Annotated in this window: 57 protein-coding genes and 1 tRNA gene (1 of these 58 running past the window's edge); 51 read left to right on the forward strand and 7 right to left on the reverse strand. The window is 38.2% G+C overall.

Translation table 11 applies throughout. The features are described 5' to 3' along the window. The first annotated feature begins 546 nt into the window (after window positions 1–546). From C9I86_RS00005 to wecA, 13 genes are all read left to right on the forward strand, one after another. Window positions 547–2655 (forward strand): polysaccharide biosynthesis tyrosine autokinase, encoded by a 2109-nt coding sequence (locus C9I86_RS00005; protein WP_107275291.1) that lies wholly within the window; start codon window positions 547–549, stop codon window positions 2653–2655. Between the two features lie 79 nt (window positions 2656–2734). After that, window positions 2735–3634 (forward strand): ATP-grasp fold amidoligase family protein, encoded by a 900-nt coding sequence (locus C9I86_RS00010; protein WP_080157048.1) that lies wholly within the window; start codon window positions 2735–2737, stop codon window positions 3632–3634. A 145-nt stretch (window positions 3635–3779) separates the two neighbouring features. Next, window positions 3780–4991 carry a hypothetical protein gene (locus tag C9I86_RS00015; protein ID WP_080157046.1) on the forward strand — a complete coding sequence of 404 codons (1212 nt, stop codon included), beginning with the start codon at window positions 3780–3782 and terminating at the stop codon, window positions 4989–4991. A gap of 18 nt (window positions 4992–5009) precedes the next feature. Further along, window positions 5010–6398, forward strand: a complete 1389-nt coding sequence (locus C9I86_RS00020; protein ID WP_080157045.1) for a lipopolysaccharide biosynthesis protein — start codon at window positions 5010–5012, stop codon at window positions 6396–6398. Between the two features lie 46 nt (window positions 6399–6444). Continuing rightward, the gene (locus tag C9I86_RS00025; RefSeq protein WP_080157043.1) at window positions 6445–7515 is read left to right on the forward strand and encodes a glycosyltransferase; all 1071 of its coding nucleotides are present in this window, start codon (window positions 6445–6447) and stop codon (window positions 7513–7515) included. Between the two features lie 6 nt (window positions 7516–7521). Then, on the forward strand, window positions 7522–8679 hold the full coding sequence (locus tag C9I86_RS00030) for a glycosyltransferase family 4 protein (protein ID WP_107275292.1): 1158 nt from the start codon (window positions 7522–7524) through the stop codon (window positions 8677–8679). A gap of 72 nt (window positions 8680–8751) precedes the next feature. After that, window positions 8752–9810 (forward strand): sugar-transfer associated ATP-grasp domain-containing protein, encoded by a 1059-nt coding sequence (locus C9I86_RS00035; protein WP_080157040.1) that lies wholly within the window; start codon window positions 8752–8754, stop codon window positions 9808–9810. A gap of 256 nt (window positions 9811–10066) precedes the next feature. Further along, the gene (locus C9I86_RS00040) at window positions 10067–11074 is read left to right on the forward strand and encodes a sugar-transfer associated ATP-grasp domain-containing protein (RefSeq protein ID WP_158258900.1); all 1008 of its coding nucleotides are present in this window, start codon (window positions 10067–10069) and stop codon (window positions 11072–11074) included. A 689-nt stretch (window positions 11075–11763) separates the two neighbouring features. Further along, a complete protein-coding gene (locus C9I86_RS00045) occupies window positions 11764–12636 on the forward strand; it encodes an ATP-grasp fold amidoligase family protein (protein WP_080157036.1) in 873 nt (290 codons plus the stop codon). Beyond that, window positions 12636–13643, forward strand: coding sequence for an NAD-dependent epimerase (locus tag C9I86_RS00050; protein ID WP_080157034.1), 1008 nt, complete (start codon window positions 12636–12638; stop codon window positions 13641–13643). Before C9I86_RS00045 ends, C9I86_RS00050 begins: the two co-directional genes overlap by 1 nt. A gap of 4 nt (window positions 13644–13647) precedes the next feature. Beyond that, window positions 13648–14760, forward strand: a complete 1113-nt coding sequence (locus tag C9I86_RS00055; protein WP_107275294.1) for a glycosyltransferase family 4 protein — start codon at window positions 13648–13650, stop codon at window positions 14758–14760. A 10-nt stretch (window positions 14761–14770) separates the two neighbouring features. After that, entirely contained in the window at window positions 14771–15937 is a 1167-nt protein-coding gene (locus tag C9I86_RS00060) for a nucleotide sugar dehydrogenase (RefSeq protein WP_107275295.1), read from the forward strand. A 153-nt stretch (window positions 15938–16090) separates the two neighbouring features. Next, entirely contained in the window at window positions 16091–17170 is a 1080-nt protein-coding gene (gene wecA / locus C9I86_RS00065; protein ID WP_080157029.1) for a UDP-N-acetylglucosamine--undecaprenyl-phosphate N-acetylglucosaminephosphotransferase, read from the forward strand. Between the two features lie 85 nt (window positions 17171–17255). Here wecA and C9I86_RS00070 read toward each other — a convergent pair whose 3' ends face one another. From C9I86_RS00070 to C9I86_RS00080, 3 genes are all read right to left on the reverse strand, one after another. Continuing rightward, window positions 17256–17936 (reverse strand): haloacid dehalogenase type II, encoded by a 681-nt coding sequence (locus C9I86_RS00070; RefSeq protein WP_107275296.1) that lies wholly within the window; start codon window positions 17934–17936, stop codon window positions 17256–17258. Between the two features lie 360 nt (window positions 17937–18296). Beyond that, window positions 18297–18372 (reverse strand) — tRNA-Arg (locus C9I86_RS00075). Window positions 18373–18506: 134 nt separating this feature from the next. Next, window positions 18507–19643, reverse strand: coding sequence for a flagella assembly protein FlgT (locus C9I86_RS00080; RefSeq protein ID WP_080157026.1), 1137 nt, complete (start codon window positions 19641–19643; stop codon window positions 18507–18509). 147 nt (window positions 19644–19790) lie between these two features. Here C9I86_RS00080 and C9I86_RS00085 point away from each other — a divergent pair, with 147 nt between their 5' ends. Next, the gene (locus C9I86_RS00085; RefSeq protein ID WP_080157024.1) at window positions 19791–20426 is read left to right on the forward strand and encodes a FlgO family outer membrane protein; all 636 of its coding nucleotides are present in this window, start codon (window positions 19791–19793) and stop codon (window positions 20424–20426) included. Window positions 20427–20437: 11 nt separating this feature from the next. Beyond that, entirely contained in the window at window positions 20438–20884 is a 447-nt protein-coding gene (locus C9I86_RS00090; RefSeq protein WP_080157022.1) for an LPP20 family lipoprotein, read from the forward strand. Between the two features lie 3 nt (window positions 20885–20887). Here C9I86_RS00090 and C9I86_RS00095 read toward each other — a convergent pair whose 3' ends face one another. From C9I86_RS00095 to flgA, 3 genes are all read right to left on the reverse strand, one after another. Continuing rightward, window positions 20888–21316 carry a flagella synthesis protein FlgN gene (locus tag C9I86_RS00095; protein ID WP_080157021.1) on the reverse strand — a complete coding sequence of 143 codons (429 nt, stop codon included), beginning with the start codon at window positions 21314–21316 and terminating at the stop codon, window positions 20888–20890. A 72-nt stretch (window positions 21317–21388) separates the two neighbouring features. Continuing rightward, window positions 21389–21697 (reverse strand): flagellar biosynthesis anti-sigma factor FlgM, encoded by a 309-nt coding sequence (flgM, locus tag C9I86_RS00100; protein ID WP_107275297.1) that lies wholly within the window; start codon window positions 21695–21697, stop codon window positions 21389–21391. A 140-nt stretch (window positions 21698–21837) separates the two neighbouring features. Then, window positions 21838–22545 (reverse strand): flagellar basal body P-ring formation chaperone FlgA, encoded by a 708-nt coding sequence (gene flgA, locus C9I86_RS00105; RefSeq protein WP_080157017.1) that lies wholly within the window; start codon window positions 22543–22545, stop codon window positions 21838–21840. A 119-nt stretch (window positions 22546–22664) separates the two neighbouring features. Between flgA and C9I86_RS00110 the strand changes: the two genes are divergently transcribed. The 11 genes from C9I86_RS00110 to flgJ all read left to right on the forward strand — a co-directional run bounded on the left by C9I86_RS00110 (window position 22665) and on the right by flgJ (window position 32362). After that, window positions 22665–23609 carry a chemotaxis protein gene (locus C9I86_RS00110; RefSeq protein WP_107275298.1) on the forward strand — a complete coding sequence of 315 codons (945 nt, stop codon included), beginning with the start codon at window positions 22665–22667 and terminating at the stop codon, window positions 23607–23609. 49 nt (window positions 23610–23658) lie between these two features. Beyond that, window positions 23659–24486 (forward strand): protein-glutamate O-methyltransferase CheR, encoded by an 828-nt coding sequence (locus tag C9I86_RS00115; protein ID WP_080157014.1) that lies wholly within the window; start codon window positions 23659–23661, stop codon window positions 24484–24486. A gap of 181 nt (window positions 24487–24667) precedes the next feature. Next, window positions 24668–25063, forward strand: coding sequence for a flagellar basal body rod protein FlgB (gene flgB / locus C9I86_RS00120; RefSeq protein ID WP_080157011.1), 396 nt, complete (start codon window positions 24668–24670; stop codon window positions 25061–25063). Between the two features lie 3 nt (window positions 25064–25066). After that, a complete protein-coding gene (gene flgC, locus C9I86_RS00125; RefSeq protein WP_045036601.1) occupies window positions 25067–25480 on the forward strand; it encodes a flagellar basal body rod protein FlgC in 414 nt (137 codons plus the stop codon). Window positions 25481–25497: 17 nt separating this feature from the next. Continuing rightward, a complete protein-coding gene (flgD, locus tag C9I86_RS00130; protein ID WP_080157009.1) occupies window positions 25498–26244 on the forward strand; it encodes a flagellar hook assembly protein FlgD in 747 nt (248 codons plus the stop codon). A gap of 6 nt (window positions 26245–26250) precedes the next feature. After that, the gene (gene flgE, locus C9I86_RS00135; RefSeq protein WP_107275299.1) at window positions 26251–27636 is read left to right on the forward strand and encodes a flagellar hook protein FlgE; all 1386 of its coding nucleotides are present in this window, start codon (window positions 26251–26253) and stop codon (window positions 27634–27636) included. A gap of 158 nt (window positions 27637–27794) precedes the next feature. Beyond that, complete coding sequence (gene flgF / locus C9I86_RS00140; protein ID WP_107275300.1) at window positions 27795–28544, forward strand: flagellar basal-body rod protein FlgF; 750 nt, start codon at window positions 27795–27797, stop codon at window positions 28542–28544. 19 nt (window positions 28545–28563) lie between these two features. Continuing rightward, entirely contained in the window at window positions 28564–29352 is a 789-nt protein-coding gene (gene flgG / locus C9I86_RS00145; protein WP_080157004.1) for a flagellar basal-body rod protein FlgG, read from the forward strand. A 91-nt stretch (window positions 29353–29443) separates the two neighbouring features. Beyond that, window positions 29444–30166, forward strand: coding sequence for a flagellar basal body L-ring protein FlgH (locus C9I86_RS00150; protein WP_107275434.1), 723 nt, complete (start codon window positions 29444–29446; stop codon window positions 30164–30166). Window positions 30167–30248: 82 nt separating this feature from the next. Continuing rightward, window positions 30249–31340 carry a flagellar basal body P-ring protein FlgI gene (locus C9I86_RS00155; protein WP_080157003.1) on the forward strand — a complete coding sequence of 364 codons (1092 nt, stop codon included), beginning with the start codon at window positions 30249–30251 and terminating at the stop codon, window positions 31338–31340. A 17-nt stretch (window positions 31341–31357) separates the two neighbouring features. Beyond that, window positions 31358–32362, forward strand: a complete 1005-nt coding sequence (gene flgJ, locus C9I86_RS00160) for a flagellar assembly peptidoglycan hydrolase FlgJ (protein WP_107275301.1) — start codon at window positions 31358–31360, stop codon at window positions 32360–32362. Between the two features lie 96 nt (window positions 32363–32458). Here the strand turns inward: flgJ and C9I86_RS00165 are convergent, their stop codons facing one another. After that, window positions 32459–32644: a flagellar hook protein gene (locus C9I86_RS00165; RefSeq protein WP_080156999.1), complete on the reverse strand. Its 186-nt coding sequence runs from the start codon at window positions 32642–32644 to the stop codon at window positions 32459–32461. A gap of 237 nt (window positions 32645–32881) precedes the next feature. Here C9I86_RS00165 and flgK point away from each other — a divergent pair, with 237 nt between their 5' ends. From flgK to flhB, 25 genes are all read left to right on the forward strand, one after another. Further along, window positions 32882–34831 carry a flagellar hook-associated protein FlgK gene (gene flgK, locus C9I86_RS00170; RefSeq protein ID WP_107275302.1) on the forward strand — a complete coding sequence of 650 codons (1950 nt, stop codon included), beginning with the start codon at window positions 32882–32884 and terminating at the stop codon, window positions 34829–34831. A 12-nt stretch (window positions 34832–34843) separates the two neighbouring features. Next, window positions 34844–36100 carry a flagellar hook-associated protein FlgL gene (flgL, locus tag C9I86_RS00175; protein WP_107275303.1) on the forward strand — a complete coding sequence of 419 codons (1257 nt, stop codon included), beginning with the start codon at window positions 34844–34846 and terminating at the stop codon, window positions 36098–36100. Window positions 36101–36471: 371 nt separating this feature from the next. Continuing rightward, entirely contained in the window at window positions 36472–38046 is a 1575-nt protein-coding gene (locus C9I86_RS00180; protein ID WP_107275304.1) for a flagellin, read from the forward strand. An 87-nt stretch (window positions 38047–38133) separates the two neighbouring features. After that, window positions 38134–38586 carry a flagellar protein FlaG gene (locus tag C9I86_RS00185; protein ID WP_241956821.1) on the forward strand — a complete coding sequence of 151 codons (453 nt, stop codon included), beginning with the start codon at window positions 38134–38136 and terminating at the stop codon, window positions 38584–38586. A gap of 11 nt (window positions 38587–38597) precedes the next feature. Next, window positions 38598–40040, forward strand: coding sequence for a flagellar filament capping protein FliD (gene fliD, locus C9I86_RS00190; protein WP_107275305.1), 1443 nt, complete (start codon window positions 38598–38600; stop codon window positions 40038–40040). Between the two features lie 8 nt (window positions 40041–40048). Further along, window positions 40049–40366 carry a flagellar biosynthesis protein FliS gene (locus tag C9I86_RS00195; protein ID WP_107275306.1) on the forward strand — a complete coding sequence of 106 codons (318 nt, stop codon included), beginning with the start codon at window positions 40049–40051 and terminating at the stop codon, window positions 40364–40366. Window positions 40367–40422: 56 nt separating this feature from the next. Further along, window positions 40423–40824, forward strand: a complete 402-nt coding sequence (gene fliS, locus C9I86_RS00200; RefSeq protein WP_080156987.1) for a flagellar export chaperone FliS — start codon at window positions 40423–40425, stop codon at window positions 40822–40824. A 250-nt stretch (window positions 40825–41074) separates the two neighbouring features. Then, the gene (locus C9I86_RS00205) at window positions 41075–42520 is read left to right on the forward strand and encodes a sigma-54 dependent transcriptional regulator (protein WP_080156986.1); all 1446 of its coding nucleotides are present in this window, start codon (window positions 41075–41077) and stop codon (window positions 42518–42520) included. A 317-nt stretch (window positions 42521–42837) separates the two neighbouring features. Beyond that, a complete protein-coding gene (locus C9I86_RS00210) occupies window positions 42838–43860 on the forward strand; it encodes a PAS domain-containing sensor histidine kinase (RefSeq protein ID WP_107275307.1) in 1023 nt (340 codons plus the stop codon). Between the two features lie 29 nt (window positions 43861–43889). Next, window positions 43890–45278 (forward strand): sigma-54 dependent transcriptional regulator, encoded by a 1389-nt coding sequence (locus tag C9I86_RS00215; RefSeq protein WP_107275308.1) that lies wholly within the window; start codon window positions 43890–43892, stop codon window positions 45276–45278. Between the two features lie 61 nt (window positions 45279–45339). Then, complete coding sequence (fliE, locus tag C9I86_RS00220; RefSeq protein ID WP_080156981.1) at window positions 45340–45651, forward strand: flagellar hook-basal body complex protein FliE; 312 nt, start codon at window positions 45340–45342, stop codon at window positions 45649–45651. Between the two features lie 61 nt (window positions 45652–45712). After that, on the forward strand, window positions 45713–47458 hold the full coding sequence (fliF, locus tag C9I86_RS00225) for a flagellar basal-body MS-ring/collar protein FliF (protein WP_107275309.1): 1746 nt from the start codon (window positions 45713–45715) through the stop codon (window positions 47456–47458). Then, window positions 47451–48491: a flagellar motor switch protein FliG gene (fliG, locus tag C9I86_RS00230; RefSeq protein ID WP_080156979.1), complete on the forward strand. Its 1041-nt coding sequence runs from the start codon at window positions 47451–47453 to the stop codon at window positions 48489–48491. The genes fliF and fliG overlap by 8 nt, the downstream gene beginning before the upstream one ends. 45 nt (window positions 48492–48536) lie before the next feature. Then, complete coding sequence (gene fliH, locus C9I86_RS00235) at window positions 48537–49358, forward strand: flagellar assembly protein FliH (RefSeq protein WP_107275310.1); 822 nt, start codon at window positions 48537–48539, stop codon at window positions 49356–49358. After that, a complete protein-coding gene (gene fliI / locus C9I86_RS00240) occupies window positions 49355–50671 on the forward strand; it encodes a flagellar protein export ATPase FliI (RefSeq protein WP_107275311.1) in 1317 nt (438 codons plus the stop codon). The genes fliH and fliI overlap by 4 nt, the downstream gene beginning before the upstream one ends. Window positions 50672–50714: 43 nt before the next feature. Then, window positions 50715–51158 (forward strand): flagellar export protein FliJ, encoded by a 444-nt coding sequence (gene fliJ, locus C9I86_RS00245; protein ID WP_107275312.1) that lies wholly within the window; start codon window positions 50715–50717, stop codon window positions 51156–51158. 131 nt (window positions 51159–51289) lie between these two features. Then, on the forward strand, window positions 51290–52693 hold the full coding sequence (locus C9I86_RS00250) for a flagellar hook-length control protein FliK (protein WP_158258901.1): 1404 nt from the start codon (window positions 51290–51292) through the stop codon (window positions 52691–52693). A 106-nt stretch (window positions 52694–52799) separates the two neighbouring features. Then, a complete protein-coding gene (gene fliL, locus C9I86_RS00255) occupies window positions 52800–53273 on the forward strand; it encodes a flagellar basal body-associated protein FliL (protein ID WP_080157189.1) in 474 nt (157 codons plus the stop codon). A 7-nt stretch (window positions 53274–53280) separates the two neighbouring features. Continuing rightward, window positions 53281–54333: a flagellar motor switch protein FliM gene (gene fliM / locus C9I86_RS00260; protein ID WP_080156973.1), complete on the forward strand. Its 1053-nt coding sequence runs from the start codon at window positions 53281–53283 to the stop codon at window positions 54331–54333. A gap of 23 nt (window positions 54334–54356) precedes the next feature. Then, complete coding sequence (gene fliN / locus C9I86_RS00265; RefSeq protein ID WP_080156971.1) at window positions 54357–54743, forward strand: flagellar motor switch protein FliN; 387 nt, start codon at window positions 54357–54359, stop codon at window positions 54741–54743. Window positions 54744–54751: 8 nt separating this feature from the next. Continuing rightward, window positions 54752–55108: a flagellar biosynthetic protein FliO gene (gene fliO / locus C9I86_RS00270; RefSeq protein ID WP_080156969.1), complete on the forward strand. Its 357-nt coding sequence runs from the start codon at window positions 54752–54754 to the stop codon at window positions 55106–55108. After that, window positions 55095–55934, forward strand: a complete 840-nt coding sequence (fliP, locus tag C9I86_RS00275) for a flagellar type III secretion system pore protein FliP (protein WP_080156967.1) — start codon at window positions 55095–55097, stop codon at window positions 55932–55934. The genes fliO and fliP overlap by 14 nt, the downstream gene beginning before the upstream one ends. Before the next feature lie 31 nt (window positions 55935–55965). Further along, window positions 55966–56235 (forward strand): flagellar biosynthesis protein FliQ, encoded by a 270-nt coding sequence (gene fliQ / locus C9I86_RS00280; protein WP_036795654.1) that lies wholly within the window; start codon window positions 55966–55968, stop codon window positions 56233–56235. Window positions 56236–56287: 52 nt separating this feature from the next. After that, window positions 56288–57070: a flagellar biosynthetic protein FliR gene (gene fliR, locus C9I86_RS00285; protein WP_107275314.1), complete on the forward strand. Its 783-nt coding sequence runs from the start codon at window positions 56288–56290 to the stop codon at window positions 57068–57070. 83 nt (window positions 57071–57153) lie between these two features. Next, window positions 57154–57671: the 5' portion of a flagellar biosynthesis protein FlhB gene (flhB, locus tag C9I86_RS00290; RefSeq protein ID WP_107275315.1), read on the forward strand. Its footprint extends 613 nt past the window's final position; 518 of the gene's 1131 nt are visible here — the first part of the coding sequence; its start codon is at window positions 57154–57156; its stop codon lies off the right edge, out of view.

The raw sequence follows: 57671 nt of genomic DNA on the forward strand, positions 1-57671 counted from the left end.
CTTATTTTTAGTACTTAAATTATTTTTTTTATTTTAATATTCTTTTTGATTTTAATTTATTGTTAGTGTTTACTATTCTTTATCATGTTGATTTTTATGTGTTTTATTTTTTTATTTTAGGTTTTCTTGTTAATTCAAAAGATTTAAATGGTGTTGGTTTATTATTTTCTTTATTGTTGTCACGTTTGAAAACAATTGTATCAATGGAAATTAATTAACCATTAAATGTTTATTGGTTAATTAATTTTATTATTTAATGTGATTGTTAATTAACCGCCATATATATCCGTGATTTAAAGGTTTTTATATGGTCATAAATAGATTTAACACGAAAAAATAAAAGATGAAGTAAGATAAACGCAAATGAGGGGCTGTAACCTTAGGGCGGTAGCGTATTTGATTATTGGCATATATCTTCATTGTTTGTCTGTCTGAGAACTCATCGATAGAGTAAATAATGTCTTAGATGTAGTTAAATACTCTTATTATTTAATCGAAAATTTTTAAAAATTCCTTTTAGTTAACCATTTCGGATTGAAATCATTCATGACTGCCATTAGTAATAAACAAGTAAAATCCATTTCGACAGCGAATGAAGAAATCGACTTAGGTAAGATTTTTGGTGTTTTGCGAGATAGTAAAAAATCTATTCTTGCTTTAACCCTAGTTTTTACTTTATTAGGTCTGATTTATTCTGTTTTTGCTACTCCTATTTATAGATCTGATGTATTGATTCAAGTTGATTCAAAAAGTGATGGCTCTCCTGCTTTTGGAGAAGCGATGGCAAAAGAATTTACAACTGAATCATCAGCAGTTACCGAGATAGAGTTAATTAAATCTCGTCGCGTTATTGGTAAAACAGTCGATAAATTAAACCTAACAACGTCAGTTACTCCTGATTACTTCCCTATTTTTGGTAAAGGTTTTGCACGATTAACTCATACTCAAAGTAGTGCAACTGTAGCGCACTTCTCTATGCCTACTAACGCACAAAAAAATGTTTACCAGTTAAAGATTGTTAATATAGATACTGGTGAATTTGCATTAACTGATGAAGATAATGCAAACGTTAAATTAACGGGTTTTGTAGGGCAACCAGTTAAAGAACAAGGTTATGATTTATTGGTAACAGCGTTAACTGGTGCGAATAATGACACTTTTACAGTTAAACAAATTTCTCGCTTTGATATTATTACTTATTTCCAAGAATCATTAATTGCAGCTGAAAAAGGTAAAGATACCGGTATTGTTGAAGTTTCACTAAAGGGTCAGAACCGACTAAAGACTCAACGTATTCTGAATAGTATCAGTGAAAACTATTACTTATTGAATGCAGACCGAGCTGCGGCAAGTGCAGATAAGAGCTTAGCGTTTTTAGAAGGACGTCTACCAGCAATCAAAGCGGAATTAACCACGGCTGAAAATAAGTTAAATCAATACCGTGAAGCTAATCAATCAGTTAATATAGAATTGCAAGCAAAATCTTCACTTGACGAGCTTGTTGCTTTAACGGGTCAAATTAATGAATTGAGTTTCCAAGAGGCCGATATTTCACGAAGCTATACTAAAGAGCATCCACTTTATAAAGCATTAATTGAAAAACGTAATGATTTACTGGCTCAAAAGAATCGTTTAACTCGTAAAATTGATCAAATGCCAGAAACACAACGTGAAATTATTCGCTTAACGCGCCATGTTGATGTTAACCAGCAAACATATATGCAAATTCTTAATAAAATTCAAGAGCTTGATATAGTTAAAGCTAGTAGTTCTGCAAGTGTTCAAATTATTGATACAGCATCAAGTAGTGTTAAGCCTATTGCACCTAACCGTGTAATGCTCGTTGTTGCTCCTGCTATTATTGGCCTGATTCTTGGTGCATTAATCGCATTATTCCGTGTTATTTTAAATAATACTGTTGTTGATCCTCAGCAATTAAAACTAATGGGTTTACCTGTTTTTGCTTCAGTTCCAAAAACGAAGAAGCTGCCAAATGCGATTTTAGCGGAAGTTGATTCAGATGATATCTCAATTGAAGCACTACGTATGTTACGTAACCGCATGTTGTTAGCAATGAATAATGCAAGTAATAATACAGTATTATTAACAAGCGCTAGTTCAATGGTTAAATCAGGAAAAACATTTGTTATTACTAATGTTGCAGCATTAATGGCTGAAGCAGGTAAGCGAGTGTTAATTATTGATGCCGATATGCGTAAAGGTAAAATTGCATCAACACTAAATGGTAAGCAAGCAAATGGTTTAGCTGAGCTACTTAGTGGTAAAAATGATCTGAAAACAGTAATAAAGACATCTACAATTGCTAATCTAGATTATATTTCTGGTGGCGAACATGCACATTCACCTGCCGAATTGCTAATGCATGATCAATTTAAAACATTATTAGCATGGGCTTCTGAACACTATGATGTTGTTATTGTTAATTCACCACCAGTATTAGCTGTTGTTGATGCTGCGATTATCGGTGCTACTGTTGGTACAACAGTAATGGTTGGCAGTTATGGTGAGGATACTTTAAAAGATATCGAACAAGCTAAGCAAAAGTTTGAAGATAATGGTATTGAAGTTGATGGATTTGTTTTAAATAACGCAATGAAGAAAACAAGTAATCAAGCTATCTTTAAAAAGTATTGATAAGTTATTTTTAATTTCAAAATAATTATGGCAAGTAATTGCCATAATTATAATTTCCCTTTATATAAAGATATAAGTAATGCGTAAAATAATTAATCTCATTTGTAATAAAAGTAAATTAGCTAGAGAATTAAGATATAACTTTAGTTTTATACGTGAAACTGGTTATATACCATCATTTAAAAACCCTAAAACATATAATGAAAAAATAAACTATCGCAAGCATAACCCTAAACATGAATTATTTAGTGTTTGTGCTGATAAGATTAAATCTAAAGAATATGTAGCAGAAAAACTATCTTCAGATTACATTATTGAAAACTATTATGTTGGCGATAGTATTACTGTAGATAAAATTAAAGAAATTCTTGCTGATAAAGGTGATTTGTTATTAAAAGCGAATCATAATTCTGGACCAGTTTATTTAATCACAACTGAAGCTACAGATGATGAGATTACTCGTAAGGTTGATGATGTAAATAATCAATTAAAAGTAGATTATGGTAAGCAGCTAAATGAACCTTGGTATAGTGACATAAAACGAGGTGTATTAGTTGAAAAAAGGTTATCTCCTCAAGAAGGCGAAACTGATGTTCGTGATTATAAATTCCATGTTTTCAAACAAAATGATGGTAGTTTTAAAATCATTGTACAAATAGATTTTGACCGTAGTGGTAATCATACTCGTTCTTTCTTTGATGATGAATTGAATTGGCTTCCATTCTATACTTTGTACTCAGATACTGGCGTATGCATTAAAACATCAATTGAAATGCCTAAGAATTACGATCTAATGTTAACTGCAGCTAAAACATTAGCTGAACCATTTAGTTATGTTCGTGTTGATTTCTATAATGTCGATGGTGCTATTTACTTTGGTGAATTGACTTTTGCTCAGGGAAGTGGCCGTTCAGGGCTTACAAATAAAGCATACGATCTTTGGTTAGGCCGCTTATGGGAAGGCGACCCCTCTTATTAAATTCCATATTGATTAAATATAAAGTTAAATACTTAGTTCTGTTTTTCATTATATTTACTGATTATATATACAATAAATTACCAAATTATAATGTATAACTTGGTAATTTATTATACATCTCACTTCACATTATGATTTAATAAATATGATGTCAAATACTAAAATAAGCCAAGTTGTATTTTGGATATCTGTAGCAATTATCTTTATCGGATTTATGGAAAACATTAATGAGTTAAGATATGACTTAATGATTCCATTAATAGCTATAGGGTGGGTATTACACTTTACTTATAGTGATCATAAGATTGATAGTCAGAGTACTAAGTCCTTTATATTGCTTTCTGGAATTATTGCACTAATTGCGTTACCTTCACTACTTAAAATTTACCCTCATATACATAATCTAATAAATTATACTTATTATAGTTTTACTGTGGGTATGATCGTAAAGTTATTCTCGGTATATAGTACTTTTGTATTTTTAAAAGGAGATACCGATAAATTAGAAAGAATGATTAAATATGTTTTAATTCTTAATTTATCGATGTTCTTTATTCAATTTATAATAGTATTCCCTACTGGTATTTATATTGATCCATTAAAATTAATAACAGGGGAGTCATCACGATATGGCAGTGATATCTTTGTCCCTCTTATTGGTAATATATATCGTTGTACTGGATTCTATGAAGAACCATCAACGTATGCCGGATTTATTGTTGTTCTTTTAGCATCCAAACTTTATTTAAATCCGAAAGTAGATAAATTAGTTATTTTCTCTGCTTTATCTATTATTTTATCTTTTTCTGTTGCCGCAATTGTTTATGGATTAATCATTATTGGTTATTTCCTTTTACGCAGTAAAGCGAGTTACTTGAAATATATTTTGTTTTTGTTATCCCCATTACTTGTGGCTGCTATTATAGGTATTGCTATTCAGCGCCTAACTTCATTGGGTGGTGATGCTCAAGATATTCGTAGTAATTTGAATGATATGGTATTTGATCAGAATTTAATGATCCTTATCTTTGGCAATGGTGCTTTAGGTATTATGCCTGAAGCTGCACATATAATGAACACAACAGGAGATATATTTAAATTAGGTATAGCTTCGTTGAATGATAATGGTATGTGGTTATTCTTTATCATTAAATTTGGATTTGCTGGATTAGCAATAATAATATCTTATTTATTTATTAAATCTAAAACATTACTCAATAGAATTATGTTTTTAGTTATATTATTAACTAAATTAAGTTTTTTATACTTTGGATTTATATTCTATTTCTTTTTAGTCTTTAATAATAAACCAGAATTAGAGGAGTCAGACAATGGAACCAAAAGTGAAGTCGAGTAAACAAAGGGATCTGTTTTTGTGAATATTCGAGAATTCAAAGCTTTTTTTTGGAGCTTTATTGATGGTGTTGGCTCTCAGGGCAGCCAATTAATTATTACCATCATGTTAGCTCGACTATTGACTCCTGCTGATTTTGGTGTGATTGGTTTAATTTCAGTCGTTGTATATTTATCGAATGTTATAGGTAACGGTGGTTTAAATAGTAGTCTAATTAGAAAATCTAAACCATCTGCCGATGATTTTACATCAGTATTCATTTTTAATATAACACTTGGTATATTGCTTTATGTTATTATTTTCTTATCATCAGGATTTTTATCGCATTTTTTAAATTTACCTCAAGCTGAAATTTACCTCAAAGTATATGCATTAAGTATTATATTTACTGCATTGGAACAAATTCAACGTGTAAAATTAACAATCGATCTTAATTTCAAAACACAGGCTAAAATTACATTATTTTCGGTTATTTTCAGTGGTATAGTTGCATTAATTTTAGCTAAACTTGGCTTTGGTGTATGGGCTTTAATTGCACAAGCTGTTGTTTTATCTATTATTAGATGTGCTATTTTTTGGTATGTGATCGGTTGGAGACCAACTGGGCATTTTAAAATGCCACTATTATTAGAACATTTAAATTTTGGATATAAATTATTACTAGGCAATGTTGTTGATGTTGCGTATAGATATATGTTCAATTTGGGTATTGGTAAGTTTTATTCTGTAACGGATCTTGGTTTTTATAATCAGGCTACAAAACTTACAGAAGTACCATCTATGACGATAACAACAGTTGTTCGTCGTGTAAATTACCCTATTATTAGTAAATTAAGAAATAATAATAAGTGTTATTTTGATAATTTAAATAATATAGCTTCTTATATTGTAGCTGTTTATTTACCTATTACATTATGGTTATCATTTAATTCTCATAATATAGTATTGAAGTTATTAGGTGAAAGATGGATTGATGCTAGTCCTTTTTTATCAATATTAGCTATTGCTTTCTTTATTGTGCCATTATCTAATTTATTTGGTAATATTTTATCAGTTGAAGGACGGACTGATTTATATTTTAAAATAAGATTGATTGTTAAATTTATTCTTGGAGTGTTATTTTTCATTATCCATTCTTATGGTATTTATGTTGTATTATTTTTCATAATATTTGCAACCATATTTGAATGGTTTGTTAATATTATAGTTTCATATAAATATTTCAATTTTCCTGTATTAAAATATTTCAAGAGATTATTATTAATCACTATTCCAATAGTTATTTCTAGCTTTTTGGTTAATCATTATATCAATATAGATTCAACAATAGGTGATTTAGCTATGAAGCTAATAGTAAGTATGATTATACCTGCTTGTATCTTATTTTTATTATCGAAAGAAAAGGTTTAATTAATAGCCTTTATTGATTACTTACTATTATTTATTTGGTTATATTATGTCACAAAAAAGTATAGATTTATTTATTGATGCAATAAGGAAGGGTGGCGCTGAGCGCGTTTGTGTAAATTATGCAAACTATTTGGTAGATAATGGCTATAAGATACGAATTGTTATATTTAAAGAGTATGAAGATTCTTATATTGATCTTGTAGATAAGCGTGTTGAGATTATAACTTTAGGTTGTCATGATGCTTCATCGATGATTAAAAAGGTAAAGGCTATAAACTTTATCTTTTCTGATACAGTTATAGTATTTAATCATCAAATGTCTATTGCATTATGGTTCTATCGCCAATTTGGCTGTAAACAGAAATTTAAGTTAATATCTCGTAATGTGAATTATCTAAGCCGAGATTTATATACATCTAAAAATTCAATAAAAAAATGGGTGACTATTTTATTAACTAAAATAATATATCGTCGTATTGATTGTTTTATTGCCCAATGCAATGACATGAAAAATGACATGGTAAATTACCTTTCTGTACCTGAGAGTAAAATTACAGTTATATATAATCCAGTATCTACTAGTGTTTATAAAAAAGAAAATGTAGAGAAAGATATTGATATTTTATTTGTTGGTAGAATAAGCAAGCAGAAAGGGTTGCCGTATTTAGTTTCCGTTATCGATAGCATTATTAATAAAGAGCAAGCTAAAGTTTGTATTGTTGGTAAAGGTGTTCTTGAAGAGCAATTAGATAAAGAATTATCTGTCATAGAAAATAAATATAATATTAAAATATTACGAGTTCGTTCAACTAATGATGTTAATAGTTATTATAATCGAGCAAAAGTAACGATATTAACCTCTCTTTATGAAGGATATCCAAATGTATTGGCAGAATCATTAACTGCAGGTACTCCTGTTGTTTCTTTTGACTGTCAAAGTGGTCCTGAAGAAATTATTCGTGATGGAATTAATGGCTACTTGGTTCCATGTTTTAATACGGAAATATTTGTTGATAAACTAGAATTAATTCTAAACGGAAAGACATTATCTGACGTCCGTGATTTTAATAGTGAAAACAGTTTTAACCTTTTAGAAGAATTGATTAATAAAGAGTAAATAATAATGAGTAAAAAAATTCTGGTTATTAGTGATCATCGAGGAGGTGGTGCTGGACATGTAGCAACACAGTCTGGATTATTATTCTCAGATCAAGGTTATAATGTTGATTATATTTTTGGTGATGATTATTTTAAGTTTAATGCTGTAGGATATTGTTGCAATTATAGCGCGATTGATATAATTAGAAAAAAATTAGCAATTAGTAAGCCAGAAATTATTTTAATCCATAACTTTGATCACTTATGGAGTCCGTTTTTTTTAGTTGAAATTAATAAATATAAAGAAAAAACTGGAGCTAAAGTAATTATGACTGTTCATGATTACCATATAGTTTCTGCTTCAAATTCTTTATCTTATTATGAAAATACAGAAAAAAAATTCTTTAAAGATCCACCTTCATTTAAACAATTAGTGACTAAAAAACTTGATAGACGTAGCTATATTTATGGATTGGCAAGGTTAGTGCAGTGGTATCCATATTATTCTGTATTGAATTTGCAAAAAACGTTTGATCATTTTATGTGTCCGAGTGACTTTATTTATAAGCAAGTAGTCAAGCGATTCGATCCTTCTATTGTAAGTGTTGTACATAATCCGACATCTGCAACTATTTCATCGTATCAACTTGATAATGATGACGTTGTTATTACCTTTGCTGGGCGTTTAAGTAAAGATAAAGGAATTTATGATTTTATTAAATCGATAGCTGACTCAAAATTAGTATCACCTAAGCATATTACTATCAACATTATTGGAAAAGGTCCTTATTTTGATGATATTGAGAGACTAGTTGATACTCTGAAAGAGCAAAATATTACTATTGTATTACATGGGTTACAAAAATTTGAAATTGTAAAATCTATTTTTGAAAACTCTTCATATGTATTATTACCGTCATTATGTTATGAAAATGCACCATTAACCTTGGTTGAAGGTGTTTTTGCTGGCTGTAAAGTATTAACTATGAATTATGGTGGTATGGTTGAGATTGCAGATAAGCTTAATCTTTCAATATTGATGGATGATTTTAGTCCGAAATCTATTCAATTTGTTTTTGATAATTTAAATACAAAAAAAGAAGAGCAATCGACTTTAGATAAATTTTATCAGGATTATTCAAATGATAACTATATCTCTAAGGTCAAAGAAATTATTTCATGATTTAATTTATTATTATGTAATGTTGAGTAAGTAAGTAAGTAATATAAATACAAATCTAACTTGGATTTTGAAATGTTTACTAAATTATTTATTATAAATAATTTAGTAAAGTTAAGGTTTAAAATGAAAAATAGCTTTTTACGTCGTCGTTTTTTTGAGCTTCGTGTAACAATAAAAGATTTAATTTGGGGTGTTAAGAATCCTGAGTCTTTTAAACGGAAAAATAATTTAAGCCCAATAATGGGACGTTTTTCATCTTATAAATTTGAGCAACTCTCTGGAATACAGTCAAATGATTATGTATCAGATTGTTTTTATTTTAATAAGATAGAAGCAAAAATAAATAATTTTGAATTAAGCGATTATTTTAATCATAAAGGCTATTTACCTTCGATCTTACAGTCAAATGCAATTCCATTACTGTTTAATTATATTTCTGGTATTGTTTATGATGCTGAAGATAAAGTTATTGATGCAAGTATAGTTGCTGAACGATTACGTAATGATCCTAATAATACTGAATTTGTTATTAAAAGAAGTGTTGGGACTGGTGGTGGTGAAAGTGTAGAGATTGGAAGTGCGAATGAAATTATTCCTTTTTTTAATTTATATGCAAAAAAGAAATATGATTTCGTTATCCAACCATTAATTAAACAACATGATTTGTTAGCTGCTTTTAATCCATCATCACTAAATACTGTACGTATTATGACATTAGCTTATGACAATAATGTTCATCATGTTTCAAGTATGGTAAAAATGGGTGGACCTGGCGGCCGAATTGATAATGTTAGTGCCGGTGGTTTGTGTATTGGAATTAAAGATGATGGTTCTTTAACTACTTTTGGTTTTGACTGTTATTTAAATAAAACTACTCGTCATCCCCAAACACAACTTAGTTTTCCTGATAACTACGAAATACCATATTTTAATGAAATGGTTGAAGTGGTAAAAGATAAGCATAAGTTATTTAAAAGTCATGGAATTATCTCCTGGGATGTAAGTGTAGATAATGATGGCTATGTTACTATTGTTGAATGCAATACTGCTTGGAGTGGTTTGGAATCACATCAAGCTTTTCATGGCCCTGTCTTCAAAAGGCACATGGAATACATAAAGAATATCAATTGATAGTGTGTATTTTTGTTGTTGAAATAATGTAAATTATCTTTTTTTATAAACATTTACACTTAATATTATTTATTCTCCTGAAAGTTGGGCATAAGTCTAAATTATTAGTTATTTTATCGAAATCTAGATGCTTATAATAATAAACGACAAGATTAGTCGTTTGCTTTGATAGTCCACCTATCGAGCATTTTATGAAATGAATTTAAATATAATTTCTATTCATTATTGTTATAAGTTGTATAAGGTTTCACTAGCTATGAAAGATAGTAATGTTCGTCGTTTAGCTTATTCTGTTTTAGCCAATGCTAAATACGTTAAGTATGGTATAAAAAATCCAGAATCGTTAAAGTGTAAAAACTTACTTAGCCCAATTACAGGACGCTTCTGGAACCATCGATACCAATCAGTATGTGGTATTGAATCAGATAAATATTTATCTGAACCTTATTTTTATAATAAAGTTGAATCTAAGGTTAATGATTTCAGCCTTAATGATTTTCTTGATCATAAAGGTTATATATCAAATATATTAAATAGCCATACAGTACCTGATATAGCTAATTGTATTTCAGGCACTATTTATAATAGCAAGAGTGAAGTAATTAAATTTGATGATTTAGTTATATTATTGGAGCATGAATCAGCGGATAATGAATTTGTAATTAAACGCAGTATTGGTACTGGTGGTGGAAAGAGTGTTGAGATTGGTAATACAAGCCACATTATTCCATTTTTAAAGTCTTATTTCGATAAAAAGTATGATTTTGTTGTTCAGCCGGTTATAAAACAGCATGATGATTTAGCTATTTTTAATCCATCATCGATTAATACTGTTAGAGTTATGACTTTTTCTTATCATGGCAATGTTTATCCCATTTCAACAGTACTAAGAATGGGAAATGGTGGTAGAGTCGATAATTCTTCATCTGGTGGCATATCTATTGGTGTTGATGAGACTGGAAAGTTACGCGATTTTGCAATTGATCATCATTTTAATAAATATGAACAACATCCAGGAACATTGATTAATTTCTCTGATGGTTATGTTATTCCTTATTTTAATGACTTATTAGAACTTGCTAAAGATAAGCATAAATGGTTAAAAAGCCATGGTATTATTTCGTGGGATTTGACCGTTGATAATAATGGTAATATGTCAATTATTGAATATAATGCAGGTTGGGGCGAAATTAACTTCCATCAGGCAAATAATGGTCCAATATTTAAAAATCATATTGAATATATAAAAAGTATTAATGGTTAATAGTTGATGTGGATAATATAATAAGTATTTATTATATATTTAGATCGTTCTTTTAATTTATTCAATGTTTTTAATATATTCAATGTTGTTAACGATTGATAATGTGGTTACCTATATCTGATTATAAAAAATGGAAGTATTTCATTTAATAGGTAGTCACTCTCTTCTCCTACGTTTATAATTGGAGGTGAAAGTAGAATTAGTGTTTTAAGTTATACCACTCTTTTATGATTAGAAGTAAATATGAAAATTGATAAATATTAGCTTATTAAAGCTATAATATTTTCTTTTATAAGAGTGTTTTTCTATTTAGTGATTTAAAGTGAAAAGATAATTGAAGTGCTAAATATTTATTAAAAAGTAGATGTTGATGTTAACAAAGCGGTAAGTTGTAGCGTTTAACCATAAATATGGTGACTAAAAATATTATCAATATCCGTAATGTCAATATAATTTTGATTAGCTATATTAAAGTCTGTGCTAATAAATGCTGTTTATTGAAGGACAGTAAGAGATAATATAGTTATGTTTCGTCTTATAGAATAGAAAATATTATCATAAATTAACTATACAATTTATGAATGAAACATCTTTCAACAATGGTAATTATTTATTGTTGAAATGACAGATATTCTATATTTATAAATCATATTAAGTAAATAAAATGTATTAATAAGTGAGGGTGTAACGTGGAAAGTCTAGAATTTAGATTGTTCTCCAAGATCATCTCTAAAATACCAATTAAAACAAGATTGCAAATCTTATTTTTTCGTAAATTTAAGCGATTTATTAATTTTGATAATCCTCGGACATATAACGAAAAAATTCAGTGTAAAAAGATTGCAGATCGCAGTGAATTATTAACAATTGGTGCTGATAAAATAAAAGCCAAAGATTTTGTTAAAGATATAGTTCCTGAATTATATCTACCAAAAATGCTTTGGGTGGGGGATTCTCCTGAGTCTCTTGATAATTTAGATTTATCAACATTACCTAAAGATTACGTATATAAAGCTAACCATACTAGCCAGACAATTGAAATTATTCGTCATGGTAATCATCTTCCTAAAACAAAGATGAAAGCGTTAGCAAAAGATTGGCTGAAAAAAGATCAATCTGGTGCATTAGGTGAGTGGGCATATGAAAATATTCCACCACGGGTGTTTATTGAAGAGTATTTAGAGTTTGATGGTCATGAGCCTGATGATTACAAATTATATGTATTCAACGGCAAAGTCGGTTTTATCCAGTTAGATTCTGGCCGATTTACCAGTATGACTCGTAATCTTTATGATGCTAATTGGGAAGAGCTTGGGTTTGAATATCATCATCCTCGTTGTCATCCAGCACCAGAAAAACCAGAATACATCGATGAAATGATCCGTATTGCAGAAAAAATTGGTCAACAATACGATTTTGTACGAGTCGACTTATATTTTTATGATGGAAAAATAACGTTTAGTGAGCTGACAATGTATTCAGCCTCCGGATTTTTAACGATGCCTGATGATTGGGACTTAAAAATCGGTGATCTATGGACTCAAGATTATAAGGTAAAATAATGAAATATTTAGTAACGGGCGCGGCCGGTTTTATTGGTGCAAAAGTAAGTGAAGAATTATTAAAAAAAGGTCATGACGTTGTTGGTATCGATATTATCAATGACTATTATGATGTAGCGTTAAAAGAAGCACGTTTAGCACCATTATTAGAAAATAATAAATTTGTTTTCAAGAAAATTGATATTGCTCATTCGCAAGATGTACTTGATTTATTTGCTGATGAAAAATTCGATCGCGTTGTTCACCTTGCCGCTCAAGCTGGTGTACGTTACTCGATTGAAAACCCAATGGCATATGCAGATAGTAACCTTGTTGGTCACCTTAATATTTTAGAAGGTTGCCGTCATAATAATGTTGGCCACCTTGTTTATGCATCATCAAGTTCTGTATACGGTCTTAATGCTAAAACACCATTTTCAACATCAGATACAGTAGATCATCCTGTATCTCTTTATGCAGCAACGAAAAAATCTAATGAGTTAATGGCGCATTCGTACTCTCACCTGTACAACATGCCAACAACTGGATTACGTTTCTTTACTGTGTATGGACCTTGTGGTCGCCCAGATATGGCTCCTTATATTTTCACTAAGAAAATTTTGGATGGCGAAACAATTGATATCAACAACAATGGTGATATGTGGCGCGACTTTACTTACATTGATGATATCGTTGAAGGTGTTATTCGTATCGCTGATGTTGTTCCTGCCCGTAATGATGATTGGACAGTTGAAGAAGGTACACCAGCATCAAGCTCTGCACCTTATAGCGTATATAACATTGGTCACGGTAGCCCAATTAACTTAATGGAATTTATTAAAGCCATTGAAACTGAATTAGGTATTGAAGCAACTAAAAACTTCCGAGGCATGCAACCTGGTGATGTATACCAAACTTATGCAGATACTCAAGATCTATTTAAAGTAACTGGCTATACCCCAAAAGTTGGTGTTAAAGAAGGCGTTGCGAACCTCGTTCGTTGGTATAAAGAATTTTATAATAAGTGATCCCATGGCAAAGATAGCTATATCAGCCAATACAAGTTGGTATTTATTTAACTTTAGAAAGAACACTATATTAGCGTTAATTGAAGCGGGTCATACTGTAGCAGCCATTTCTCCTCGAGATGATTATTCAGTGAAACTTGAACAATTAGGTGCGCGATTTATCCATATTGATATTGATCAAGGTGGCACAAATCCAATTAATGATGCTAAAACGTATTTTGCTTTTAATACTATTTTTAAAGCTGAAAAGTTTGATGTTGTATTAAACTTTACACCTAAAAATAATATTTATAGTACTGTGGCTGCGTCAAAAAATGGTACTAAAGTCATTAATAATATTGCTGGACTTGGCATTATTTTTATCAATGAAAATATGACGGCAAAAATTGCACGAGCTTTGTATAAGTTTAGCCAACGTCGAGCCAGTAAAATTTTCTTTCAAAATGAAGATGACCGCGGGTTATTTATTGATAACAAACTGGCAGATATTTCAAAGACGGATCGTTTACCTGGTTCTGGTGCAGACCTCTCACGCTTTGCAATATCACCAGCGGCTGATGATGGCGTTGTCACGTTCTTATTAGTGGCGCGTATGCTTTACGATAAAGGTATCGGTCATTATGTTGAAGCTGCTCGTGAACTAAAGCAACGTTATGGCGATAAAGTACAATTTAATTTACTTGGCTTTCTTGATGTAAATAACCCATCTGCTGTTTCAAAAGCTGAAATGCAAGTATGGGTTGATGAAGGCATTGTTAATTATCTTGGTTTCTCAGATACTGTTGAAGCTGAGATAGCAAAAGTAGATTGTATGGTATTACCTTCTTTCTATCGTGAAGGTGTGCCTAAATCGTTGCTTGAAGCAGGTGCTATGGGGAAACCTATTGTTACGACTGATAATGTTGGTTGTCGTGAAACAGTTGACCATGGGATTAATGGCTATCTTTGTCAAACACGTTCTACCGCAAGTTTGGTGGAAATGCTCACTAAAATCATTGAGCATACCCATCAAGAACGTCTTGATATGGGTTTAGCGAGTCGTCGAAAGATTGAAAGCGAATTCGATGAAAAAATCATAATTAATAAATACCTAACGGCTATTGAAAGTATTATCTAAGAGAGATTTCATGAAAATTACTATTGCAGGTACAGGCTACGTAGGTCTGTCAAACGCCATGTTATTGGCACAGAACAACGAAGTTATTGCTATTGATATTATTGAAGAAAAAGTAAATCTTCTTAATAATAAAAAGTCACCAATTGTTGATCGTGAAATTGAATATTTCTTAGAAAACAAAGAACTTAACTTTGTTGCGACATTAGACAAAGAATTAGCATATAAAGATGCTGAATATGTAATTATTGCAACACCAACAGATTATGACACTGTTCATAACTACTTTAATACTTCTTCAGTCGAAGCGGTTATTAAAGATGTTATGGCGATTAATCCAAATGCAGTGATGATTATTAAATCAACAGTACCAGTGGGTTATACTAAAGAAGTTAAAGCAAAGTTTGGTTGTGATAATATTATTTTCTCACCTGAATTCTTGCGTGAAGGCCGTGCCTTATACGATAACTTATACCCATCACGTATCATTGTTGGTGAGCAAAGTGAGCGTGCTAAAGTATTTGCTGAACTACTACAGCAAGGCGCGATCAAAGAAGATATTAATGTTCTATTTACTGATTCAACAGAAGCTGAAGCAGTTAAACTATTCTCAAACACTTATTTAGCAATGCGTGTGGCTTACTTTAATGAGCTAGATACTTATGCTGAAACACATGATTTGAATGCGCGTCAAATCATCGAAGGTGTTGGCTTAGACCCTCGTATTGGTAGTCATTACAATAACCCTTCATTTGGCTACGGCGGCTACTGCCTACCAAAAGATACTAAGCAGTTACGTGCTAACTACCAAGATGTACCAAATAGCATTATCGGTGCTATTGTTGACGCAAACACAACCCGTAAAGACTTTATTGCTGACTCAATCATGAAACGTAGTCCAAAGCGTGTTGGCGTATATCGCTTAATCATGAAGTCAGGCTCTGATAATTTCCGTGCTTCAAGTATCCAAGGTATTATGAAGCGTATTAAAGCGAAAGGTATTGAAGTCGTTATTTATGAGCCAGTATTAACTGAAGATGAATTCTTCCACTCTCGCGTTATTAAAGATTTAAATCAATTTAAAAATGAGTGTGATGTTATTGTTTCTAATCGCATGGCTGAAGAATTGAATGATGTAGCTGATAAAGTATATACTAGAGATATCTTCCAAGAAGATTAATAACGGAGACCAATGAATTATTATATTTATATATAATTTATTGATCTATGATCGCAAAGAATAGAAAAAGTAGGAAAGTAATAGTTCACTATTATTATTCCTATTTTTTCTTTTTTATATGCGGAATGTATAAGATTTAAAAAAGTGTTTGTTATGTTTATTGGATATTGTTTTATCTTTATTTCATCACTGATTTTCTTGTTTGTGATGAGAGTAGTAGCCAAAAGAGTGGGTTTAGTTGATAAACCTAATGAACGAAAACATCATAAAGGTGCGATTCCTTTAATTGGTGGTATTTCTATATTTGCGGCCATATCTGTTACCTTTTTGTCATTTCTACCACATACCCGTGACTTATATTTATATTTAGGCTCTGCTTTAGTACTTATTATTCTTGGTGCATTCGATGATCGTTTAGATATTAGTTTCAAATTACGATTAATTGTCCAAGCTGCTATTTCTATCGCGATGATTGTAATTGGTGGCCATAGTCTTCATAACCTTGGCTTTCTAATGGGCAGTGAAACCATTCAATTATCGGTGTTCACTAGTTATATCATCACTATTGTTGGTGTGATTGGTGCGATTAATGCATTTAATATGGTCGATGGCATTGATGGCTTATTAGGCGGGTTAGCGGCGGTAACTATTGGCTCGATGGGGTTTGTTTTCTTTTTATCTGGCAATACGTATTTAGGGACCGTTTGTTGTTTAATTGTGACTGCGATTATCCCTTACATTATGCTTAACCTTGGTATTCCATTTGGCTCTAAAGCAAAAGTGTTTATGGGTGATGCTGGCAGTATGTTTATCGGCTTTACTGTTGTATGGTTACTGATAAAAGCAACCCAAGATCCTGAGCTATATGCTTTTAAACCTGTTACAGCGCTATGGTTAATTGCGATTCCATTAATGGATATGGCAACGATTATGATCCGTCGTATTCGTAAAGGTCAGTCACCATTTAAACCCGATCGTGAACATTTACATCATATTTTTCAACGTCTTGGGTTATCATCTCGTCAGACATTATTGACGATTTGTTCAATGGCATTAGTCTGTTCGATCATTGGTCTGTGGACTGATTATCTTGGTATTGCTGAGTCAACGATGTTTGTTGCTTTCTTAGTGATGTTTGTATGTTATTTCACTGCAATTAGTCATATTTTCCGTATTGTTGCCTTTGTGCGTAACACACTCAGTCTCAAGACGCATAAGTCTACGTCTAAATAATAATATACTGTTGTAAATACAAAAAAGGTCGAATAATCATTGATTACTCGGCCTTTTTTATATTCTTTTTAATAATAGTCTATTTTTACTCCGGTAAGCAACGAGCAATAATTTGTTCAGCTATATCATCCATTACGTTTGATTGAATATCTGGTTTTAAATACAGAGGATTGTATGGAGCACCGCCACGCTCAATATAAGCTGCTTTTAAACCGATAGCTAAAGCACCATGGGTATCCCAATCATGAGTAGCAACTAAACGAAGGTTTTCTAATGGCTCTTCAAGAATATTAGCGGCATATTTATATACATTTGGATCGGGTTTAAAACTTCCTGTTTTTTCGACAGATATAATGTCGTCAAAAAGATCAATTAAGCCAGCATTTTTAATTTGAGTAGTGAGAAAACTCAAGGATGAATTAGCAAAAGCAACGGTTTTAAAGCCGTTTTCACGTAATTTTTGCAATGAGGATTTCATATCTGCATGGGGTGGCAAGTTTGCAAAAGCACTTAATAGCTCATTACATTTTGATTCTGTTAATTGACAATGATAATAATCAGCTACTGATTCAAGCATAGCACTGGCTAATACAGTAAAGTTGGTGCTTACATTTGTGATAATACAGACTGTTGAAGTATGTAATAATCTTGAAAACCATAATGGTAAAGCATCTTGGCTACCAAAAGTCTCTTCAAATTTAGGCTTTAATGGTTCTAAATCTAGCGTTGTTTGAATTATATCAAAAAGAATAACTTCTTTGTTCATGTCAATTTCCATTACTATTTATAGCTAATATTATGTGTAATAAATAATTGTTAATTAGCTTTCTATATTCACTCTACTACGAAGATATAAGAGTAATAAGTTCTTAAATGACAATCAGATATTGCATATTAGTTACTCATTTAATAGCAGATAAAGTGTCTAAATAAATACAGAAAAGACTAAAAATAAAAAAACATACATTTGTTGCATGAATATTTATGACTTATTTATATGTGACCTGAGTTATTAGATTCTGAATTAAAGAGGGAATGCTGAAATGTTGACTATAGAAGGTAACGATATATTGAATGATAATTTTTGATGTAAAAAAGTCAGCACAGAGGCTGACTTTTTAGAATATGGTGTCCCCTACAGGATTCGAACCTGTGTCTAAGACTTAGGAGGTCCTTGTTCTATCCAGCTGAACTAAGGGGACAAAGTAGTAAACTCTCGTTACTGATTAACACATTTAGATAATATATCTATTGGTTAATGTGACACTATTTATTTAAATCAAATAGGTCAGAGCGATAGTGTACACGAAAATCAACAGAGTTTAAGAAAATAGTGTTATTGATTCAACTGCTTGGTCAGTAAATCGCCAGGTTGAATGCTAGATGCCAGTTGTGGTTGATTAACACTAAGCTCTGCAGACTTTTCATAGACTCGATTAACGGTAAGTGTGATCGCTGTTTCAACCATACGGTTGCGTGGAATACCTTTCTGATCGATAAACCCTGCGCTGTGCCATAATTTAAGTTGATCACCGTTGTGAACCCCATGTACTCGACCAACATTGATTTGAGCGACGCCTTGATGGATATTAATTATTTCAGGCAGGCTAGCGCGGCATGAAAGGGCACTTTCAATATCTAACATCATATTTTGAGTGACGCGTTGAATACTTTGCCCATACGGTGATACCCAAAAACGTGCCGTTTTAGTATCAACATAACTTGTACGAGCAAAGGGCCATAAACCAATATCACGGTAACTATTTTGGTAGATTGTCTCACCTGTTTTACCGTCCATTATATTAAGAGTTAACGCAAATTGACGATTAATGGTGTTGGGTTGTAATAGATGATCATCAACGGTAGCGGAAATATCCGTGATCTCACCACTGACCAAATATTGTGCGTCATTATCTTCAGCTAACATCATCATCGCATCTGCATGGTTAGCACTAACAGGTACTTGGGTAACACCTGTTACTAAAAAACTTTGCGAACGTTGCTGAATATTTTTTTGTAAGACCTTTGAAAAATCATCCCCTAGCTGATAAATACTGCCCATCGCTGCTTGTTGTGGCTCCGCGAGTGAAAATTTCCCCAGTAATAATCCTTTCTTATATTGTACCTTGTGGCAACTTTTTGCCGATGGGTAAATATCTATTCTGGCTGTAACATACATTTTGCCGCCAGCATCTTTCTGTTCTAGCACGCTAATATGTCGAATTTCATTACCGCTAAAACGGTATTGTTGCCGATCTTCTTGCAAATAAGTTTTAAGCATCGGTAGGCTGGCAATCTCACCTCCCGTAAATGTCATTGCTTGAAAGACCGCATTTTCTAAGGCATTGACGCGTGCGGTCGCTTTACTTTCAAGAATGTTAGCTTCACCTGTCACCTGTACCCATTGGGCATGACTTGAGTGTGATACGAACAACCATAACGCACTTAAACAGAGTAATAATTTTTTATTCATAAAAGGCCAATTTAGGTATGTTTTTTGCTTTGATCAGGACATAACCACAACGGAATGCAAAGAGTGTTCCCAATTGGTGCTTCTCATTAAAGAAATTGTATTCGTGAACGATATATCCCTTATCACACGTAGCAAGAGTGACCAACAATGAACAAATTTATACTGGTGGTGTGTGCGCTACTATTAACAGCTTGTACAGGACCCCAAGTTTATAACGGTAAAGAGCCATTTTCTTCAGCGGGGTATTCGCTAACAACGACGCCTCGTCATACGGTCGATTATTTTGTTGAAGGACTCACAAATCAACTTATTGAGTCCAATCAATATTTAACAGCAAGTACGCCTTTGGCTGTGACGTCGTTTGTTGATCTGCAAGATATGGGGGTCACTAATTGGTTGGGTAATGTGGTTAGTGAAAATTTCATGTTTCAGATGCAGCAACGAGGATTTACGGTCGTTGATTACAAATCAACAGGGGTGATTAAAGTAACACGTAATGGTGATTTTAGTATTAGCCGTAATTGGCAAGAATTGTCAGCGCAACAGCCGGTTGATTATGTGCTAACGGGGACAATGTTACGTCAAAGCGGCGGTGTGCTTGTGAATGCAAGAATCATCGGAATGCGATCGCATGTTGTTATTGCCACGGCACAAGGCTTTTTACCCGCAGAGCGTATTGGGCGTGATTTGGATTTTATGAATAAGATTCAAATCCGTAATGGGGTGATTATTCGAACGGAACAACAACAGCCTACTACCAATAATATTGTGTTACGACCTTAAGGATAACCGTGATGACTAAATGGCTAATAATGGTGTTATTAATCTTAATATCTGGGTGTTCTTCTTCAAATAGTGGTACTCACCCGAATTTAACCAATAGTAATGAAAGAGTATTTGCCGTTGGTTACGCGTCAATTAGTGAGCAAAATGGGCGTACTCAAGAAGAAAAAAGTTTACGGGCAATGCGTGCATCAAAAGTGGATGCGTACCGTGAATTATCAGAACAAATTTATGGGTTACGAATTTCAGCAACAACATCGTTATCAAATCAGCAACTAGGCCCTGAAAATACGAATGGTGCTGTTGATGGTATTATTCGAGGGGCCAAAGTGATCCGTAGTTATCCTGTAGGTGATAGCTATGTAACTGAAATGGAATTAAATTTAGGCTTAATGGAACGTATGAAGCAACACGGCGAAGTGTTTCATGTACCCAATAATCAACAAGTGATGTTTTAACTATTAGGCTTTAAGGTTGGTGCCTAATGAGCGAACATTCTGCGCCTTACCATCACAATTATAGGTCATCTGGTGGCGACCTCGACTTTGTTGAAATAGGTTATTGAGTTTATGAAAACTTAATTGCGCCCGTTGTAATACTTCGCCATTGATGTCATTACGTTGTTTACATAATGTCACGAGCTGTTGAATTTCTTCAACATGCTGACCGAGTAATGCATCGTCTTGTAATTGTTGCCGCTGTGAATGATGAGCAATAAGATAATCATGTTGTTGAATACTATTGATCAGTGTCAGTTTTTCTTTTGCAAATTGCTCTATTTCTAACGCTCGTCGATGAGCTATGGCTGTTTTTTCTTGGTTGAGTAATTCAGCAAGAGAGACCAAAGCCGTGTGTTGAAGCTCAAGCAATTGCTCAATAGTGTGTTTCATAACCAAGATCCTTACAGTGAATGCGCAATAATATTAGTCTATTAATAACATCAGTTCTTAATAATAACAGCATTAAAGATCGTTAAGTTCATCTTCAAACTTGATTATATTATTAGCGAGTTTGTTGGCATCAATAGTATAACTGCCATTAGCGATGGCTTGTTTTATTTCAGCAACTTTTGCGGCATCAAAACTGGTTTCTGCTGCTAATTGTTGATGAATTTGACCAACCGCTTTACCTTGAGAACTTAAAGATACCGCGTCGTGTTGCGGTTCAATCGTAGTGGTTGATGGCGTATTTGTTGTTGCCGTTTTGGTATGGTTAACCGTACGAGCTGTATTTAGTGGTTGCCCACCACGAAGATGATCAATGTTTGTCATAATGTAGTACCTGTCGATGCCAATAGCGTTATAGTCAATTATCGACGTATAGACTATAAACTTTAGCTTTTTTTGTTTACGAATACCAAAATATTATGACGTATTATTTTTGATTTTTAGCCGCCTATTGTCGGTTGTTGTTAATATTTTACCGAGACTTCTCCTACCGCTGTAATGACCCCATCAATGATTCGCTTTGATTTGCTATTTTGCACGCGAATCTCATCACCAATAGCCCCATCTGATAATGCTTTGCCGGTGGTAACTATGGCTAATCCTGTTTGCCCGGCTCGAATTAACACACTGTCATTGCGGCACACTAAGCAGATATCATTTGCTTGAATGACATCACCTGCTTTCACGGTACGTTTTACTTTTGAACCAATAATTTGTTGAGGATCATTAAAGCTGACACCACGTTGAAAGCGGCTTTCCACCATGGCAACTTTTACGTTAGCAGCACTGAGTAAAGCGCCACGGCCGAGGTGGGTGGTGGCGATCACTTGTGGCAGAGTCTGTTGAACATTAACCGGCACATAGAGCTGCCAATCTTCACTATTACACTGTACCAGTACCGTAACATTACCTGATAACGTTTGTTTACCCGGCGTGGTTGCTACTAGGGGACTTGAGCAGGTAGGAAACCGTAATCGAGAATCTAATGTTGCAGCGGTAATATTAACACTACCAAAATCAGATGGCGCTAACGAACGTTTTATATGCTCTGCTGCTGTTTGCTGAATAAGGCTTTGTTGTGAGATAGATGTGGCATGAACATTAATACTAAAGTTCAGCAACAAACTGCCGATAATAATGCAAATTAAGTTTAAATATCGATGAGTGATCACGGCGTTATGCTCTCTGTCGGTGGTAATCATGCGGTTATTAAGCGGCTTATCATAAGTAATTATTTGAAAAATTGCTTGTATTGGTGTTGTTAATATTTTCAGACAGGAAGCCCTTTCACATGTCAGGCATTTTAGATTCCGTTAATCAACGTACGCAGTTAGTAGGACAAAATCGATTAGAATTACTTACTTTTCGACTTAATCGGCGTCAGCGATATGGGATTAATGTCTTTAAAGTTAAAGAAGTTTTACAGTGTCCTAAGTTAACATCGATGCCGAATTTACATCCGTTTGTTAAAGGTATCGCTTATATTCGAGGACAAACAATATCAGTGATAGATATGAGCCTTGCCACAGGCGGACGACCTGTCGAAGATATCAGCAATTGTTTTATTATCATTTCTGAATTCAACCGCTCGGTGCAGGGCTTTTTAGTGTCAGCAGTTGAGCGAATTGTGAATATAAATTGGGAGGCGATTTTACCACCCCCAAAAGGCGCAGGACGAAATAATTACCTTACAGCCGTCACTGAAATTGATAATGAACTGGTAGAAATTCTTGATGTAGAAAAGATCCTTGATCAAATTTCACCTGTTGATACTCGGTTATCGAGTGAATTACTGAATGAAATTAGCTTAATAACACCAACAGTAAAAACGGTACTCGTTGCCGATGACTCCATGGTAGCGCGTAAGCAAGTGCAGCGTGCGATTGAATCTATCGGTTGTGATTGCATTTGTGTGAAAGACGGTAAAGAAGCCTTTAGAACATTACAAACCATGGCTGCAAAAGACAGTATTTATCAACAATTAGCTTTAGTGATATCAGATATTGAAATGCCTGAAATGGATGGTTATACCTTAACGGCTGCGATTCGTAATGATTCCGCGTTAAAAGATCTGCATGTTATTTTACATACTTCATTGAGTGGGGTCTTTAATCAGGCGATGGTTGAACGTGTGGGTGCTAATGCCTTTATTCCTAAATTTAATCCTGATGAGCTAGGTCGAGCAGTAAAAGATGCCATGACCACAGCGACTGCTGCTTGCGTTAGTTCTAAATAATAAATCTATTTAATATGCAATAAACGACAAAAACAAGAAAGAGTAATTGATGACAACATTAACGGTAAATGATCAAGACTATTATGACTTTTGTCATTTTCTTGAAGCACAGTGTGGCATTGTTTTGGGGGACAGTAAGCAATATTTAGTGCGAAGTCGTTTAAGTCCTCTCATTAAACGTTTTGGGTTGCCATCTTTGTCTGATTTATTGCAAGGCGCATTGAAAGGGCGTAATCGAGAATTACGGGTTGCAGTGATAGATGCAATGACAACCAATGAAACACTGTGGTTTCGTGATAGTTATCCTTTTACTGTTTTAGCCGATAAGATCTTACCTGAACTTGCAGCCAACAGAAGGCCATTAAAAATATGGTCAGCGGCAAGTTCGTCAGGACAAGAACCGTATTCAATGGCGATGACTATTTTAGAACAGCAATTGAAACGACCGGGGCTACTACCCAGCATTCAGATCACGGCGACTGATATTTCACAGACCATGCTTGATATGTGTCGTGAAGGAGTATATGACAACCTTGCGTTAAGTCGTGGTTTATCTGTTGAACGTCGAAGACTATTTTTTGAATCACATATTAGTGGTGGCATGCAAGTTAACCAACGCGTAAAACAGCTGGTTAATTTTCGGACTCAAAATTTAAAAGACAGCTACGTTCTATTGGGTAAATTTGACGTAATATTTTGCCGTAATGTACTCATTTACTTTTCACCTGAAACCAAAGTAAAAGTGTTAAATCAATTAGCAGCCAGTTTAAACCCTGGTGGTTACTTATTTCTGGGTGCTTCTGAATCATTAACCGGACTCTGCGATCGGTTTGAAATGGTACGTTGTAATCCCGGTATTATTTATAAATTGAAATAATAGCAAGAGCAGGTGATTTAGGGGCGAGGATTCAAGGATTTTAGGATTCGAACCCCTGAACTAGACCTTGTATGCTATTCCTGCTATTCCTATTTTTTCCTCCTCCCTTTTCCATCTTGGCATTGTCTTTGCTTTACTGCTGTTGTCACTGTGACAGTAAATAACACCGTAGAGGCAAAGCATGTCGATTTCTTTTGATAAAGCATTAGGTATTCATCAGTATACCGTTGGTGCACGAGCAACACGTGCAGAAACATTAGCGAGCAACCTTGCGAATGTTAATACTCCAGGCTTTAAGGCAAAAGATATCGACTTTAGCCGCGTCCTGCAATCGGCAACCGCAGGGGCAAACGTTGGCCTTAATCGTACCAATGGGCGGCATATTACTGCCTCTCCAGCCGCCAATGGCGAACAACTTTATCGAGTGCCAACTCAGCCTGATACTGGTGATGGCAATACTGTTGATGCGCAATTAGAACAAAATTTATTTATGCAGAATAGTATTGAATATCAAGCATCGCTCGATTTTTTAGGCTCTAAATTTAAGAATTTAACCAAGGCATTGAAAGGGGAATAATGGATGAGTTTATTTAATATCTTTAATGTGACCGGTTCTGCCATGAGTGCTGAATCAGTACGACTTAATACCACCTCTAGTAACTTAGCCAATGCCAACAGTGTCAGTAGCTCAGCGCAAGAAACTTATAAAGCGCGTTACCCTATTTTTGCGGCAGCGCTTGATAGTGCTAATCAAGGCGATGCTAGCGTGCCAGTACAACTGCAGGGGATTGTTGAAAGTAATGAGCCATTAAGTGCGGAATATAATCCTGAGCATCCATTGGCGAACAGTGCTGGTTATATTTATAAACCTAATGTCAATGTGATGGAAGAAATGGCGAATATGATTTCCGCATCACGCTCTTACCAAAATAATGTTCAAGTGGCGGATGCAAGTAAGCAAATGCTGATGAAAACCTTGCAGATGGGCAAATAAGCTAAGGAGTTTGTGTTATGACAACCATTAACGGTGCCGGGCAATCTCTTTCTTATCTTGACCAGTTAAAAGGCATGCAAGATAAAAAGATTGCCCAAGAACAACCTACAACGGGCACTAATCAATTAAAACAAGACGATTTTTTATCGTTGTTAACTAAACAGTTAGCGCAACAAGATCCGTTTAAGCCTGTGGGTAATGATCAGATGATCGCTCAAATGGCGTCTTTTGCTACCGTTGATGGTATCAATAAAATGAATGAGCAATTTGGTTCACTCAATAGTGCTATGACATCAAACCAAGCGCTGCAAGCCTCATCGTTAGTTGGACAAGATGTGCTTATTCCAAGTGCATCGGCATTGAAAAACCATGACGGTGAAATGGCGGGCATGGTACGCATGCAACAAGGGGTCGATAACGCCATTCTGCGGGTTGAAAATGAGCAAGGCGTATTAGTAAAAACTATTACTCTAGGTGCAAAATCTGCAGGGGAACATCCGTTTGCATGGGATGGAAAAGACGATGCTGGCAATGTGATGCCACAAGGCAAATATAACTTTTCGGTATCGGGAACTGTTGGCGGCGAAAGCCAACAATTTGAAGTATTAACTCACGCTAATGTTAACAGTGTTTTATTAGGTAATAGTGACGGCAAAGTAATGTTAAATCTGGCGGGGGTGACCAAACCTGTCAACTTAGCCGAAGTTTTACAAATTGGTAAAAGTGCACAATCAGCGGCACCACTTAGTACACAACAAGGATAATTTACGATGAGCATGAATATCGCATTAAGTGGCTTGGGTGCTGCGCAAAAGGATTTAAATACCACCAGTAATAACATTGCTAACGCCAATACCTTTGGTTTTAAAGAGTCACGGGCAGAGTTTGGGGATGTGTATTCTAATTCCATCTTCTCAAACGCTAAAACCACGACGGGTGGTGGTGTACAAACTTCAACCGTGGCACAACAGTTCCATGAAGGTTCAAGTATTTATACCAATAACCCATTAGATTTACGGGTATCTGGTGCGGGTTTTTTTGCGGTGGCAGATAATAAAAATGAAGTTGCAAACAGTAATTTAACCCGTAATGGTGCGTTTCAGTTAAACAATGAAAATGAATTAGTTAATGCGGAAGGAAAGTTTTTACTCGGTTATCCTGTTAATCAAGATTCAAATACTGTTGCTTCTTATGAGGCTAAATCTTTAAAAATTGATGATGTATTTGGACAGCCAACGGCGTCTAAAAATATCAAAGTTTCGCTTAACTTGCCTAACAAAGAGACTGCACCTAAAACGCAGCCATTTGATTTTACAAATAGTGACTCATTCAGTCGTTCTACCTCATCAACTATTTATGACTCACTCGGTAAGCCATATAAAATGACCACTTATTATGTGGCTAAGTATAATCCTAATGCCGTAGCACCAGAATCAACCAATGCTAATACATGGGAAGTCTACCAAACCGTGACTGATAATAACGGCAAAGAAAAAGCATTAGATGCTAAAGCAGAGTCTTTACCTACGGGGTATTCAGTCGCAGGTTCAAATGGTCATCTGGGGTATATGATGAAGTTTGATGCTAATGGACAACCACTAAAAGCAACACCAGCAGTACCGCCTGACGCTGCTATTCCTGGAACACCATTAAATATTCAGATGGAAAGTTTTGCCGAGGCGGCTATTGATGTGGGTGGTGCGGATGGCACTCAAGCAATCACCATGAATTATGAAGATCCAACGCAGTATGCGTCGGCGTTTGAAGTGCGTAAGTTTCAGGATGTTGATGGTGCATCAACAGGGTATTTATCTAAAGTGGATATTGATCCTGAAGGTAACATTATGGCGTCTTATTCAAACGGTAAAGATTTAGTTGTTGGTCGCGTGGCGATGGCTCGAGTTGCCAATGAGCAAGGGCTTACGCAACTTGGTGGCTCGCTATGGAATGCAACCCAAGAGTCGGGTGAAGTGGTGTGGGGAGATGCATCTCAAGGTTCATTTGGCGCCATCAAAAGTGGCACTCTAGAGCAATCAAATATTGATATGACTCAAGAGCTGGTGGATTTGATCAGTGCCCAGCGTAACTTCCAAGCCAGTTCTCGTGCCTTGGATGTTAATAACCAGCTACAACAAAATATTCTTCAGATCCGTTAATTTCAAATGCGTTAATTATTATTAATCGCTTGACGCCACCGTTATCGGTGGCGTTTTTGTATCTTCAGTTCTCAATTCTTAGCCGTTGTTATTCTTTACCCACATCTTGGCGTAGTTTTTGCTTTAAATCAGCTAATGCACAGAGGAGTGTCAAAAAAATGGATCGGGCGCTGTTTCTCGCTATGAGCGGGGCAAAACAAGATATGCAAGGCATGCGAGTACATGCCAATAACCTTGCTAACGTGAGCACTACAGGTTTTCGTGCTGACTTACAGCAAGCGCGTAGTATGCAGGCTTTTGGTGATGGAGTGCCGAGTCGTGTGTTTACTATGGCAGAGCGCACGGGCAATGATTTTGCTCAAGGTTCGATGATCAATACTGGGCGTGATCTTGATGTTGCGGTACAAGGTGATGGTTGGTTGGCTGTTCAAGATGCGGGTGGTCAAGAAGGATATACTCGCGCGGGACATCTTAACGTTGATCAGATGGGCATGCTGCAAAATAGTAATGGTCAGCTTGTTTTAGGGCGCAATGATAGCCCGATCTTTATTCCTCTGCCGATTAATAAAATTGAGATTAGTCAAGATGGTACGGTCTCAGTAATCCCTAAGGGAGCACCATCAGATGTGATGGTAACGGTTGATCGTATTAAGTTAGTCAAACCTGAAAATCGAAGTCTGTTTAAAGATACAGATGGTCTCTTTAAGGTGATTGGTAATCGTGATCCATTAGATGCCGATGCTAGCGTCAGTTTAGCTAAAGGCATGCTTGAAGGCAGTAATGTTAATGCGGTGGCCGAAATGACCAATATGATCGATTTACAGCGTCACTTTGAAATGCAAGTGAAGTTAATGAAAACAGCCGAAGAAATGGATAAATCTTCTTCTTCTCTGATGCGTATCAGCTAATTACTAAAGGACGATCATCATGCATCCAGCATTGTGGGTCAGTAAAACGGGTTTAGATGCCCAACAAACCAATATTTCAACCATTTCTAATAACTTAGCTAACGCATCAACCATAGGTTTTAAGAAAAGTCGCGCGGTTTTTGAAGATCTGTTTTATCAAAATATTAATCAGCCCGGCGGTAAATCAACCCAAGATACCACATCGCCAAGTGGCTTAATGCTGGGTGCTGGTTCAAAAGTGGTTGCGACTCAAAAAGTGTTCACTCAAGGTAATACTCAAACCACCAATAATGCCATGGATATGATGATTGAAGGTGATGGTTTTTTCCAAGTCTTACTGCCTGATGGCAATATTGGTTATACCCGTAATGGTCAATTTACGATTAACGATCAAGGTATTTTAGTCACCAGTGGTAGCGGTTATCCGGTGCAACCTGAAATTGTAGTGCCTGATAATGCGGTGGGTATTACTGTCGGTACTGATGGTGAAGTGTCGGCGCGTATTCGTGATCAACAAGAAAATGAAGTGCTAGGGCAATTAACCACCACCGATTTTATTAACCCCGCAGGTTTAGAGCCGATTGGACAAAATTTATTCTTACCCACAGGAGCCAGCGGTGATCCGCAAGAAGGTACACCAGGTTTAGAAGGTTTTGGCTCTATTCGTCAATCAATGCTTGAAACATCCAATGTCAATGTGACTGAAGAGCTAGTGAATATGATTGAAGCGCAGCGGGTCTATGAAATGAACTCCAAAGTGATTTCAACCGTTGATCAAATGTTGAGTTACGTTAATCAGCAACTATAAGTTTATTAGCTAGGAAATCGCAGTGAAAGTACATTCAAATCACCATGGACGCTGGCTATTGATTGCTCTTGTTTGTAGTTTAAGCGGGTGTATGTCAACGCCAGATTCAGTGGGCAGTGATATTGAAAAAGCCACGACTAATGTTGATGCTGTTGAAGGTAAACAGCCTGAATCAAAGAGTTTAATTGACCGTTTACGCGCGCGTGATGATGCTCAAATGAATGATCCGGCATGGAATCCGGTTCGACCGCAAGCTAAGCCTGAACATTATGCAACTGCAACCGGATCGTTATTTAATCAAGATCAAGCGCAAGATTTATATGATGACACCAAGCCGCGCGGTATTGGCGATATTGTGACAATCTTGCTTGAAGAAAAAACCACCGCGAAGAAAAATGCCAGTTCAGATCTTGATAAGAAAACCGATCTTCACATGAAGCCGATAGAGTTAGGGGGTAAACCTGTCACTCTGCATGATTATACCCTGTCTTATGCGATGGCAAATAATAATACCTTTGAAGGATCAACATCGGCTGATCAAAGTAACAGCATTAAAGGTTCCATTTCTGTTGAAGTTATTGATGTGTTGAGTAATGGCAACTTAGTTATTCGCGGTGAGAAATGGTTAATGCTCAATACAGGTGAAGAATATATTCGTGTAAGCGGCAATATTCGTCCGGATGATATCGATCAAGATAACACTATTGCTTCAACCCGTATTTCTAATGCGCGCATTCAATATTCAGGTACTGGCGATCGCCAAGATGTTCAGCAGCAAAATTGGTTATCCCGCTTTTTTAATGTTGCTTTTTAATAGAACTTTTTAATCTCATTATTCATCTCGCCTTTGTATAAGGTTGGTTGCTTTATCGTTTTAACTTGTCTTGGAGAATCGCTTGAGAATTTCGACAATATGTTTACTGGCATTCACTTTCTTCGCCACAACTGTACAGGCGGCACGTATTAAAGATGTTGCAGCGGTTGCTGGCGTACGGAGTAACCAATTGGTCGGTTATGGCTTAGTCGTGGGTTTACCGGGAACTGGTGAAACTACCCCTTTTACTGAGCAAACCTTTAATGCAATGCTGCAAAATTTTGGGATTCAATTACCCGTCGGTACTAAACCTAAAACCAAAAATGTCGCGGCAGTTGCGGTGAATGCCACCTTACCTGCGTTTACTAAACAAGGGCAGACCATTGATATTACCGTGTCTTCGATTGGTTCAGCGAAAAGTTTACGTGGCGGCACATTATTACAAACGTTTCTAAAAGGCCTTGACGGTAAAGTGTATGCGATTGCACAAGGCAGTTTAGTGGTCGGCGGTTTTAGTGCTGAGGGCGCAGATGGTTCTAAAGTTGTTGGTAATACGCCTACCGTTGGTCGAATCACGAATGGTGCAATGGTTGAGCAAGAAGTTTCAAATCCCTTTGGCCGTGGTGATTATTTAACTTTTAATTTATATGAGTCTGATTTTACCACTGCACAACGAATGTCCGATTCGATTAATCAATTTTTAGGACCACAAATGGCGTCAGCTGTCGATGCGACTTCGATTCGTGTGCGTGCTCCACGTGATGTCAGTCAGCGCGTTGCGTTTTTATCGACCGTGGAAAATTTGGAATTTGATCCTGCTGAAGGTTCAGCCAAAATCATTGTTAATTCACGTACTGGCACCATTGTTATCGGACAACATGTCAAATTACGTCCAGCGGCAATTACCCATGGTGGCATGACGGTATCAATTAAAGAGAATGCACAAGTGAGTCAGCCTAATGCCTTTGCGGGTGGTGATACAGTGGTGGTGCCTAATTCTCAGATCACCGTTAATGAATCAGATGCACGCATGTTTAAATTTGAACCCGGAGTGACATTGGATGAATTAGTGCGAGCGGTCAATCAAGTTGGCGCGGCACCATCAGATTTGATGGCCATTTTACAAGCATTAAAACAAGCTGGTGCCATTGAAGGCCAGTTAATTATTATCTGATATTTAAGAGAGCGGCAATGAAACAAATAGAGCCTGGTTTTATTCATGATTTAAGTAGCCTTGATCGCCTACGGGCAGGCATTGGTGAGGATAAAAAAGGCTCTTTACGTGAGGCCGCGGTTCAATTTGAATCTATTTTTACGCAGATGTTATTTAAATCGATGCGTGAAGCCAATAGTGCGTTTGAATCCGATTTAATGAGCAGTAATAATGGCAAATTTTATCAACAAATGCATGACGAACAAATGTCGTCGCAGCTAAGTACCACAGGTAGTCTTGGGCTGGCAGATATGATTGTTAAGCAGTTAGGTGGTGAGCAACAAGATAATAGTCAGCACCAACCAACAACAGATTTATATCCACAACAACAGCCGCAGCCGTTTTTAATTCGTCCAATTAATACTGATGTGATTGCGTTGCCATTAGCAGAGTCACCTGCCAGTAAGCTGAATCCATCAGATAAGCAGCAATCACACTCAACAACAATGACCACGATTGCCGTTAAAACAAAGCCAACGATAACCACAGAGTTACCACTAAAACCAACTGAACCGACAAGTTTTGCCTCTGCAGAAGCATTTGTGAGTTATATGAAGCCTTATGCTCAGCGTGCAGCACGTGCGCTAGGTACTGATCCGTCATTATTGATTGCACAAGCAGCATTAGAAACTGGGTGGGGAAAGAAGGTGATTAATAATGCTCTGGGTTCAAGCAATAATTTATTTAATATTAAAGCGGATCCGCGTTGGCAGGGGCAAAAGGTTGCCACTAAAACTTTGGAATTTCATGATGGTATTGCCGTACAAGAGCAAGCGGCATTTCGATCTTATGATTCTTACCAACATAGCTTTGATGATTTTGTTAATTTCTTACAGCACAACCCGCGTTATTCAAAAGCATTAACGCACAGTAACCAGCCGCAGCAATTTATTCGTGAGATTCATCAAGCGGGGTATGCCACTGATCCGAATTACAGCAATAAGGTGTTAGCTGTCATGAAAAAAGTGCAGAGCTTATTGTGATACGTGGTTATTGTGATTAGGAATGGTAATCAAAGTTAATAGTGATCAAAGGGGATAACAATAGCAGAATGAATCGTTAATACCGTAATAAAAATATTACACCACAATATCAATTAGACTTGATACCATCTTGATCAGATCGTTACTTTCAAATAACGCTCCTTCCACTTCCTTATCAGACACTGGTTTTTTATCTTGCTTATCATCAACGCTATCGGTGATTAGTGGCACCACCACTTCTTTTATTGCGTAACCAATCAGTCCTGAAAGTAAAATATTCATTAACGATATCCTTTATTTTAGAGGCTGTTTTGCCATTGTTTTTGATGGTGTTTTATCTATATCGGCAGCAACGGCAAAAGTATAAGTAAATAAATGCCAATTAACAGTATTTATTTAAACAATGCCGTTAAAGATAGAATTTATTTAAAAGTGGTTCAGATCTTGCTTGTTAGCAACAGCGTTATCGCACGATTGTTGCCGATAATGGTTTGAATTTTAGTGGGGAGCAAACAGGCGATGGCGGTAGATTTGATGCAAATTGGGGTGAGTGGCTTACGCACATCTCAAAAACAATTGGATGTGGCAAGTCATAATATTACCAACGTCAACACGCCAGGATATAGCCGCCAAGTTGTTGAACAAAAAGCCGATGATGCGCAGTGGAATGGTAATAGTTACTATGGTACTGGTGCTTATATTGATAATGTCAGTCGTGCTTATGATCAATTTGCTGCTCGCGAACTGACGCTTTCCACCACTCAACTAGAAGAAGCTAATGTTAAACAACAGCATTTAGCAATGCTGGATGATTTTACCTCTAAAAGTGCAGTTAATAGCGTTAACAGTATGAACGATTTTTATCATTCTGTGCGCTCTTTAGCTGATAATCCTAATGATCTGGGTAGTCGTCAAACGGTACTGGAACATGCCAATCAAGCCGCGGTGAACTTAAATAATGCCCATGAAACTCTAACCAATATTCGTACTGATGTTAATCAGCAATTGAGTGTCTCTTTAGAGCGGGTGAATGCATTAGGGCAAGAACTTGCCGCGGTCAATACCAGTTTGCAGCAACAATCTAGCAGCGATGGTAGTAATGATCTGTTTGATCAACAACGTACTCTGATTAATGAATTAGCCCAATATACGCAAGTGACCGTGTTGGCAGATAAAGGCAGTTTAGCCAATACAGTTATCATTGGTAGCGGTGATACCTTGGTGTCAGGTGTAAGTGCTTCACAACTTAAATTAGTCGATGGCGATCCTGATATTGCCAATAAACAAATCGCGTTAATTAATGGCAATAATAGTAAACCGATTAAAAGCGACACCATTGGTGGCAGCTTAGGTGCAATGCTGACAGTGCGTGATGATGTTATTGATAAAAGTTTGGATCAACTCGGACAAATGGCGCTTGGCTTTGGATCGCAAATGAATGATCTTCAGCAACAAGGGGTTGATCTTAATGGTCAGCAAGGACAAGCGTTGTTCAATGATATTAATAGTCCGAATGCGATGTCACAACGGGCACTTAAACCCTTTGGTAGTAGCAGTGATATTAGCGTTAAAATTGATGATATTAATCAACTTAAAATCGGTGATTATCAATTAATCAGTGATGCAACTAGCCATACGCTGATTGATCAACAAGGTAATAAAACGGCCTTAACAGCCAATGCAAAAGGTAAATTTGAAGCAAAGGTTGATGGCTTAGAAATCACTATTAATCAACCACCTACGTTAATGGCTGGAGAAACTGAAACCACCATTATTCAACCTTTACGTCGTGGTGCAGCGGATATTAGTTTAGCCTTAACTGATCCTCGTGGGTTGGCGGGTCATCGTCAGTTAACCGCGATTGCCGCTGAATCCAATCTTGGCTCAGCAACTATTACCAAAGCGACTGTTGTGCCTGATAATGCAGCTGGGCGCTATCAATTACAGTTAAATGCCGCGGGCGATCAAGTTACCGTTACCGATTTAAAAACCAATACCAATGTTGAATTAGCAGATAATAAATATTCAGCTGAAAATGGCGCCACCATTGCTTTTAAAACAGGCGCTACTTCGTCAACTCCCGTTATGAGCTTATCTGCTGGGGCACAAGCTAACGATAGCTTTGAGATTGAGCTTGGCACTCAAAATGCTCAAGGTGGTAACGGTAATTTCTTAGCGATGCAGCAAGTCCAACATCAAAAGACCATGGCTGACGGTAAATCAAGTGTGATTGATTTATTTGAAGGTTTAGCCACAGATATTGGCATGCTTAAAAAAAATGCCGATAAATTAACTGAAGTGAATCAGCTTGATTTTGATTCAGCCTCAGAGCGAGTGTCGAATTTATCAGGGGTTAACCTTGATGAAGAGGCCGCTAATCTAATGAAGTTTCAACAATCATATATGGCGTCATCACGAATTATGTCGGTGGCGAAAGAAACCTTTGATACTTTAATGCGCGCAGTATAACGAGGAGTTGTCATGATCAATCGCGTCTCAACCGCCAGTCAGTACCAAAATCTGACCTCCAACTTAATGCGTAAGCAAGGCGAGCTGAATCAAACTAACGGCCAATTATCTAGCGGCAAACGGGTCGAAACTGCAGGGGATGATCCGGTGTCATCGGTGACGATTCAAAACTACCGCCAACAGTTAACTCAAATCGATCAATATAATAGTGCTATCACTCTAGCAAATAATCGTCTGCAGACTATGGAAACCGCAATTGCGGGGGTTGAAGATAACCTTGGCGCAACCAAGCAAAAAGTACTTGGTATGATCAATGGTGCGATGGCAAGTGATGACCGCACCGCATTTAAAGATGAATTAATTAGCTTGCGTGATGGTTTACTTGAATTAGCTAATAGCCGTGATGAAGCGGGTAACTATGTGTTTGCGGGCAATCAATCGGATACTAAGCCGTTTATGGAAGCCACTGATGGCAGCATGGATTATCACGGCGATAGCCAGTCGCGTTATGCACACATTGATAAATCAGTAAACGTAAAAACCAGTTTACCCGGCGATCAATTATTTACAGATATCCCTAATAGCTACGGTGATTTTCGCCCAGTCTTTAGCGATGGTGCTAGTGGCTTAACCGACGGTTCTAAACTGCATCTCCTTGCTGCGACTACCAGTGATTTTAGTTCAGCTGAAGCTATTGAAGTAAGTTTCAATGAAGTTGATATCGCAGCGGCAGATGGTACAACAACCAAAGAGATGCAATATAACTTAACCGTTGGGGGCAAAGTCGTTGCTGCAAATCAAGCTTATGATTCAGAACAAGGCATCGTTTATAAAGATCCTGTAGCTGCCGATAGCGCCACCTTGAATTTAAAATTTGGTGATATCAGCAGTGGCGATAATATTAGCTTAAAGCCAGCCCAAACCATTAATATTTTTGATTCGATTCAGAGTGCGATTGATAACGCAGAGCGTCCAACTTCATCGCCCGCAGCAGAAGCAAACTTACAACGAGTGATTGATGATCTCGATAGTGGCTTTGTGCACATGAACCAACAGCGTTCAGAAGTCGGCACCATCATGCAGCAGGTCGATCGCCAATTAGAACAACACCTTGATTTTGAGTTAACCTTAAATCAGGCGCAAAGTGGCTTAGAAGATCTCGATTACAGCAAAGCAATCATGGATATGAATCAACAAATGATGGCGCTGCAAGCCTCACAGCAAGCGTTTGGGCAAACCAAGCAATTGTCACTGTTTAATTATATTTAGGGGTGAGAGGTAAGAGCAGGGACGAGTTTCGAGGAAGAGCAGAACAAAGAATCCTTAGCTGCCTATTATTCACATCTCGGAAGCCGAGGGCTATCCGTGATCTATTTACCGCGTGCTTGAGCCTTAAAGAAGCCAGTAAAAACCGTATTACAATCACAGTAACTCTACGACGCGTGGGTAGTAGATTCCCTATCGCGTTCGTAACCTCACTGTAGGGAATGACGGGTGTGCGTTAACCTCGCCTACAAAAACCTAAAAATAATCCTAAAGCTTCGCCAAAAGGTGCCGTTAACTTTAGCACTAAGTTAATTAAATCTCTTTTTAACCCGGCACCACGTCTGGGAAAGATCATACCAAGGAGTGTCACCTTTATGGCTATTACAATTAATACTAACGTAACAGCAATGACTGCCCAGCGTAACCTAAACAGTGCTAGCAGCAGTGTTGCCGACAGTATGCAAAAACTATCATCTGGTCTGCGTATTAACTCTGCGAAAGACGATGCTGCCGGTCTGCAAATTTCAAACCGTTTGACTAACCAAACTAATGGTCTAAACGTCGCAATGCGTAACGCTAACGATGGTGTGTCAATGGCACAAACGGCTGAAGGTGCGATGTCAGAATCTACCACCATCATGGAGCGTATGCGCGAGCTCGCTCTTCAATCTGCTAACGGTTCCAACTCTGATAAAGACCGTGACGCAATGCAGAAAGAAATGGGTGAATTGCAAAGCGAAATGAACCGTATCGCTGATACAACCAGTTTCGGTGGTCAAAACCTTCTTGATGGTTCATTTGGTGAGAAATCATTCCAAATTGGTGCTAATTCAAATGAAACGCAAAGTTTAGAGTTGATGGACGTGTCTTCTCACTCTCTTGGTCGTTCATATTCTGGTGTTGCTGATGTAACAAAAGCACTTGCTGATGAATTTGTAGGTGGCACTTCAACAGAAGATAAAACATTCAGTCTTAAATTAGGTGATACCGAACATAAAATTGAAGTTGCCAAAGATATGACAGCAGAAGATCTGCAGAACAAACTGAACAATATTGATGGTATCAGCAATATCAAAGTTACAAATGGCGATCAGGAAGCAACTGATGAAGTCCCAGCTAAAGCTGCTACTCAAACAATCTCAGATATGACCGGTGAATTTAGTCTAAAAATTGCAGGTATTGCTGATGTATCTGTTAATATGGCGACTAATAGCAAGGAAGATGTTGTAACCAATATAAATGCTGAAATTGATAAAGTTAATGGTAATGCTTCTGCAGTTCCACCTGTTACAGGCACAGCAGCAGGAACGCTTGATGGAATGAAAGCTGAGTTAAATGATGCTGGTGAAATAGTTATAACAGGTAAGGCTGATAATTCAGATTTATCAGTCCAAGCAGTGGTAACTGATAGTGCTGCTGGTACAGTCAAGGTAGGAATAGAAACGGCTGATAGTGACGGTACCACTATTGGTACACAGGGTACTGCGCAAGTTACACAATTTACTCCTGCTGATCCTGAAAAAGGAGCATCATTCGATATCGATTTATCCAATGCTAAATTTGATGTAGGTATCAAAACTTATGATCTAAATGGTGCTGGTGATGAAGCGGTTAATACTGGCACAGTAACCACTGAATCAGTAGCAAGCCTAGATCTATCAACTCAAGAAGGTGCTCAAAACGCTATCGATGTACTTGATTCAGCAATGGAGCAAGTAGACGAAAAACGTGCGGAAATCGGTGCGTTCCAAAACCGTATGACGCACACCATGAGCAACTTGGCGAACATCAACGAAAACGTTAACGCGTCTAACAGTCGTATCAAAGATGTTGATTTCGCTTCTGAAACCATCAACATGACTAAAGGTCAGATCCTACAGCAAGCAGGTACTTCTATCCTTGCGCAAGCAAAACAAATTCCACAAGCGGCACTTAGCCTCCTAGGTTAATTCGCCCTTAAATTTATGCCCTGCTGATACGTTCAGCAGGGCATTATTGTATTTTAATCGCTAACAAATATGCTCAAGGAGCTGGCTATGGCGATCACTTCTACTGCTGCTGCAACAGGACAATATACCGCGCTACAGACATCATTAAATAGTACGGCTTCAGCGACGGTCAATACTGCTAATCAGTCTAAATCTGATCCAACTTACAGTGAGTTACAACCTAGCGGCAAGCCATTGCCACTGATAACAGCGTTAACGGATGTTGATGATGTTAATCACCCTCTTGATGACAATCCGCTTAATTCATTTACGCCTGATCCTATTGCAGAGCAAGAACGCATTAAGCAGATTGAACAAGTATTACAACAATGTAACCGCAGTTTACGTTTCCATCAAGATGAGGAAACAGGTAAGCAGATTGCCACCATTGTTGATAATAAAACCGGTGATGTGATTCGCCAAGTTCCGGCACAAGAATTGCTAGAGTTAAACAAAAATTTAGCCAAGCATGCTCTGGGCTCTATCAGTAAAACAGTGTAGAGGACATAACTATGGGGTTAAGTGCTGCCGGAATGGCATCTGGGCTAGATATTGCAGGCATGACACAGCAATTAGTTGCCGCTGAACGTAAACCAAAAGCAGATCGTATTGAAACACAACAGAAACAAGTTAATGTTTCCCTTAGTGCTTATGGTCAGGTCAAATCATCTGTCAGCGCAATGCAATCAATGCTAGAAAAGTTTGGTAAAGATGAAGCCTTTAATGGTCAAAAAGCCTCGTCTGATAACAGTGATTATTTATCGATAAAAGCCACCGCTAAAGCCAAAAGCGGGGTGTATAACATTAATATTCAGCAAATGGCACAGTCACATAAATTGATGGGCGAAGAATTATTTAGTGCTGATCCTGAAGCCTCTTTAGGTAGCGGTGAAATGGTGATTAAGGTCGGTGATAAATCGATGACCTTAAATATTGGTGAAGATAATGATGATTTATCGTCAGTGGTAGATGCGATCAATAATGCCAATGATAACCCCGGTGTAACCGCAACCTTAATCAATACCGGTAAAGATGGCGGTTCTCAAATTGTATTTTCAACCACAGAAACTGGTGAGAAAAATACCATTGAGATTGATACCTCTGCCATGACGGGGCAATTAGCATCACTTGCTTATAAAGACGGTATGGTGGACAGTAAAGTTGATGAGATGCAGGTAGCGCAAGATGCCAAAATCATGATCGATAACTTCACTCCCGTGACCAGCAGTAATAACACCTTTGAAGATGTAATCGAAGGGGTAACCTTAGATCTTAAAAAGCTCACTGGTACTTCAGGCTCAAGTAATCCTGAAACCGATGATATCGATGTTAAATCGGTAAAAATCACTATCGAAAATGATGAGAAAAGCACCAAAGATTCACTGAAATCGTTTGTTGATAGTTATAACAGCTTAATGGGCACCATTGATAAGTTAACCGGATTTGATGCAGATAAAGAACCAGATGATCCTAATCGGGCAGGGGCATTGAACGGTGATAGCTTAACCCGTTCAGTGACCACCCAAATGCGTAACTTACTCAATGAGCCGATTGAGATTAATGGCAAGCTGTATCAAATGTCTGATTTTGGTATTTCTATTCAGCGTGATGGCACACTAGAGCTTGAAGAAGACAGCGATAAGCTTGATGACATTATCAGCGAAAATTTTGCGGTTATCGGCCAATTTTTTGCTCAAGAAGATACGGGCTTTCTAGCTAAAGCCGATAAGCTGTTAGACAGTTTTACCGATAAAACCGATGGTTCATTGTCTGTTAAAGAAGACACGTTAAAAGAGCGCCAAAAATCACTAGACGATGACATGACCGATCTTAATAAACGTATGGCCGCTTATGAAGATCGTACTTATAAACAGTTTTTAGCGATGGATGAAGCCATCGGTCAAATGAATAATCAACTCAGTAGCATGATGAGTTTGATGATGTCGTTTGATTAAGGATATTAATGCAGCCACTCATAATATTAGAGCAACTAACCCAATTAGAACACCAAATCGAACAGTTATTACTTGCGGAAGATTACCCTGATGATTTTCCGCAGCAACTTGAAAACTTAGTCGCTTTGCGTCATCAGCAAGTGGAAGTTGTGCTTAAACAAGCGGATTTATCACGGGCGGTATTTGATGATGTTGTTGCTCGTACCCAGGCCATGAAAGGTTTATTACAACAGCATAAAGATCGTATAGGTATGCAATTGGTACGATCGAAAAAAAGTCAAAAATCATTATCGCTCTACAGCAATATTCAACAACATGGACAATAACCTCTAAACCCAATGTTTATTGATAAATGTCTCGCTACTAAACAAAGGATAATAACATGCGTGGTTCTCTTCAGGCATATAAGCAAGTTTCAGTGAATGCACAACTCGCCAGCGCCTCACCGCACCGTATCATTCAAATGTTATACGCTGGGGCGATAGAACGCCTTATTCAGGGCAAAGCGGCGATGGAACAAGGTAATATTGCGGTTAAATGTGAACGTTTAACCAAAGCATTAGATATTGTACTAAGTTTGCGTGATTGTTTATCAATGGAAGATGGTGGTGATATCGCTAAAAACCTTGATGCGCTTTATGATTTTATGGGTAGCGAGATTTCACGCGCCAATGCTGAAAATGTCACTCAGCCTATTGATGATGTGATTGGTATGCTACGCGAAATAAAGTCAGCTTGGGACCAAATTCCAGCGGAATATCACCATCTTACTGAAACAAACTAACTGTTTTTGGGCGTCGGTAACCGTAATTAGAGTTGCCGATAACCATTTTTTTTTGCGTTTTTAGTCTTAAATTGGCATAAAACCTGATCAAATACATTGTTATTTGTATTGGTGTCACAGCTTTTATACGTCAAATCTTGCCTTATGGTGCACATTAATTACAATGTAGCTACTCTCTTCTTGATTGTTGTTCTGTTCGCTACATTGAATATACCGTCAGGGTGTACTCTTATAAAGGCAATATCCATCTATGCACGGTTTAGTAAATACGCTTGTTATTGATGACGACCCACAGCAACGTCATGATTTAGGTGTCATCCTCAACTTTATGGGTGAGCATCATAATGCGCTGTCATCACAAGATTTAACCGTGTCATTATGGGAGCAACCGTGGGGTGTTTGCCTGCTAGGAACAATAACCAATACCAAAAAACTCACTAGTATTATTGAGATGTTGAGAGTGTACCCACAAATTCCTGTGGTTGCGTTAACGAACCATCATGAGTTATTAGCTGAATTACCCAATTATATTGGTGATCTTAAATTTCCGCTGCATTACAACCAACTCGCCGATGCTTTTCGTCATTGCCAAGAATATTTAGGCAAGCGCACTCATCAAGTACCATCTTTAGGCCGTAAGAACATGCTATTTAGAAGCATGGTTGGTCGTAGTACAGCAATTAGTGATATTCGTCGTTTAGTTGAACAAGTCGCTGCTTGTGATGCAAGCGTGTTGATTTTAGGTGAATCAGGCACGGGTAAAGAGGTGGTTGCGCGTAATGTGCATTATCATTCTGAGCGTGGCAAAGGCCCATTTGTACCTGTTAACTGTGGCGCTATTCCGGCTGATTTACTTGAAAGTGAATTATTTGGTCATGAAAAAGGGGCATTTACAGGGGCAATTTCAACCCGTAAAGGCCGATTTGAATTAGCCGAAGGCGGTACTTTATTTTTAGATGAGATTGGTGATATGCCAATGTCGATGCAAGTGAAGTTATTACGTGTCTTACAAGAACGTAGCTTTGAACGTGTAGGTGGCACTCAAACCATTAAAGCGAATGTACGTATTGTAGCGGCAACCCACCGTGATCTGGATAAAATGATTGCCGAGAGATTGTTCCGTGAAGATTTATATTACCGCTTAAATGTATTCCCAATAGACATGCCAGCGTTGCGTGATCGTATCGAAGATATTCCGTTATTATTACAAGAGCTGCTTACCCGTATGGAAGCAGAAGGTGCTAAACGGATCCACTTTACACCACGTGCGATTGCATCATTAATGTTGCATGATTGGCCGGGCAATATTCGCGAATTGGCGAATTTGGTCGAACGATTAACGATCCTTTATCCTGGTGAAATGGTTGATGTTAATCATTTACCAATAAAATACCGTTATAGCCAGCTTCCTGATTTTGTGCCGGAAAGCAGCATGATGTCTATTGAAGAACAAGAACAGCAAGCGTTAGCAGATATGTTTGCGGTTGAAGAAACAGATACCGCATCATTAGGTAATGACTTACCGCCAGAAGGATTAAACCTTAAAGAGATGCTGGCTGAACTTGAAGTTGAAATGATTCGCCAAGCATTAGATGCACAATCAGGCGTTGTTGCACGTGCTGCTGACATGTTGGGTATGCGTCGTACAACCTTGGTTGAAAAAATGCGTAAATATGGATTATCGAAAGACAGTTAATTTACCTTAACTTGCTTTCAATATAAAAAAAGCCACTGCCATTAATTTGGCGGTGGCTTTTTTTATGTTGTTTTAAACATAATCGTTTAATCAGTGCCCACTAAATATAACTCTCAGCCATGATGAAGAGGTAGAGTTACTAATAAATATATCCTCGTAAGCTAAAAATGGTGTCCACAAACACAAATGTGTTATTAGTGTCATAAAAATGACATTAATAACTCGTCCATTATTTATCTAACTATATGATAAATATGATTTATTAGTGGTATGTTATTTGCATAATCACTGCTATTGTTGTTCGTAGTAGATTAATCATGAGTGACTCATCCATAACATTATTAGCGTTAAACCAGCAAGTTGAGCGTTATCAGCAAGTATTACAAGTAATGCCTGTTGCCGTTATTTTATTGGATGAAAAGGGCGTAATTAGTGAAGCTAATCAAGAAGCCTTGCGGTTACTTGGTGAACCATTAATCGGTCAACGTTGGGGAGAGATTATTCAACGTAGTTTCGCACCCCAAGATGATGATGGACATGAGGTTTCATTGCGCAGTGGCCGTAAAGTGAAGCTTGCTATTTCAGCTTCTGCGGCAGGACAGCTTATTGTGATCACTGATTTAACCGAAACCCGTCAGCTACAGTCACGGTTAAGTGAAATGCAGCGTTTGTCGTCGTTAGGGCGAATGGTTGCATCGTTGGCACATCAAGTGCGTACTCCGTTAGCCAGTGCATTGTTGTACGCCGCTAATTTAGCATCATCAGGGTTAACTCCAACCACGCGAACACGTTTTCAAACTAAGCTGGTGGATCGATTATATGATCTGGAAAAACAAGTTAACGATATGCTGTTATTTGCCAAAGGTGGCGACAATAAAGTGGTGAGTGAATTTACTATTGAAAGTTTACTCAACAGTTTAGAAGCAATGATAGAAGCTCAAGTTTTGAGTCATGATGTCGATTTTAGCATTGACTGTGACGATGAAACATTGCGTTTAATGGGCAATGAAAATGCATTAGCGAGCGCGGTGGGTAATTTGATCACTAATGCGATTCAAATGGCTGGCAAAGGTTGCCGAGTTGCAGTGCGCTGTCAACAGCAGGATCAAATGCTATTACTTAGTGTGACAGATAACGGCCCAGGAATTGCGGCAGAGCATCATCAAAAAGTGTTAGAACCTTTTTTTACCACTCGTAAACAAGGCACCGGATTAGGACTGGCTGTGGTACAGATGGTGATATCAGCCCATCACGGTAGTTTGATATTAGATTCACAACTGGGGCAAGGGGCCACATTTACCTTGCAGTTACCGTTAGTCACATCAGTTCAAGCCGCATAATGGTTCGAGTTAACTATGGAGAGTGAAGCATGAGTCAAACGCGAGTATTAGTCGTAGAAGATGACGAAGGTTTGCGTGAAGCGTTAGTTGATACGCTTGCATTAGCGGGTTATCAATGGCTAGAAGCGGAAAGTGCAGAACACGCATTAGTGCTATTGAAATCTGAATCAGTTGATATTGTGGTTTCTGATGTGCAAATGACGGGCATGGATGGCTTAGCTTTATTGCGTAGTATTAAATTGCAATGGCCGAAAATGCCAGTGTTATTAATGACCGCTTACGCCAATATCGAAGATGCTGTTGCAGTAATGAAAGAGGGGGCACTTGATTACATGGCTAAACCATTTGCCCCGCAAGTTTTGTTAAATATGGTTGGTCGCTATGCACCGATCCGATCCAACGCTACCAATACGGTCGCAGCGGATCCTAAAAGTTTGCATTTGTTAGCAATGGCAGAAAAAGTCGCTAAAACAGATGCCAGCGTGATGGTCTTAGGTCCTAGTGGGTCGGGTAAAGAAGTGTTGTCACGCTATATTCACGACCATTCTTTACGCTGTGATGGACCTTTTGTGGCGATTAACTGTGCTGCTATTCCTGAAAATATGCTAGAAGCGATGCTATTTGGCTATGAAAAAGGGGCTTTTACAGGAGCAATACAAGCCTGTCCGGGCAAGTTTGAACAAGCTCAAGCAGGTACGATTTTACTGGATGAAATCAGTGAAATGGACATTAACTTGCAAGCTAAATTATTACGGGTATTGCAAGAACGTGAAGTTGAACGTTTAGGTGGACGTAAAAGCATTAAATTGAATGTGCGCATTATTGCAACCAGTAACCGTGATTTAAAAAATCATGTTGCGAAGGGGCGTTTTCGTGAAGATTTGTATTACCGCTTAAATGTTTTTCCAATGACATGGCCAGCATTAACGGAGCGTAAGGGCGATATTGTGCCGTTAGCGCAGTTATTTTTACAACGCCATGCGAGTCAACAAGGGATGGCGATCCCTGTAATGGCACCATGTGCGCTCAACAAATTATTACAATATACATGGCCCGGAAATGTACGTGAACTTGATAACGTGATTCAACGCGCGTTAATCATTCACGATAACCTTATGATAACTGAGCAACATATTTTGGTTGAAGGACTTGATTGGTTACAGATGGTTACACCTTCTACCGCGCCTGATTGCGAAATATCACCGTCGACCACAACGACAATTGACTCAATATCATCCACAGTTGCGGAAAGTTTAGGCCATGAATTACGCGGCCAAGAATTTAATATTATTTTAGATACCTTAGTTGCTTGCCAAGGTAATCGAAAAGATATGGCCGATAAACTGGGCATTAGTCCACGTACATTACGCTATAAATTAGCCAAAATGCGTGATGCTGGCATTGAACTCCCCGCATAATCGATGGGTTATAGATATAACAAACCTTTTTTAGTAGCGATAAACACAGTGAGATTTTGCAATGAAAGTTAATGGATTAGCGGCTGAAATGCAGGCAATGCGTTTAGATGCTCAAAATAATATTCGTCCCGCAACAGGACAACAGGTTAGTGCTGATTTTGGCAATTTACTTAACGACGCTATCAAGTCAGTTAATACACTTCAAGGCCAGTCAAGTGATCTTGCTACTCGGTTTGATCAAGGTGATCGCAGTGTGTCGTTATCTGATGTGATGATTGCCCGTAATAAATCCAGCGTGGCGTTTGAAGCGACGGTGCAAGTGCGTAATAAAATGGTACAGGCTTACAAAGAATTAATGAATATGCCGGTATAAATATCGTTGTTATCCGTCGATGTGATAGCGCATTATTAGCTATATGTGTGAGAAATAAATAGTGTCAGATCAAATTGTTAATCAACCCGTTACGGTTGCAAATAATAATACTTCACCGATATTACGTGATGCTGCTCAAGATCCCGATCTTGCTGAAAAGAAAGCATCGCGTACTGACAGTATTTTAGGCAATCTTGATCTGTTACGGCAGGTGATTTTAGTGCTATCGGTTGCGATTTGTGTCGCGCTAATTGTCATGGTCGTGGTGTGGATAAAAGAGCCCGAAATGCGACCATTGGGTAGCTATGAAACCGAAGAATTGATCCCTATTTTAGATCACTTTGATCAAAAGAAAATTGATTACCAACTTGATGGCAATACCATTCGAGTACCTGCTGATAAATATAGCAATATAAAATTAGATTTAACCCGCAGTGGTTTAAACAGTCGTACCGCTGAAGGCGATGATATTTTATTAAAAGACATGGGATTTGGTGTTTCACAGCGGCTTGAAAATGAACGTTTAAAATTAAGCCGTGAACGTCAATTAGCGCGTGCTATCGAACAAATTAGTCAAGTACGTAAGGCGCAAGTGTTGCTTGCGATGCCAAAACAAAGTGTGTTTGTGCGTCATAATCAAGATGCTACCGCGACGGTTTTTCTGACTTTAGCATCAGGCGGAGCACTAGGGCAGCAAGAAGTTGATTCCATTGTTGATATGGTGGCAACGGCGGTGCCTGGTTTACGTCCTACTCGCGTTACGGTGACCGATCAACACGGGCGTTTATTAAGCTCAGGTACTGAAGATCCTTCCTCAACCGCTAAACGAAAAGAATACGAATTAGAGCGTAAACAAGAGCAATCTTTACGGGAAAAAATCGACGCTATTTTGATGCCTGTTTTAGGGTTGGGAAATTACACCTCACAAGTTGATATAGCGATGGATTTCTCCGCCTTAGAAGAAACCCGTAAACGCTATGACCCTGCCACGGCGGCTACTCGAAGTGAGTTTACGCGTGAAGATAGCAATGGTGGTCAAGTGGTAGCGGGTATTCCTGGTGCATTAAGCAACCAACCCCCTGTCAGTAGTGCGATTCCAGAAAATATAAAAGACATGCAAGCTGGCACAAGCAGCGGTAATGGTCGTATGCACCGTGAATCTACCCGTAACTATGAATTGGACACCACGATAAGCCATAAACGCGCGCAAACAGGTGTTATTGATCGTCAAACGGTGTCGGTTGCGATTGATTATAAATCGATAGTTGATCCTAAAACGGGTGAGATCACACGAGTACCAGTATCTGAAGCTGAAATTGTTAAAATTCGTCGTTTATTAATGGGCGGTATTGGTTTTTCAGAGGCGCGAGGCGATTTATTGGAAGTGCTATCGGTGCCATTTGCGCTGCCTGAAGAACTATTATTGGCTGATGTGCCCATTTGGGAGAATCCGAATTTTAGCAGTTGGATTCGATGGCTTGCAGCGGCCTTGGTGATTATTGTGGTGATCATCGTCTTGGTGCGTCCAGCAATGAACAAGTTGCTATACCCAAATCAAGCGGCTAATGGCACACCGTTAGATGAAAATGGCTTACCGATTTTAACCCACAATAGTCATAGTGATGGCACCAGCTTAATCGGTGGTGACTTAGATCCAAATGAAAGCTTTGAATTAAGCAGTAGTAGTTTAGATTTGCCTAATTTACATAAAGATGAAGATTTACTGAAAGCAGTGCGGGCGTTGGTTGCCAATGAACCGGATCTTGCTGCACAAGTCGTGAAAAGCTGGATGAATGAAGATGGCTAATGATGTAGCACCAATCGATAATAAATTTGATATTAAAAGCCTTAATGGCACGGAAAAAGCTGCGATTTTATTATTAAGTCTTAATGAACAAGATGCCGCCAGTATTATTCGCCATCTTGATCCGAAGCAGGTGCAGCGAGTCGGTGGCTCGATGGCAAGCATGAAGAACTTAAATCAAGATAAAGTCTCGAGTGTGCATCGTTCATTTTTAGAAGAAATTCAAAAATACACCAGCATTGGTATGGGTAGCGAAGATTTTGTTCGTAATGCGTTAGTGGCAGCATTAGGTGAAGATAAAGCCAATAATTTGGTTGATCAAATTCTAATGGGTAGCGGTTCGCGTGGACTTGATTCTTTAAAATGGATGGATCCGCGCCAAGTTGCCAGTATTATTTTAAATGAGCACCCACAGATTCAAACCATCGTGTTGTCTTATTTAGAGCCTGAACAATCTGCTGAAATTTTATCGCAATTCCCTGAACGCGTGCGATTAGATTTGATGATGCGTATTGCTAATTTGGAAGAAGTTCAACCTGCGGCACTGCATGAATTAAACGACATTATGGAAAAACAGTTTGCGGGTCAAGCGGGTGCACAAGCAGCTAAAATTGGTGGCTTAAAAGCAGCAGCAGAAATCATGAACTATCTCGATAATAACGTTGAAGGGCTGTTGATGGATCAAATTCGTGAAAACGATGAAGAAACAGCGACTCAAATTCAAGACTTGATGTTTGTGTTTGATAATCTGATTGAAGTTGATGATCGCGGCATTCAAATTCTATTGCGAGATGTGCCGCAAGATCTATTACAAAAAGCCCTTAAAGGTGCAGATGATATGTTACGTGATAAGTTCTATCGCAACATGTCTAAACGTGCGGGTGAAATGCTACAAGAAGATTTAGAAGCCATGGGGCCTATTCGTGTGGCTGATGTTGAAGCGGCTCAGAAAGAAATTTTATCTATTGCGCGTCGTTTATCTGATTTGGGTGAATTAGTGCTAACTGGCAATGGTGGCACTGATGAATTTTTATAATAGTAATGCGGTGGTTCAATGTAAGTTGAAGGAAAAGGTGTTGCCATGAGTGATGAACGTCGTCGTGGTTTTATGCGCGTGTCAGAACATCAAGCCCAAGAACTTGAACGCTGGGCATACCCTGATTACAGCCATGACAGTGATCATGAACCTGAAAATGCGCTTAATTATGATCATCAATATTATCTTGAGCAACAACAATTACAGCAACAGCAATTAACTCAACCTGAGCCACCGCCGCCACCATTAACCGCGGCAGAACTTGAAGCCATGCAGCAATCTGCTTATGACGAAGGGGTTGAGCAAGGGCGTCAAGCTGGGCATAGCGAAGGTTTTTCTCAAGGCCATGCTGAAGGGGTTACAGCCGGCCATGCTGAAGGGCTGGCACAAGGCTTACAGCAAGGGCTAGAACAAGCTCAAGCTCAAATTGATCAACAAGTGGCATTGTTAATGGCGGTGATGGATAAATTTGCAGATCCTATTGCTAAAGTCGACACCGAAGTTGAACAACAATTATTGTTATTGGTGAATGGTTTAACCAAGGCATTGATTCGTGTTGAAGTTAAAACCAATCCTCAAGTATTACTCAATACTGTTCGCGAAGTTGTAGCAACGCTACCGATAGCTGAGCGAGAAATTAAAATGCATTTACATCCAGAAGATGTTGCGTTAATTCATGCCAGCTTTGATGAGGCTGATCTGCAACAACGTCAATGGTCATTAATTGCAGAGCCGAGTTTACAACGAGGGGATTTACAGTTGGCGTGTGGCAGTTCTAGTGTTGATTATTTAATTGATGATCGTATTTTGCATTCACTAACCACCTTTAATGAACTCAACAGTAACTTGCAAGAGCCAGTGTTATGACCCTCGCACAACGCCTAAGTCGCTACCAAACGGCAAATACCGCTTGTAAACCTGTGGCTTCAGGGCGGTTGGATCGTGTTGTTGGGCTAACCCTTGAAGCGATAGGCTGCCGCGCCCCTGTTGGTAGTGTCTGTAAAGTAGAAACCCTCACTGGTGAACTAGAAGCAGAAGTGGTGGGTTTTGCTGGTGAAACGCTTTTTTTAATGCCAAGTGAGCAATTATCAGGGGTGATGCCAGGCGCTAAAGTTACCCCTATTTTGCATAACAGTGGTATTCCAGTCGGGCCTGAATTGTTAGGGCGTGTTATTGATGGCATTGGTAATCCACTTGATGGCTTAGGGCCTATTTTTACTGAGCAACGAGCAGCGTTTACCTCGGCTCCCATTAACCCCTTATCACGCAAACCGATTAAAGAACCCCTTGATGTTGGTATTAAGGCTATTAATGGTTTATTAACAGTCGGAAAAGGACAGCGGATTGGCCTTTTTGCTGGTTCTGGTGTGGGTAAATCGGTCACGCTGGGTATGATGACTCGCGGTACCAGTGCGCAAATTGTGGTGGTGGGGCTTATTGGCGAGCGTGGTCGAGAAGTAAAAGAATTTATTGATGAAATTTTAGGTAAAGAAGGCCGTGAGCGAGCCGTTGTGATAGCCGCGCCTGCCGATGCTTCGCCATTAATGCGTCTAAAAGGCTGCCAAACCTCACTCACCATTGCCGAGTATTTTCGCGATCAAGGGTTTGATGTGTTGCTGCTGATGGATTCATTAACCCGCTTTGCTCAGGCGCAACGTGAAATTGCATTGTCCGTTGGTGAACCACCTGCAACCAAAGGTTATCCACCATCGGTGTTTGCTAAGTTACCTGCGCTGGTGGAACGGGCAGGTAATGGTAATGAAAATCAAGGTTCGATCACCGCTTTTTTCACGGTATTAAGTGAAGGTGATGATCTGCAAGATCCGATTGCCGATGCTTCACGTGCGATCCTCGATGGTCATATTGTGTTATCGCGTGAAATGGCGGATGCGGGGCATTATCCTGCCATTGATGTTGAGCGTTCTGTTAGTCGTGTTATGCCAGCCATCGTTAGTGATGACCATATGCTGATGTCGAAAGCCGTACGTCAAATTTTATCTATTTGCCGTAAAAATCAAGACTTGGTTGCTATTGGTGCCTATAAACCGGGAACTGATGCAACGATTGATCAAGCTTTTAGTTTTAAACCGAAATTAGATAATTATTTACAGCAAGAAATGAAAGAAGCGGTACCGTATGAAATGTGCGTCAATATGTTGCGATCTACATTAGGTGGCTAATGGAACTTGGTAATAAGGTAATTGAAGACAAGGTCGTTATAGTATGCCATTGAGAACATTTGAATTATTAATCGAACAAGCACAACAACAAGAACATCAAGCCAGCCTCGCCCTCAATCAAGCGCAACTTGAACAGCAAAATTATTTACAGCAATTAGCTCAAATTGAACAGTACCGATTAGATTACTGTCGTCAGCTTTCTGAGCGTGGGCAACAAGGGCTGAGTGCAAGCCAATATAGCCATTTACAAAAATTCTTAACTCAACTTGATACCACATTAGAGAAGCAAAAACAGGCGGGTGGCTATTTTGCTAATCAAATTGAGCAATGCCGTCAGCATTGGCAAGCCATGCAGCAAAAAAAACGTGGTATTGAATGGTTACTGGAAAAAAAACAGCGTGAACGGCAGCTTTTTTTGAATAAACAAGAACAAAAAATTATGGATGAATTTGTAACGTTACAATTTGCACGGCGCCAACAACGCTAGAACTAAAAAACTGGTTTACTTTTTGCATTAGGATAGAACATTAGTTTTGAATGAAACGTTTTTTTGACGCTTTAATCAAACAGTTATTCATTTATTTGTCGTCTGTCGCGACACGTATTAAAAGAGTTACTATGAATCTATTTAATGTGTCATCTGCGCAAACGCCAAAATTGGTGACGGGCAGTTCCGTTGCCAGTTCAATACCTGACACTACGCCATTCGGTGATGGTCAGTTTTTAGAGCAATACCAGCAAGCGCTTGATGAAATGCCTTCGTTAGCAGTGGTTGATGGCGAACTCACATTACTTTCTGATCAAGCAGCGATGAGTGCTGAACAGATGAATATTGAGAGTGAAGTAAACATTCCCTCTACCACTGACGTTATTGATGATGAAAGTGAAATATTAATCGCAGATTCAATAATTGCCGATACCGCAATTGATAAATCATTAATGAACGCTGATGACGGCGAGAGAGTCATTGATGGCGCAGTAGAGTTAATGGCTGCAGGCAATGTCTTTTTACAGCAACTCACACAATCTAACCAGCAGCTTAATTCAGTTGATAAAACACAAACTGAGACTGTTGATGCGAGCGGCAAAAGCTTGCCATTGGTCGTCATGCCAACAACAGATGCTGTACTGACTCAAGATGAATTGGTAGCAGCTCAAACAGCCATTAAAACCACCAATGAAAGTGCTGCGTTTATCATGCCAGCTATGGCCATAGCGACAACTGCGGCTGAGGCTCTGACGGCAAAAGCGACAGCAAATAGTGATGGACAAAAATCTGGCGCAAAGAGTGATGTCGAGCTTATTTCTGATATTAGTGTCAATAATTTGCCATTACCAGCCTCTCATCGCTCTTTATCTACCTCAACACCTAGTGCCGATATGCTTATTAATCCTGCTGTGTTTGATGGTGCTTCTTTGTTGGTAGACGATAATCGACCTCAACAAGGCGTAAATAACCATTCTCAAGCTGATTCATTGGTTCAACAGTTAGCGGGATTAACGACAGCATCAACAACACCAATGCTGAAACCTGAATTACCGCCCATGACCAACGCCCTGCAATCGTCATTAGTTCTTACTCATGAACAGGCTGGCGAAGAGGTTCATGAACGGATCAATATGATGATGGCAAAGAACCTAAAATATGTCGATATTCGGTTAGATCCACCAGAGCTTGGCAAACTTCAGATTAAATTGAGCATTAACCAAGATCAAGCTTCGGTGCAATTTACGGTAAATAATCACCAAGCCCGCGATATTGTTGAACAAGCGATGCCACGTTTACGCGAAATGTTACAACAACAAGGGCTACAACTCGCACAAAGCTCGGTACAACAAGACAGTAGTCAGCAATTTACGGGTCACCAAAGTAATAGTTCCGCGCATTCGCAGTCAGGACAGCAATCATCAACAAGGTCGATGACTGATGATGGGTTATTAATAGCAGAGAGTAATCAGCCTGATTCTTCTATCAGCATGTACGTAAAAGAAAATAAAGATCAAGTTGATTATTACGCTTAGCGTTTTTGGTCATATTAATCGTGCAGGTTTAATCAATAAGGAAAAACATGCAGCAATGTCATGTCGTAATAAAGACCACAATAAATAGCGAGCAGGATAAATAATGATGGCTAGAAATAGAAAAAAAACAATTGTCATTAGCTTGGTTATTTTGCTTGTGAGCGTTGTGATTGGTGGTGGCATTTGGTTTTTCACCACACCATCAGCAGAAGCTAAAGCGGCAGAGGTTGGCTCAACATCAACTCAGTCGCCGTTGAAAATGTCGGCTTATTATATCGTGTTACCTGAACCATTTATTTTTAATGTTAGTGGTAAAGAACGTGATCGCGTGGTGCAAATAAAAGTACAGCTAATGGTTCGTGGTGAACAAAATGAAGCGTTGGCTAAAAAACATGTGCCATTGGTTGAAAGTGTATTGCTACAAACTTTTGCAGCAGCCACGGTTGAGCAATTACGCCAACCACAAGGGCGTGAACAGTTACGTCAACAAGCATTGACAACCGTACAAGCAACGATGAACAAGATGACGAACATGCCTGTGGTTGAACGGGTGTTATTTACTGGCTTTGTGATGCAATAGGTGTGCTGTGAGTGATTTATTAACCCAAGATGAAATTGATGCGCTATTGCATGGTGTTGATGAACCTGATGATGATGCGAGTGATGGTGATCAAGGCTCTGGTATAACGGCTTTTGATTTTTCTTCGCAAGATCGGATTGTTCGTGGCCGAATGCCGACCCTTGAATTGATCAATGAACGTTTTGCGCGCCATATGCGGATCAGTTTATTTAATATGTTGCGTAAAACGGCTGAAGTGTCAATCAATGGCGTCCAAATGATCAAATTTGGTGAGTATCAAAATACGCTTTATGTGCCTACGAGTTTAAATATGGTGCGTTTTAGACCATTAAAAGGAACCGCATTGATCACCATGGAAGCACGATTAGTGTTTATTTTGGTTGAGAATTTCTTTGGTGGTGATGGTCGTTTTCACGCCAAAATTGAAGGGCGTGAATTTACCCCAACGGAACGCCGTATTGTACAAATGCTACTGAAATTGGTGTTTGAAGATTACCGTGAAGCATGGTCACCCGTGATGTCGGTTGAGTTTGAATATATCGACTCTGAAGTTAACCCAACCATGGCCAATATTGTCAGCCCGACCGAAGTGATTGTGGTGAGCTCATTCCATATTGAGATTGATGGTGGTGGCGGTGATTTTCATGTGGTGATGCCGTATTCAATGGTTGAGCCGATTCGTGAATTGCTCGATGCCGGTGTACAAAGTGACAAAATGGATACCGATGTCCGTTGGAGCCATGCATTACGTGATGAAATCATGGATGTACCTGTAAATCTACGCGCTAAGTTATTAGATATTGATATTTCATTACGTGATTTGATGGAGCTACAAACGGGAGATGTTATTCCAATCTCGATGCCAGAGTCAGCCACGATTTTTGTTGAAGATTTACCGACCTATCGCGCCAAAATGGGGCGTAGTGGCGATAATGTTGCGCTGAAAATTACCGATAAATTAAAACGCCCAGATATGGTGAAAACCGACTTGGCTTTTTTAGATCGTGAACTTTTAAGTTCGACTTTATTAGAAATGAATAACACTGATGACACTCATTAATTGACTCTTTAGTAGGAAAAATCATGTCTCAAAATGATCAACAAATGGCAGATGACTGGGCGGCAGCCCTTGCCGAACAACAAGACAGTGTTCAACCAGCACCATTGGAAGAGTTAATCGATGATACCGCCCCGATCTCTGATGATGAGCGTCGTAAACTTGATACCATTATGGATATTCCGGTGACGATTTCAATGGAAGTTGGCCGTACGCAAATCAGTATTCGTAACTTGCTGCAACTTAACCAAGGCTCTGTGGTTGAGCTTGATCGAATTGCAGGTGAGTCATTGGATGTGATGGTTAATGGTACTTTGATTGCTCACGGTGAAGTGGTGGTGGTCAATGATAAATTTGGTATTCGTTTAACCGATGTGATTAGCCAAACCGAACGCATTAAAAAATTACGTTAGAGTTAACGATGGATCAGTCAGTGACTTTAGGGCAAGCCCCCGATCTTAATCTAGCCACAACCTTAGCGTCATTGGTGTTGGTGATTGTTATTATTCTGTTTTTGGCATGGGTGCTAAAAAAAATGCGCTTAGTGGGCGTGCACAGTAGTGACCAGCGACTCACGATTGTAAAGCAATTAACGCTTGGGCAGCGAGAGCGAATTGCGCTGATTCAAGTGGGTGATGAACAGCTGTTAGTTGGTATCACGCAGCATAATATCTCGTTGCTGAGTAAGCTTGAGCAACCTTTAATCATGGAAGATGTGCCAGCCAATGATTTTGCATCTCAGCTGAGCCGATTGATGACCACCAATGATAAAAAATAATCCCGCAATGTATTTTAAAATCGCTTTATTACTGTTGCTGAGCAGCGGTTGGATCATAACAACCCCTGCTTGGGCAACCGAGAGTGTTACTCAAGCGGCGATGACAGCGGAAAGTAGCGCATCACATTTAATTGCAGGAACTGGCCATGGTGGTATTCCTGCATTATCAGTCACCATGAACCCTGATGGTAGTGAAGATTACTCCATCACCTTGCAAATATTAGCGTTAATGACCGCGTTGGGATTTTTGCCTGCGGTGGTGATTTTAATGACATCATTTACCCGTATTGTGGTAGTGATGTCGATTTTGCGTCAAGCGATGGGTTTACAACAAACACCATCAAATCAGGTGATTATTGGTATCGCGATGTTTTTGACTTTCTTTGTGATGTCGCCTGTTATCGATAAAATTAATAACGATGCAGTGCAGCCTTATATCAATGAACAGATCAGTGCTAAACAAGCATTAACTAAAGCTGAAGCGCCGATGCGACAGTTTATGTTGAAGCAAACGCGCGTTAAAGATCTGGAAACCTTTGTTAATATTTCAGGTTCTACTGCGACGGATCCACAAACTGTTCCTATAACGGTGTTGGTGCCTGCCTTTATTACTTCTGAACTTAAGACTGCATTTCAGATTGGATTTATGCTGTTTTTACCGTTCTTAATCATTGATTTAGTGGTGGCGTCAGTATTGATGGCGATGGGTATGATGATGCTATCACCGATGATTGTGTCATTGCCGTTTAAATTGATGTTGTTTGTTTTGGTAGATGGTTGGAATTTAATTCTGTCTACGTTAGCCGCCAGTTTTGGCACCTTATAAAGCCTACTTAAAGAGTAAGGATAAATAGACGATGACTCCTGAAGCGTTTGTCGGCATTTTTCAAGAAGCGTTGTACATGGTATTGATCATGGTGTGCGCAATTGTTATTCCGGGCTTATTAATTGGTTTGGTGGTCGCGGTATTTCAAGCGGCAACCTCGATTAACGAACAAACATTGAGTTTCCTGCCACGTTTAGTGGTGACGTTATTAGCACTGATGTTCTTTGGGCACATGATGACACGCATGTTGATGGATTATTTTTTTCGTATTATCGATCAGATACCACAACTGCTGTACTAATTGTATTGATAGCAGCTCGCCACCGTGTTTGTCTCGTGAGTAGTCACCGTTTATGCACTATACCTCCAGCATATTATTAGAGTGGATTGCCAATTATTTTTGGCCGTTTACTCGTATTTCTTCAATGATGATGGCAATGACCTTTTTTGGGGCGCGTTTTGTGTCACCTAAAATTCGGCTATATCTGGCATTAGCGATCACTTTTACTGTGATGCCAATGCTACCTAAAGTGCCGACTGACATTGAGTTACTCTCTTTGGCCGGGTTTATTGTTACTACTCAACAAATCATTATTGGAGTGGCGATGGGGTTAGTGACCCAGTTTATTACGCAGACTTTTGTATTGTTAGGACAAATTTTAGGCATGCAATCAAGCTTAGGTTTTGCCTCAATGGTGGATCCTGCTAATGGTCAAAATACCCCCGTATTGGGACAATTTTATATGTTTCTGGCGATATTATTGTTCTTAGCCACTGACGGTCATTTGACGATGCTGAATGTGGTGGTGTTGAGTTTTACTACCTTACCCGTAGGAAGCAGTATGTTAGTTGCTGCTGACTATCACCAATTAGCTGGGTGGTTTGGACATATATTTAAAGCTGGGGTTGATATGGCGCTGGCTGGTGTTATTGCACTATTAACCGTTAACCTTTCATTTGGTGTGATGACCCGTGCTGCGCCCCAGTTAAATATTTTCTCATTAGGCTTTTCATTTGCGTTGTTACTTGGGCTTGCAATCAGTTGGTTTATTGTGCTGGGGATAGTGCCGCAATATGAGGCTATTTGGCAAACAGGGCTCGATCAAGTTTGTCGTTTAGTTCGGCTAGATTGTTAACCGTAAATTCCGTTTTATAATGGCTTATTGCGCTGCTTATCTTTCTTATATTCACTTTTTTAATTCACCATGGACGAATCACAATGTCGGATGCTGACGGTCAAGAACGTACCGAAGACGCCACCGCGCGAAAACGCGAGCAGGCGCGAGAAAAAGGTCAAGTACCGCGCTCAAGAGAATTAGCCTCCGTTGCTGTATTGGTTTCCGGTGCTGTGGGTTTAATGTGGTTTGGTGAAGGTTTAGGAACCGCATTAGCCAAGGTCATGAGTCGAATGTTTACTCTCAGTCGTGAAGAAGCATTTGATGTTCACTTACTATTTTCGGTGATTTCTACGGCGATATGGCAGGTGTTTTTACCACTGGTTATTATTCTAGTGTTTTTATTTACTGCCGCCTTGATTGGAGCTGCGGGGCTCGGTGGCGTGCGTTTTTCTTCTGAAGCGGCAATGCCAAAATTCTCAAAAATGAACCCAATGAGCGGCCTTAAACGCATGTTTGGCAGTCAAAGTTGGGTTGAATTAATTAAATCGATACTTAAGGTTGGGTTAGTTGCCAGTGTGGCTGGATATTTAATTTATTCAAGTTTGAATGACTTTTTTCA

Origin of the sequence: Photobacterium sp. NCIMB 13483 (assembly GCF_003025475.1) — a bacterium.
GTDB lineage: Bacteria > Pseudomonadota > Gammaproteobacteria > Enterobacterales > Vibrionaceae > Photobacterium > Photobacterium piscicola.

What these genes read in the sequence shown, in the direction of transcription:
- C9I86_RS00005 (WP_107275291.1), top strand. Translation starts at nt 547, where the DNA reads ATGACTGCCATTAGTAATAAACAAGTAAAATCCATTTCGACAGCGAAT.
- C9I86_RS00010 (WP_080157048.1), top strand. Translation starts at nt 2,735, where the DNA reads ATGCGTAAAATAATTAATCTCATTTGTAATAAAAGTAAATTAGCTAGA.
- C9I86_RS00015 (WP_080157046.1), top strand. Translation starts at nt 3,780, where the DNA reads ATGATGTCAAATACTAAAATAAGCCAAGTTGTATTTTGGATATCTGTA.
- C9I86_RS00025 (WP_080157043.1), top strand. Translation starts at nt 6,445, where the DNA reads ATGTCACAAAAAAGTATAGATTTATTTATTGATGCAATAAGGAAGGGT.
- C9I86_RS00030 (WP_107275292.1), top strand. Translation starts at nt 7,522, where the DNA reads ATGAGTAAAAAAATTCTGGTTATTAGTGATCATCGAGGAGGTGGTGCT.
- C9I86_RS00035 (WP_080157040.1), top strand. Translation starts at nt 8,752, where the DNA reads ATGTTTACTAAATTATTTATTATAAATAATTTAGTAAAGTTAAGGTTT.
- C9I86_RS00040 (WP_158258900.1), top strand. Translation starts at nt 10,067, where the DNA reads ATGAAAGATAGTAATGTTCGTCGTTTAGCTTATTCTGTTTTAGCCAAT.
- C9I86_RS00050 (WP_080157034.1), top strand. Translation starts at nt 12,636, where the DNA reads ATGAAATATTTAGTAACGGGCGCGGCCGGTTTTATTGGTGCAAAAGTA.
- C9I86_RS00055 (WP_107275294.1), top strand. Translation starts at nt 13,648, where the DNA reads ATGGCAAAGATAGCTATATCAGCCAATACAAGTTGGTATTTATTTAAC.
- C9I86_RS00060 (WP_107275295.1), top strand. Translation starts at nt 14,771, where the DNA reads ATGAAAATTACTATTGCAGGTACAGGCTACGTAGGTCTGTCAAACGCC.
- wecA (WP_080157029.1), top strand. Translation starts at nt 16,091, where the DNA reads ATGTTTATTGGATATTGTTTTATCTTTATTTCATCACTGATTTTCTTG.
- C9I86_RS00070 (WP_107275296.1), bottom strand. Translation starts at nt 17,936, where the DNA reads ATGAACAAAGAAGTTATTCTTTTTGATATAATTCAAACAACGCTAGAT.
- C9I86_RS00080 (WP_080157026.1), bottom strand. Translation starts at nt 19,643, where the DNA reads ATGAATAAAAAATTATTACTCTGTTTAAGTGCGTTATGGTTGTTCGTA.
- C9I86_RS00085 (WP_080157024.1), top strand. Translation starts at nt 19,791, where the DNA reads ATGAACAAATTTATACTGGTGGTGTGTGCGCTACTATTAACAGCTTGT.
- C9I86_RS00090 (WP_080157022.1), top strand. Translation starts at nt 20,438, where the DNA reads ATGACTAAATGGCTAATAATGGTGTTATTAATCTTAATATCTGGGTGT.
- C9I86_RS00095 (WP_080157021.1), bottom strand. Translation starts at nt 21,316, where the DNA reads ATGAAACACACTATTGAGCAATTGCTTGAGCTTCAACACACGGCTTTG.
- flgM (WP_107275297.1), bottom strand. Translation starts at nt 21,697, where the DNA reads ATGACAAACATTGATCATCTTCGTGGTGGGCAACCACTAAATACAGCT.
- C9I86_RS00110 (WP_107275298.1), top strand. Translation starts at nt 22,665, where the DNA reads ATGTCAGGCATTTTAGATTCCGTTAATCAACGTACGCAGTTAGTAGGA.
- C9I86_RS00115 (WP_080157014.1), top strand. Translation starts at nt 23,659, where the DNA reads ATGACAACATTAACGGTAAATGATCAAGACTATTATGACTTTTGTCAT.
- flgB (WP_080157011.1), top strand. Translation starts at nt 24,668, where the DNA reads ATGTCGATTTCTTTTGATAAAGCATTAGGTATTCATCAGTATACCGTT.
- flgC (WP_045036601.1), top strand. Translation starts at nt 25,067, where the DNA reads ATGAGTTTATTTAATATCTTTAATGTGACCGGTTCTGCCATGAGTGCT.
- flgD (WP_080157009.1), top strand. Translation starts at nt 25,498, where the DNA reads ATGACAACCATTAACGGTGCCGGGCAATCTCTTTCTTATCTTGACCAG.
- flgE (WP_107275299.1), top strand. Translation starts at nt 26,251, where the DNA reads ATGAGCATGAATATCGCATTAAGTGGCTTGGGTGCTGCGCAAAAGGAT.
- flgF (WP_107275300.1), top strand. Translation starts at nt 27,795, where the DNA reads ATGGATCGGGCGCTGTTTCTCGCTATGAGCGGGGCAAAACAAGATATG.
- flgG (WP_080157004.1), top strand. Translation starts at nt 28,564, where the DNA reads ATGCATCCAGCATTGTGGGTCAGTAAAACGGGTTTAGATGCCCAACAA.
- C9I86_RS00150 (WP_107275434.1), top strand. Translation starts at nt 29,444, where the DNA reads ATGTCAACGCCAGATTCAGTGGGCAGTGATATTGAAAAAGCCACGACT.
- flgJ (WP_107275301.1), top strand. Translation starts at nt 31,358, where the DNA reads ATGAAACAAATAGAGCCTGGTTTTATTCATGATTTAAGTAGCCTTGAT.
- C9I86_RS00165 (WP_080156999.1), bottom strand. Translation starts at nt 32,644, where the DNA reads ATGAATATTTTACTTTCAGGACTGATTGGTTACGCAATAAAAGAAGTG.
- flgK (WP_107275302.1), top strand. Translation starts at nt 32,882, where the DNA reads ATGGCGGTAGATTTGATGCAAATTGGGGTGAGTGGCTTACGCACATCT.
- flgL (WP_107275303.1), top strand. Translation starts at nt 34,844, where the DNA reads ATGATCAATCGCGTCTCAACCGCCAGTCAGTACCAAAATCTGACCTCC.
- C9I86_RS00180 (WP_107275304.1), top strand. Translation starts at nt 36,472, where the DNA reads ATGGCTATTACAATTAATACTAACGTAACAGCAATGACTGCCCAGCGT.
- C9I86_RS00185 (WP_241956821.1), top strand. Translation starts at nt 38,134, where the DNA reads ATGGCGATCACTTCTACTGCTGCTGCAACAGGACAATATACCGCGCTA.
- fliD (WP_107275305.1), top strand. Translation starts at nt 38,598, where the DNA reads ATGGGGTTAAGTGCTGCCGGAATGGCATCTGGGCTAGATATTGCAGGC.
- C9I86_RS00195 (WP_107275306.1), top strand. Translation starts at nt 40,049, where the DNA reads ATGCAGCCACTCATAATATTAGAGCAACTAACCCAATTAGAACACCAA.
- fliS (WP_080156987.1), top strand. Translation starts at nt 40,423, where the DNA reads ATGCGTGGTTCTCTTCAGGCATATAAGCAAGTTTCAGTGAATGCACAA.
- C9I86_RS00205 (WP_080156986.1), top strand. Translation starts at nt 41,075, where the DNA reads ATGCACGGTTTAGTAAATACGCTTGTTATTGATGACGACCCACAGCAA.
- C9I86_RS00210 (WP_107275307.1), top strand. Translation starts at nt 42,838, where the DNA reads ATGAGTGACTCATCCATAACATTATTAGCGTTAAACCAGCAAGTTGAG.
- C9I86_RS00215 (WP_107275308.1), top strand. Translation starts at nt 43,890, where the DNA reads ATGAGTCAAACGCGAGTATTAGTCGTAGAAGATGACGAAGGTTTGCGT.
- fliE (WP_080156981.1), top strand. Translation starts at nt 45,340, where the DNA reads ATGAAAGTTAATGGATTAGCGGCTGAAATGCAGGCAATGCGTTTAGAT.
- fliG (WP_080156979.1), top strand. Translation starts at nt 47,451, where the DNA reads ATGGCTAATGATGTAGCACCAATCGATAATAAATTTGATATTAAAAGC.
- fliH (WP_107275310.1), top strand. Translation starts at nt 48,537, where the DNA reads ATGAGTGATGAACGTCGTCGTGGTTTTATGCGCGTGTCAGAACATCAA.
- fliI (WP_107275311.1), top strand. Translation starts at nt 49,355, where the DNA reads ATGACCCTCGCACAACGCCTAAGTCGCTACCAAACGGCAAATACCGCT.
- fliJ (WP_107275312.1), top strand. Translation starts at nt 50,715, where the DNA reads ATGCCATTGAGAACATTTGAATTATTAATCGAACAAGCACAACAACAA.
- C9I86_RS00250 (WP_158258901.1), top strand. Translation starts at nt 51,290, where the DNA reads ATGAATCTATTTAATGTGTCATCTGCGCAAACGCCAAAATTGGTGACG.
- fliL (WP_080157189.1), top strand. Translation starts at nt 52,800, where the DNA reads ATGGCTAGAAATAGAAAAAAAACAATTGTCATTAGCTTGGTTATTTTG.
- fliN (WP_080156971.1), top strand. Translation starts at nt 54,357, where the DNA reads ATGTCTCAAAATGATCAACAAATGGCAGATGACTGGGCGGCAGCCCTT.
- fliO (WP_080156969.1), top strand. Translation starts at nt 54,752, where the DNA reads ATGGATCAGTCAGTGACTTTAGGGCAAGCCCCCGATCTTAATCTAGCC.
- fliP (WP_080156967.1), top strand. Translation starts at nt 55,095, where the DNA reads ATGATAAAAAATAATCCCGCAATGTATTTTAAAATCGCTTTATTACTG.
- fliQ (WP_036795654.1), top strand. Translation starts at nt 55,966, where the DNA reads ATGACTCCTGAAGCGTTTGTCGGCATTTTTCAAGAAGCGTTGTACATG.
- fliR (WP_107275314.1), top strand. Translation starts at nt 56,288, where the DNA reads ATGCACTATACCTCCAGCATATTATTAGAGTGGATTGCCAATTATTTT.